The 57,671-nt window shown below is 39.3% G+C and carries 48 protein-coding genes (2 of these 48 cut by a window edge); 29 read left to right on the top strand and 19 right to left on the bottom strand.

The genetic code is table 11. The annotated features are described in order from the left end of the window. Together I6J02_RS00505 and I6J02_RS00500 are read left to right on the top strand one after the other, a co-directional pair. On the top strand, window positions 1-2,406 hold the 3' portion of the coding sequence (locus I6J02_RS00505) for a DUF3857 domain-containing protein (protein ID WP_236582237.1). 30 nt of this gene lie to the left of the window's left edge; only the last 2,406 of its 2,436 coding nucleotides appear in the window; its start codon lies off the left edge, out of view; it ends in the stop codon at window positions 2,404-2,406. Window positions 2,407-2,463: 57 nt separating this feature from the next. Beyond that, window positions 2,464-2,913 (top strand): DUF3060 domain-containing protein, encoded by a 450-nt coding sequence (locus I6J02_RS00500; protein WP_201679906.1) that lies wholly within the window; start codon window positions 2,464-2,466, stop codon window positions 2,911-2,913. Window positions 2,914-2,996: 83 nt separating this feature from the next. Here I6J02_RS00500 and I6J02_RS00495 read toward each other — a convergent pair whose 3' ends face one another. Beyond that, on the bottom strand, window positions 2,997-3,344 hold the full coding sequence (locus I6J02_RS00495; protein WP_201679905.1) for an iron chaperone: 348 nt from the start codon (window positions 3,342-3,344) through the stop codon (window positions 2,997-2,999). Window positions 3,345-3,462: 118 nt separating this feature from the next. Here I6J02_RS00495 and I6J02_RS00490 point away from each other — a divergent pair, with 118 nt between their 5' ends. The 4 genes from I6J02_RS00490 to I6J02_RS00475 all read left to right on the top strand — a co-directional run bounded on the left by I6J02_RS00490 (window position 3,463) and on the right by I6J02_RS00475 (window position 8,947). Further along, the gene (locus I6J02_RS00490) at window positions 3,463-5,040 is read left to right on the top strand and encodes a Na+/H+ antiporter (RefSeq protein WP_201679904.1); all 1,578 of its coding nucleotides are present in this window, start codon (window positions 3,463-3,465) and stop codon (window positions 5,038-5,040) included. Window positions 5,041-5,094: 54 nt separating this feature from the next. Next, window positions 5,095-5,853 (top strand): sensor histidine kinase, encoded by a 759-nt coding sequence (locus tag I6J02_RS00485; RefSeq protein ID WP_201679903.1) that lies wholly within the window; start codon window positions 5,095-5,097, stop codon window positions 5,851-5,853. After that, window positions 5,831-6,535 carry a LytR/AlgR family response regulator transcription factor gene (locus I6J02_RS00480; protein WP_201679902.1) on the top strand — a complete coding sequence of 235 codons (705 nt, stop codon included), beginning with the start codon at window positions 5,831-5,833 and terminating at the stop codon, window positions 6,533-6,535. The genes I6J02_RS00485 and I6J02_RS00480 overlap by 23 nt, the downstream gene beginning before the upstream one ends. 135 nt (window positions 6,536-6,670) lie before the next feature. Continuing rightward, window positions 6,671-8,947, top strand: coding sequence for a cation:proton antiporter (locus I6J02_RS00475; RefSeq protein WP_201679901.1), 2,277 nt, complete (start codon window positions 6,671-6,673; stop codon window positions 8,945-8,947). A gap of 731 nt (window positions 8,948-9,678) precedes the next feature. On the opposite strand, the gene I6J02_RS00470 is transcribed toward I6J02_RS00475, so the two are convergent. Then, window positions 9,679-11,868 (bottom strand): glutamine synthetase III, encoded by a 2,190-nt coding sequence (locus I6J02_RS00470; protein ID WP_201679900.1) that lies wholly within the window; start codon window positions 11,866-11,868, stop codon window positions 9,679-9,681. Between the two features lie 471 nt (window positions 11,869-12,339). Between I6J02_RS00470 and I6J02_RS00465 the strand changes: the two genes are divergently transcribed. Then, the gene (locus I6J02_RS00465) at window positions 12,340-13,107 is read left to right on the top strand and encodes a DUF3050 domain-containing protein (protein ID WP_201679899.1); all 768 of its coding nucleotides are present in this window, start codon (window positions 12,340-12,342) and stop codon (window positions 13,105-13,107) included. After that, complete coding sequence (locus tag I6J02_RS00460) at window positions 13,107-13,853, top strand: metallophosphoesterase family protein (RefSeq protein ID WP_201679898.1); 747 nt, start codon at window positions 13,107-13,109, stop codon at window positions 13,851-13,853. Before I6J02_RS00465 ends, I6J02_RS00460 begins: the two co-directional genes overlap by 1 nt. 149 nt (window positions 13,854-14,002) lie before the next feature. Here the strand turns inward: I6J02_RS00460 and I6J02_RS00455 are convergent, their stop codons facing one another. Further along, complete coding sequence (locus I6J02_RS00455) at window positions 14,003-16,798, bottom strand: S9 family peptidase (protein ID WP_201679897.1); 2,796 nt, start codon at window positions 16,796-16,798, stop codon at window positions 14,003-14,005. A gap of 111 nt (window positions 16,799-16,909) precedes the next feature. On the opposite strand from I6J02_RS00455, the gene I6J02_RS00450 reads away from it, so the two are divergent. From I6J02_RS00450 to I6J02_RS00425, 6 genes are all read left to right on the top strand, one after another. Then, window positions 16,910-17,644 (top strand): SIMPL domain-containing protein, encoded by a 735-nt coding sequence (locus I6J02_RS00450; protein WP_201679896.1) that lies wholly within the window; start codon window positions 16,910-16,912, stop codon window positions 17,642-17,644. A 49-nt stretch (window positions 17,645-17,693) separates the two neighbouring features. Further along, window positions 17,694-19,211, top strand: a complete 1,518-nt coding sequence (locus I6J02_RS00445; protein WP_236582236.1) for an NAD(P)H-hydrate dehydratase — start codon at window positions 17,694-17,696, stop codon at window positions 19,209-19,211. A gap of 111 nt (window positions 19,212-19,322) precedes the next feature. Next, entirely contained in the window at window positions 19,323-20,132 is an 810-nt protein-coding gene (locus tag I6J02_RS00440) for a DUF2314 domain-containing protein (RefSeq protein WP_201679894.1), read from the top strand. A 13-nt stretch (window positions 20,133-20,145) separates the two neighbouring features. Beyond that, window positions 20,146-20,916, top strand: a complete 771-nt coding sequence (locus tag I6J02_RS00435) for an MBL fold metallo-hydrolase (RefSeq protein ID WP_201679893.1) — start codon at window positions 20,146-20,148, stop codon at window positions 20,914-20,916. A 35-nt stretch (window positions 20,917-20,951) separates the two neighbouring features. Then, window positions 20,952-21,530: a GDP-mannose pyrophosphatase NudK gene (gene nudK / locus I6J02_RS00430; RefSeq protein WP_201679892.1), complete on the top strand. Its 579-nt coding sequence runs from the start codon at window positions 20,952-20,954 to the stop codon at window positions 21,528-21,530. A 237-nt stretch (window positions 21,531-21,767) separates the two neighbouring features. After that, a complete protein-coding gene (locus I6J02_RS00425) occupies window positions 21,768-23,120 on the top strand; it encodes a PDZ domain-containing protein (RefSeq protein WP_201679891.1) in 1,353 nt (450 codons plus the stop codon). A 36-nt stretch (window positions 23,121-23,156) separates the two neighbouring features. Here the strand turns inward: I6J02_RS00425 and I6J02_RS00420 are convergent, their stop codons facing one another. The 5 genes from I6J02_RS00420 to I6J02_RS00400 form a co-directional block, all read right to left on the bottom strand. After that, window positions 23,157-23,558 (bottom strand): hypothetical protein, encoded by a 402-nt coding sequence (locus I6J02_RS00420; RefSeq protein ID WP_003001180.1) that lies wholly within the window; start codon window positions 23,556-23,558, stop codon window positions 23,157-23,159. A gap of 110 nt (window positions 23,559-23,668) precedes the next feature. After that, on the bottom strand, window positions 23,669-24,547 hold the full coding sequence (gene dapA, locus I6J02_RS00415; RefSeq protein ID WP_201679890.1) for a 4-hydroxy-tetrahydrodipicolinate synthase: 879 nt from the start codon (window positions 24,545-24,547) through the stop codon (window positions 23,669-23,671). Between the two features lie 47 nt (window positions 24,548-24,594). Beyond that, the gene (ligA, locus tag I6J02_RS00410; RefSeq protein WP_201679889.1) at window positions 24,595-26,616 is read right to left on the bottom strand and encodes an NAD-dependent DNA ligase LigA; all 2,022 of its coding nucleotides are present in this window, start codon (window positions 26,614-26,616) and stop codon (window positions 24,595-24,597) included. A 122-nt stretch (window positions 26,617-26,738) separates the two neighbouring features. Then, complete coding sequence (locus I6J02_RS00405; RefSeq protein WP_201679888.1) at window positions 26,739-27,770, bottom strand: glycosyltransferase family 2 protein; 1,032 nt, start codon at window positions 27,768-27,770, stop codon at window positions 26,739-26,741. Beyond that, window positions 27,767-28,633, bottom strand: a complete 867-nt coding sequence (locus I6J02_RS00400) for a lysophospholipid acyltransferase family protein (RefSeq protein ID WP_201679887.1) — start codon at window positions 28,631-28,633, stop codon at window positions 27,767-27,769. Before I6J02_RS00400 ends, I6J02_RS00405 begins: the two co-directional genes overlap by 4 nt. 83 nt (window positions 28,634-28,716) lie before the next feature. On the opposite strand from I6J02_RS00400, the gene I6J02_RS00395 reads away from it, so the two are divergent. From I6J02_RS00395 to I6J02_RS00385, 3 genes are all read left to right on the top strand, one after another. Next, window positions 28,717-29,328 carry a WbqC family protein gene (locus I6J02_RS00395; protein WP_201679886.1) on the top strand — a complete coding sequence of 204 codons (612 nt, stop codon included), beginning with the start codon at window positions 28,717-28,719 and terminating at the stop codon, window positions 29,326-29,328. Between the two features lie 67 nt (window positions 29,329-29,395). Then, window positions 29,396-30,079: a hypothetical protein gene (locus I6J02_RS00390; protein ID WP_236582235.1), complete on the top strand. Its 684-nt coding sequence runs from the start codon at window positions 29,396-29,398 to the stop codon at window positions 30,077-30,079. Between the two features lie 6 nt (window positions 30,080-30,085). After that, the gene (locus tag I6J02_RS00385; RefSeq protein WP_201679884.1) at window positions 30,086-31,744 is read left to right on the top strand and encodes an ABC1 kinase family protein; all 1,659 of its coding nucleotides are present in this window, start codon (window positions 30,086-30,088) and stop codon (window positions 31,742-31,744) included. 153 nt (window positions 31,745-31,897) lie between these two features. Here I6J02_RS00385 and lon read toward each other — a convergent pair whose 3' ends face one another. After that, window positions 31,898-34,363 (bottom strand): endopeptidase La, encoded by a 2,466-nt coding sequence (lon, locus tag I6J02_RS00380; RefSeq protein ID WP_201679883.1) that lies wholly within the window; start codon window positions 34,361-34,363, stop codon window positions 31,898-31,900. Between the two features lie 374 nt (window positions 34,364-34,737). Here lon and I6J02_RS00375 point away from each other — a divergent pair, with 374 nt between their 5' ends. The 3 genes from I6J02_RS00375 to I6J02_RS00365 all read left to right on the top strand — a co-directional run bounded on the left by I6J02_RS00375 (window position 34,738) and on the right by I6J02_RS00365 (window position 37,806). Beyond that, window positions 34,738-35,412 (top strand): tetratricopeptide repeat protein, encoded by a 675-nt coding sequence (locus I6J02_RS00375; protein WP_201679882.1) that lies wholly within the window; start codon window positions 34,738-34,740, stop codon window positions 35,410-35,412. Between the two features lie 374 nt (window positions 35,413-35,786). Further along, complete coding sequence (locus I6J02_RS00370; protein WP_201679881.1) at window positions 35,787-37,265, top strand: DUF3943 domain-containing protein; 1,479 nt, start codon at window positions 35,787-35,789, stop codon at window positions 37,263-37,265. Between the two features lie 100 nt (window positions 37,266-37,365). Continuing rightward, a complete protein-coding gene (locus tag I6J02_RS00365; protein WP_201679880.1) occupies window positions 37,366-37,806 on the top strand; it encodes a DoxX family protein in 441 nt (146 codons plus the stop codon). Window positions 37,807-37,984: 178 nt separating this feature from the next. Here I6J02_RS00365 and I6J02_RS00360 read toward each other — a convergent pair whose 3' ends face one another. Both I6J02_RS00360 and I6J02_RS00355 read right to left on the bottom strand, forming a co-directional pair. Next, window positions 37,985-39,295 carry an ABC transporter permease gene (locus I6J02_RS00360; RefSeq protein WP_201679879.1) on the bottom strand — a complete coding sequence of 437 codons (1,311 nt, stop codon included), beginning with the start codon at window positions 39,293-39,295 and terminating at the stop codon, window positions 37,985-37,987. Next, on the bottom strand, window positions 39,288-40,232 hold the full coding sequence (locus I6J02_RS00355) for an ABC transporter ATP-binding protein (protein WP_201679878.1): 945 nt from the start codon (window positions 40,230-40,232) through the stop codon (window positions 39,288-39,290). The genes I6J02_RS00360 and I6J02_RS00355 overlap by 8 nt, the downstream gene beginning before the upstream one ends. Window positions 40,233-40,475: 243 nt before the next feature. Between I6J02_RS00355 and yihA the strand changes: the two genes are divergently transcribed. From yihA to cmk, 5 genes are all read left to right on the top strand, one after another. After that, entirely contained in the window at window positions 40,476-41,099 is a 624-nt protein-coding gene (gene yihA / locus I6J02_RS00350) for a ribosome biogenesis GTP-binding protein YihA/YsxC (RefSeq protein WP_201679877.1), read from the top strand. Between the two features lie 9 nt (window positions 41,100-41,108). Further along, complete coding sequence (locus tag I6J02_RS00345) at window positions 41,109-41,963, top strand: 4-hydroxybenzoate octaprenyltransferase (RefSeq protein WP_201679876.1); 855 nt, start codon at window positions 41,109-41,111, stop codon at window positions 41,961-41,963. 97 nt (window positions 41,964-42,060) lie between these two features. Beyond that, window positions 42,061-44,430, top strand: a complete 2,370-nt coding sequence (gene topA, locus I6J02_RS00340) for a type I DNA topoisomerase (protein ID WP_201679875.1) — start codon at window positions 42,061-42,063, stop codon at window positions 44,428-44,430. 25 nt (window positions 44,431-44,455) lie between these two features. Next, window positions 44,456-44,869: a hypothetical protein gene (locus I6J02_RS00335; RefSeq protein ID WP_201679874.1), complete on the top strand. Its 414-nt coding sequence runs from the start codon at window positions 44,456-44,458 to the stop codon at window positions 44,867-44,869. A 3-nt stretch (window positions 44,870-44,872) separates the two neighbouring features. Next, entirely contained in the window at window positions 44,873-45,568 is a 696-nt protein-coding gene (gene cmk / locus I6J02_RS00330) for a (d)CMP kinase (protein ID WP_201679873.1), read from the top strand. Between the two features lie 93 nt (window positions 45,569-45,661). Here cmk and I6J02_RS00325 read toward each other — a convergent pair whose 3' ends face one another. The 5 genes from I6J02_RS00325 to I6J02_RS00305 all read right to left on the bottom strand — a co-directional run bounded on the left by I6J02_RS00325 (window position 45,662) and on the right by I6J02_RS00305 (window position 50,210). Further along, the gene (locus I6J02_RS00325) at window positions 45,662-45,955 is read right to left on the bottom strand and encodes a hypothetical protein (RefSeq protein WP_003001111.1); all 294 of its coding nucleotides are present in this window, start codon (window positions 45,953-45,955) and stop codon (window positions 45,662-45,664) included. Between the two features lie 124 nt (window positions 45,956-46,079). Next, window positions 46,080-47,279, bottom strand: coding sequence for a pyridoxal phosphate-dependent aminotransferase (locus I6J02_RS00320; RefSeq protein ID WP_201679872.1), 1,200 nt, complete (start codon window positions 47,277-47,279; stop codon window positions 46,080-46,082). 153 nt (window positions 47,280-47,432) lie between these two features. Next, window positions 47,433-47,807: a DUF1573 domain-containing protein gene (locus tag I6J02_RS00315; protein ID WP_003003872.1), complete on the bottom strand. Its 375-nt coding sequence runs from the start codon at window positions 47,805-47,807 to the stop codon at window positions 47,433-47,435. A gap of 119 nt (window positions 47,808-47,926) precedes the next feature. Continuing rightward, window positions 47,927-49,189, bottom strand: a complete 1,263-nt coding sequence (locus I6J02_RS00310) for a cation:proton antiporter (RefSeq protein ID WP_201679871.1) — start codon at window positions 49,187-49,189, stop codon at window positions 47,927-47,929. Between the two features lie 55 nt (window positions 49,190-49,244). Then, the gene (locus tag I6J02_RS00305; RefSeq protein WP_201679870.1) at window positions 49,245-50,210 is read right to left on the bottom strand and encodes an SIS domain-containing protein; all 966 of its coding nucleotides are present in this window, start codon (window positions 50,208-50,210) and stop codon (window positions 49,245-49,247) included. Between the two features lie 99 nt (window positions 50,211-50,309). Between I6J02_RS00305 and recQ the strand changes: the two genes are divergently transcribed. Continuing rightward, window positions 50,310-52,499 carry a DNA helicase RecQ gene (recQ, locus tag I6J02_RS00300; protein WP_201679869.1) on the top strand — a complete coding sequence of 730 codons (2,190 nt, stop codon included), beginning with the start codon at window positions 50,310-50,312 and terminating at the stop codon, window positions 52,497-52,499. A 25-nt stretch (window positions 52,500-52,524) separates the two neighbouring features. After that, window positions 52,525-53,340, top strand: coding sequence for a 3-deoxy-8-phosphooctulonate synthase (gene kdsA / locus I6J02_RS00295; protein WP_115171065.1), 816 nt, complete (start codon window positions 52,525-52,527; stop codon window positions 53,338-53,340). Between the two features lie 88 nt (window positions 53,341-53,428). Here kdsA and I6J02_RS00290 read toward each other — a convergent pair whose 3' ends face one another. Continuing rightward, window positions 53,429-53,980: a ferritin gene (locus I6J02_RS00290; protein WP_201679868.1), complete on the bottom strand. Its 552-nt coding sequence runs from the start codon at window positions 53,978-53,980 to the stop codon at window positions 53,429-53,431. A 96-nt stretch (window positions 53,981-54,076) separates the two neighbouring features. Next, window positions 54,077-54,979 (bottom strand): serine hydrolase, encoded by a 903-nt coding sequence (locus I6J02_RS00285; RefSeq protein WP_201679867.1) that lies wholly within the window; start codon window positions 54,977-54,979, stop codon window positions 54,077-54,079. 76 nt (window positions 54,980-55,055) lie between these two features. Here I6J02_RS00285 and I6J02_RS00280 point away from each other — a divergent pair, with 76 nt between their 5' ends. Both I6J02_RS00280 and I6J02_RS00275 read left to right on the top strand, forming a co-directional pair. Continuing rightward, window positions 55,056-55,613: a DUF1543 domain-containing protein gene (locus I6J02_RS00280; RefSeq protein ID WP_201679866.1), complete on the top strand. Its 558-nt coding sequence runs from the start codon at window positions 55,056-55,058 to the stop codon at window positions 55,611-55,613. A gap of 48 nt (window positions 55,614-55,661) precedes the next feature. Beyond that, window positions 55,662-56,387 carry an AAA family ATPase gene (locus tag I6J02_RS00275; protein ID WP_201679865.1) on the top strand — a complete coding sequence of 242 codons (726 nt, stop codon included), beginning with the start codon at window positions 55,662-55,664 and terminating at the stop codon, window positions 56,385-56,387. 102 nt (window positions 56,388-56,489) lie between these two features. On the opposite strand, the gene clpB is transcribed toward I6J02_RS00275, so the two are convergent. Further along, on the bottom strand, window positions 56,490-57,671 hold the 3' portion of the coding sequence (gene clpB, locus I6J02_RS00270) for an ATP-dependent chaperone ClpB (protein WP_201679864.1). Its footprint extends 1,425 nt past the window's final position; the window shows 1,182 of its 2,607 coding nt (coding positions 1,426-2,607); the start codon falls outside the window, past its right edge; it ends in the stop codon at window positions 56,490-56,492.

Here is a 57,671-nt window from a genome sequence, read left to right as displayed (position 1 = left end):
GTTAAAGAAATTGTCAGTACAGATGGAGTGGATCAGGCCGGACAGATTTATGTTTCCTTTTCTCCTGATTATCAAAAACTTTTCTTTCATGAAATTCAGATTATAAGACAGGGTAGAGTGCTTAATAAACTGGATATCCGTAAATTTAAAGTAGTCGCCAACGAAACTGATCTCAGCAGGTTTTTATATAATGGTACCTATGCTGCGTACCTTATTCTGGACGATTTACGTGTAGGTGATAAGCTGGTGATTTCTTATTCCCTGAAAGGATTTAATCCTGCAATCGGCAACAAGTTTGCAGATGATTATTATTTTCAGGGAACGGAGCCTATTGCACTCAACCATGTCAATTATATTGCTGCAAAAGACAGACCTGTTAAGTTTAAAACATTCAACGGTCAATCCGATCCCCGCATTGAGCATCTGGATCAGGGATTAATAAGCTATTCCTGGGAAGAAACAAATCTGCCTGTTATCCACAGCGAGAATTATGAACCTTATTGGTATTTTGATCATAAATACATTCAGATCAGTGATTACCAGACCTGGCAGGAAGTGGCTGACTGGGCTGGAAAACTAAATCCGGTGGTGACGACCAATATGGGAGGGACCTTGAAAAACAAAATAGAAGAATTCTGGTCCCAAAGTAAAGGAGACTCCTATAAATACCTGGCATTGGTGACAAGATTTGTACAGAATGACATCAGATACATGGGAGTAGAAGTCGGAGAATATTCTCACCGGTCTAATAATCCCAATAAAGTTATCGAACAGCGCTATGGTGATTGTAAGGATAAGTCTATGCTTTTGGCTACGTTTTTAAAAGCAAAGGGAATAGATTGCGATCTTGTGTTGGTCAATAGTTACAACAGATACAAGCTTAATGATTTTCTGCCTACACCATGGGTATTTAATCATATGGTAGCAGTAGCGACCGTTAATGAAAGAGCACAGTTTATCGACCCTACATTTTCCAATCAGGGTGGAAACATTCGTGACCTGTATTTCCCTTTTTATGGAAATGCATTGGTCATCAAACCTAAAACAGAAATTAGGGATACTCCCCGGGATGTTACAGGAAAAACAAAGGTACTGGAACAGTATAAGTTGCTGGATAGTAACCGGGCGCAGTTAATCGTCAGCACAATATATACAGGGTATCAGGCCGACAATAACAGAGGTATGCTGAATTCTACATCCAGAACAGCATTGGAAAAAAATTACCTGGATTATTATACGAAACTTTATCCCGAAATCAAGCGTACAGATACGGTAAAAATAAAGGATGATCGCGAAAAAAATCAGATACAGATCATTGAGACCTATGAAATCAATAAACTTGCTAAAACAGAAGATGCAACAAAGAAAAAGTATCTTACATTTTTTGCAAGTGATATGTTCAGTCAGATCCCGGCTGTAAACAGTAATCGTAAAGCACCCATTTCGCTTGACTTTCCCTATACAGCTGAATATGAAATTCAGTTTATCAGCGATAAAGCGAAAGATATACAGGATGCACCTGTTTTTATAGACAGGAATAGCTACACGTTTGGGAAATCTATAAAGGTCGTCGGAGATACCTTAAAGATGAACTTTCAGCTGGCTATACATGAACCGTCTGTAGCCATTGATAAAGTGCCGGAATTTATGGAAGACTTTAATAATACGGAAGATTTGTTTTCCTATTCCTATTATGTTAATGATAACGGTTCTATCGGGTATACAAATGGGGGAGTATCAACGATATCCTGGTTTGCGATATTTATAGCGTGTATTATAGTGGCGTTTTGCGGATATATTTTTTACAAATGGAATAAGAAAGAGGATAAGAACCGGTTAATTTATCAGGACTACCTGCCTTCAATAGGAGGATGGCTGGTACTTCTGGGTCTTGGTTTAGGTGCTTCATTATTAAGAATAACTGTTGACTTCTTTACAATAGGATTCTTCTATAGTCAGTTATGGAGTGCCTATGACATTTATGGAGTATCTCAGGGTATCGTATTCAGGCTGTTGGTTGGATTTGAACTGATTGTCAACCTGTTTATTATATCTTTATTGATATTTAGTCTTTACCTGTATTTCAAAAAAAGAGATATTTTTCCAAAAGTAGCCATTCTAACGATTAGCGTTATGTTTTTCGGACCGGTTCTGGATCTTCTGTTTATAGAGCTTAGCGGACTCAAAATGCCGGAGGAATCTCCTGAGTCGTATGTTGAGTTGATCAGAACAATGATCTTCGGAGCGATATGGTGCAGCTATCTGGTGAAATCTGACCGGGTAAAAGAAACTTTTGTTGTAAAATATAAAAACGACGACGTCAATCCCATGAAAGTAGCAGAGGAAGAAGTACCTCAACACTACAATCCGGATGCGGACAACAATGAACATGATAAAGAACTGTAAACGGAATCGTGGTCTGCTTTTTGCTGACAAGAAATAGTTATCAAAACCAATTAACAAATGAAAAAAATAACAGCAGTACTTTGTTCAATGACCATGTTATTGGGCGCAGGTGTATATGTCAAAGCGAATGACAATGCAGATGGATTGACACATAGCATAGTTCAGAAACAGGGAAAAGAAATCAAAGTCTCCGGTAAAGGGAATACCCGTACTATTAAATGTACAGGAACTGAAACGGTAAGTGTCGAAGGAATGGATAACAAAGTTACCATTGTCGGGAAATGTGCAAAATTAGAAGTCGAAGGTAAATCAAATACTGTAAAAGCGGAGAAAGTTGGAAAGATCTCTGTAGAAGGTGCCGAAAATATGATCAATGTAGATCAGGTAGAAACTGTATCTATTGAAGGAATGAAAAATCATGTTCACTATAAGAAATCATCCAATAAATCCGGAGATGCAGAAGTAAGTACCGAAGGTATAGATAATATGGTAATGAAAATGAAATAAAATCTTTTCTGTATTACAGATCTGAAAAGGAAGATTGATTCGTGAAGGTAAACGGCAGTCTTCCTTTTTTTGTTACAACATTTTTATTTCTTTGCAGCATTCTCTTCCATCCGGAAAAGGACGATTCTTTTTATCAGATCCAGCGGTAACGGCCGGTCATGCGGAAACTGAATAGAGCCTTTACCTTGTTTATAAGGGGTCAACTCCTTTTTAAAAGCAATATTACCATTTGGTGTGGCGTAGAAACCTATGTGATGAGGATAACCTGCAAAATAGACTAATGGCTTTCCCTTATACTTGTAGGAAGGCATCTTGTACGCCATTCCTTCATCCAATTCCTCACTACAATCCTTTATTAGCTTTCGGATAGTTATAAGCCGTTCATTAATCTCTTTAGGAAAGGACGCAATATATTCTTCAACGCTTATCATAATTACGGTTTTTTCATTATTGATATCGTTCTAAAATAATGAAAAAAAATCTGTATTCAATTTTTCAAAATGTTATTTTGGTACTGGATTTCACTGACACAGAATAGTTCCTAAAAATATGCTTCACCACTTTCCATTTTATCTCAGCCTTATTGTGATCATTATCTTCCTGATCATGCTGGCAAACAAAGTAAAAGTAGCTTACCCGATTTTTCTGGTATTGGCCGGATTAGCTATCAGCTTTGTCCCCGGAGTTCCGGTGATCACCATTGATCCGGAGCTGATTTTTATTATTTTTCTTCCGCCTTTGTTATATGAGGCCGCATGGAATACCTCCTGGAAAGAATTATGGCGATGGAGAAGGATCATAGGAAGTTTTGCTTTTTTAATTGTTTTTTTAACAGCAACAGTGGTCGCTTTGGTCGCTAATTATATGATTCCGGGATTTACATTAGCATTGGGATTTTTGCTGGGAGCTATTGTTTCTCCTCCTGATGCCGTGAGTGCAGGAGCGATCCTTCGTTTTGTAAAGGTTCCCAAAAGGCTGGCTTCCATTCTGGAAGGAGAGAGTCTGCTGAATGATGCGTCCAGTTTGATAATTCTGAGATTTGCATTGATAGCAGTCGGCACAGGACAGTTTGTGATTCATGAGGCGGCATTAAGTTTTGTGTGGATGGTTTTAGGAGGTATAGGGGTGGGAGTCCTGGTCGGTTTTGTATTTTTCAAAGCACACCGTTTGTTTCCGACAGACGTAAATACTGATATTGTCCTGTCACTTGTGGCCCCTTATATTATGTATATAGCGGCCGAATCGATAGAAAGCTCCGGTGTTTTGTCTGTGGTCAGCGGAGGATTGTTCCTCGCAAACAGAAAACATCTTTTTCTAAGTAACAGCAGCCGTCTGCGTGCGGAAAATGTATGGGAATCCCTATGTTTTATCCTGAACGGGCTCGTTTTTATTCTGATTGGCCTGGATTTGCCGGAAATAACAGCAAATCTGAATGATATCAGTATGGGTGCTGCCATAGGTTATGGAATAATGATCACGGTGGTATTAATAATTGTACGCATACTTTCTGCCTATGGAGCAGTTGTATTCACGTTGATTGCAAAAAACTTTATTACAGTTGCGGATACAAGAAGTCCCGGACTTAAGGGGCCGTTTATATTGGGATGGGCAGGGATGCGTGGAGTTGTATCTTTAGCTGCTGCACTTTCTATCCCCATTTATTATAATGGTGTAGCATTTCCGCAACGAAATCTGATCTTGTTTATCACTTTTGTGGTTATTCTGCTGACATTGGTATTGCAGGGGCTTACATTACCTTATCTTATCCGCAAAATGAATCTGGTAGATCAGGATAATCATCTTCCCGAGGGCGAAGCTTATCTGCAATTATACAAGCAACTGGCAGAACAAAGTCTTGTACATCTGAAAGAAAATTATGCTGAAGAACTTCAGCAGCAACAGGTTTTGCAACAACTTGCCCGAAAATGGGAGGACAGCCACCAACTTCTTGAAAATGAAATTATGGCTACCGAGTGCAGAGTCGTATATATCCGTATGTTGGATAAGCAAAGAGAATGGCTGAGAGACTGGAATAAAGATTATACAATTGATGAAGAAGTGATCAGAAGGCATTTGCACCGACTGGATCTGGAGGAAGAAAAGATGAAATTCATGGCAACGGAATAATTATTTTTATAAAACAAGGACAATAACGCCGGAATTATTTGATAATTTTAGAAAATGGATATCTTTTATTCTCCGTTAGTGTATCTTTTTGTTATTCTGGTCCTGATTGCTGCGATTGTGATGCTTATTATTTATTATAAACGTCAGCAAGAGCATACCAAGGCAATCGAACAACGCTACAGAGATCTCGAGAAGAAAGTAGATGGGTTTCAATTGAAGAATCTGGAAGCAAAATTACAACCGCATTTATTCAAAAATATACTTAATTCGGTACAGTCCCATGCCTATCAGACTTATTACACATTAGATAAACTGGCTACGGTATTGGACTATGTGTTGTATGAAGCCCGGGACGAATTCGTATCTGTGCGACGTGAAATAGATTTTGCAAAAAGTCTGATCGATATTAATAAGATAAAAGTAAGTCCGCTTTTTGAAATTAAAGTGAAGACCAAAATAGCTACACAGAATCCTTATTATGAACAAAAACTGATTGTTCCGATGGTCTGTCTGGACCTGATCGAGAATGCTTTTAAGCATTCTGATCTGCAAAGTCCTGATGCTTTTATATCGTTCTATTTTGAATTGTCGGAAGATGGTATATTTGGGATTACCGTATCCAATACATCCAGTGAGTTGAAACCGTTGACTAAGCAGGCAGGTGGATTGGGGATGGAAGCTTTTGAACAACGGCTTCGGATATTGTATAAAGACTGTTTCAAACTGGAGCGGTTTATGGAGGGAAATATTTATACAGCTTACCTTAAATTAGATCTTAAACAAATTGAGCGTGCTAAAATGTATAATACTTGATGATGAATTGCCGGGACTTAAGTTTCTGAAACTTATTACCGAACAGATGGAAGAACTGGAGGTTGTCAGGACCTATAATGATCCCGCAAAATTACTTCAGGAAGCTGACGAATTGCAATTCGATCTCTGTATCATGGATATCGAAATGCCAATCATCAATGGTTTGCAGATCGCAAAACAACTGCCTGACAAAATGATTATTTTTGTGACAGCATATTCTGAGTATGCTGCGGATGCCTTTGACCTGAATGTGGTGGATTATGTCCGCAAGCCTTTGAGTAAAGAACGGTTGCAGGTAGCTATCGATAAAGCTGTAGCCCGAAAGCCTCGGGAAAAAGAACTCGCACCCATCAATTTTAATACAGATCAGGGTAAATATTTACTTCATCTTAATGAAATAACACATATTCTAAATTCCAAAATCGATGGACGTGATAAAGATGTATTCTTACGTAACGGCGAATCCATCTGTATTAAGAACGTTAATTTTGCAAAATTAGAAGAGCTGTTGCCTGAAAAGAATTTTTGCAGAATCAATAAGAAACAAATAATAGCTCTGGATATTGTAAGATCCTACACGCATAATACCATCAGCTCAATACCATTGACTTCAGGTGAATCTTTTACCTTTCAATTGTCTAATACCTACCGCCAGGCTTTTCTTTCCAAAATAAGAGACTAATTCATTTCATTTTTTTTTAATTTCATTACATCTTGATTCAAGATATAAAATCATTTTCTGTAAAAATTGGCATCTTGCAATGCGAAAAAGCAGGATGACTGCTTAATGTATAAGCACTAAGGGAAAATAGGATAGATGAAAAGATTTAAGAATACGTTTTTTTACGCCGGAGTAATCGGGATATGTGGTCTGCTGATGTACGGGACTTACCAAATGGGATTAGATAAACAGGAGGGCAGACATTTTGAGACCGTAGGAACAGGAAAAGGGCATTGGCCGGAGTTTCTGGATACACTCACACACAATCTTCAACATCCTCTGGCTATTTTGTTAGCCCAGATTATTACTATTATTGTTGCAGCCCGTCTTTTTGGATGGATTTTTAAAAAGATTGGTCAGCCTTATGTTATTGGTGAAATTATAGCAGGTATAGCATTAGGTCCTTCATTTTTCGGTTCATACTTTCCGGAATTCTCAGCATTACTATTTCCGGTAGCCTCGTTAGGTAATCTGCAGATGCTCAGTCAGGTCGGACTGGTCATGTTTATGTTCGTGATCGGTATGGAGCTGGATTTGAATATTTTACGGAATAAGGCACATGATGCAGTTGTGATCAGTCATGCCAGTATTGTGATTCCATTCTCTCTGGGGATGGTTCTGGCTTACTTTATATACCTGGATTTTGCACCTGAACATGTCGAATATTTATCCTTCAGCTTATTTATGGGAATTGCAATGAGTATTACCGCATTTCCTGTTCTGGCACGTATAGTACAGGAGAGAGGGATACAAAAAACACGTTTAGGAACGGTAGTATTGACCTGTGCTGCAGCCGATGATATCACTGCATGGTGTATCCTTGCTATCGTGATTGCAATAGTAAAAGCCGGTTCATTTGTCAGTTCACTCTATGTAATTGGGTTAGCAGTAGTGTACGTCTGGATTATGATCAAGCTGGTAAGGCCATTTCTGAAAAGAATCGGAGATTTGCACGCACAGCGCGAAAGCTTAGGCACGCCCATAGTAGCAATCTTCTTTATCGTATTAATAATATCTGCCTATCTCAGTGAAATAATTGGTATACATGCATTGTTCGGTGCTTTTATGGCAGGAGCGATTATGCCGGAGAACAAGAAGTTCAGACATATATTTATTGAGAAAGTTGAAGATGTTGCCCTCGTATTATTGTTGCCACTCTTCTTTGTATATACAGGTCTTCGTACACAGATCGGTCTTTTAAATGATATTGAGCTTTGGAAAACGACAGGCTGGATTATTCTGGTTGCTGTGGCGGGTAAATTTATTGGAAGCGCATTGGCAGCAAGATTCGTAGGACAGAACTGGAAAGACAGTCTTACTATCGGTGCACTAATGAATACAAGAGGGCTAATGGAGCTGGTGGTGTTGAATATCGGCTATGACCTTGGGGTGCTCTCTCCGGAAATATTTGCCATGTTGGTAGTAATGGCATTACTGACGACCTTTATGACCGGCCCTGCACTCGATTTTATCAACTGGGCTTTTCGTAAACAAACGCAGATCGCTCCGGATTATATTTCGGACAAAACAAAATATAATATCCTCTTGTCTTTTGGCAATCCGGATACAGGAATTTCATTGTTAAGACTGGCCAACAGTATGACGCGTAAAAATACGCAGCTCAATACAGTGACAGCACTGCATCTCTCAGCAGACAATATGTTGCCTCAGTATGATTGGGAAACAGAAGAGAAAGAAAGTTTTGCTCCTTTGATTACGCTTTCAGATGATCTCAAACAACCACTTACCACACATTTTAAGGTGTCTAATGATATCAATGCCGATATCGTAGATATCGTCAATGAGGGTAATTATGACTTATTACTGATCGGAGTAGGACAGTCTATTTTTGAAGGAAGTCTGCTCGGTAAAATACTAGGTTTTACTACTCGTTTTATCAATCCCGAACGTATTTTCAACCAGATGTCCGGGAAAGAGCAAATTTTCTCTTATGCAGCATTTGATGACAGGACATCTTCTATCCTTAGTGGAAGTGAGGTTTCCGTTGGTGTATTGATCGATAAAGGTCAGACTGTGTTTAATAAGATATTGGTTCCGGTATTCTCTGACGAAGATTCTTTCCTTATAGACTATGCAAAGAAATTTATTACCAATAACAATTCACAGGTAGTAATTCTGGATGTACAAGGAATCTTGCGTGATAATTCATATGTAAAGGAAGCGGTAAGAGCTATTGAACATATTGCATCCAATCATATTAGTCTGATGCATGAACGAGTGATTGATAAGACTTTTGTGGCAGAGCAGCAACTGATGCTCGTCAGTCTCAAGAGCTGGAAGAAACTGGTTGAGTCAAAAAGTGTATGGCTTACAGATGCGCCATCGACCCTTATTATTAAGCATAAGCCATGATGGCGATCAGCAGACAAGATCACAGGAATTATAAGAAGTCCCGCAGGACATAATATAAATTATTGCTCTACCTGTTAAAACAAACAAAAGGGGTTGTATCATAAGTATATGATGCAGCCCTTTGTTTTTTAGCTATGTGATGAATTAAAGGCACAAGCGGACGCTTGCGCCAGACAATTAATATTGGTAAACCGAGATTAATTCTCTCCTTTCTAAGGAGAGATGCCCGCAGGTCAGAGAGGTTGATTGTAGAAGTTAATAGGGTTTATAAAGTTGATAAAGTTAAGAAGTGATAGAGTTAGAGGGTTGTACTTGTGTCTGTGCTACTACTGCTATTCTCTCCTTTCTAAGGAGAGATGCCCGTAGGTCAGAGAGGTTGATTGTAGAAGTTAATAGGGTTTATAAAGTTGATAAAGTTAAGAAGTGATATAGTTAGAGGGTTGTACTTGTGTCTGTGCTACTACTGCTATTCTCTCCTTTCTAAGGAGAGATGCCCGTAGGGCAGAGAGGTTGATTGTAGAAGTTAATAGGGTTGATAAAGTTAAGAAGTGATAGAGTTAGAGGGCTGTACTTGTGTCTGTGCTACTACTGCTGCTATTCTCTCCTTTGTAAGGAGAGATGCCCGCAGGGCAGAGAGGATAAGACAGACAAAAAAATCCCGGACTTATTAGGTCCGGGATTTTGATTATTTAAGAAGTATCTCTTTACTCTTTCAGAACAGTAATGTTTGCTTAGCGAATGAAAAGTAACTCTCTCAATTTCGGTAAAGGCCATTTACTGTCATCTACGATTTGCTCCAGTTTGTTAACATGGTAACGGATCTGATCAAAATATGGTTTAACCAATTCGTCATAAGCAATGGAACGCTCACGTACATCTTCCAAAGCATTTGCTTTTTTACGTTCCTGACGCATAGCTTCTGCTTCTTCAAGAATAGTGTTCGCATGTTTAGAGATGCGTTCGATCAGGTTTAGCTGAGAGCTGTAAGCTTCTTTTGGAAGCCCCAGATCTTTTAATCCTTTTACATTTGTGATCAGATCATTTTGGTAGGTGAATGCTGCAGGAGCAATCAGACTACTTACGATCTCACCAATTACACGGGCTTCAATCTGAAGTTTTTTGTAAAAGTTCTCCAGCAAAATCTCATGACGCGCTTCGCTTTCACGGTGGCTGTAGATACCCATTTTTTCGAATAGTGAAAGAGAGCTCTCTTTCGTGTAGATATCTAATGCTTTTGGTGTAGACTTGATATTAGACAATCCTCTTGCTGCAGCTTCTTGTTCCCATTCGTCGCTGTAACCATTGCCTTCAAAACGAATCGCTTTTGATTCTTTGATATATTTGCGGACAACATTAAGGATCGCAAGATCTTTTTTCGTGCCTTTTTTAATCTGTTTGTCTACTTCAATTTTAAATTCAGCCAGCTGATTTGCTACAATTGCATTTAATACAGTCATTGGCAATGCGGAGTTTGCAGATGAACCTACTGCACGGAATTCAAATTTGTTACCTGTAAAGGCAAAAGGAGAAGTACGGTTACGGTCTGTGTTATCCAATCTCAATTCAGGAATTTTAGGAATACCATGCCATAAGTTAGCTTCTGCTTTTACTTTTTTAGCTACACGTGCAGATTCCACTTCTTCCAGTAATTCATCCAGTTGAGAACCCAGGAAGATAGAAATAATCGCAGGAGGAGCTTCATTGGCACCCAGACGGTGGTCATTGCTCGCACTTGCAATAGATGCGCGTAATAAGTCTGCATGTTCGTGAACAGCTTTGATCGTATTAACGAAGAAGGTCAGGAACATCAGGTTGTTTTTTGGTGTTTTGCCCGGAGACAATAAGTTAACACCTGTATTTGTGATCAGAGACCAGTTGTTGTGTTTTCCTGAACCGTTAACACCACTGTAAGGCTTCTCATGTAGTAACACTTTGAAACTGTGGCGTAAGGCTACCTGATCCATTACATTTTGCAACAATTGATTGTGGTCGATAGCTAAGTTAATCTCTTCAAACATCGGAGCACACTCAAATTGCGAAGGTGCAACCTCGTTGTGTCTTGTTTTCAAAGGAATACCCAGTTTTAAAGATTCATTTTCAAGATCTACCATAAACGCAAGTACACGCTCAGGGATCGCTCCAAAATAATGGTCTTCTAACTGCTGGCCTTTTGCGGAAATATGTCCGAATAATGTACGTCCGGTAAGTTGTAAGTCAGGTCTTGCATTGTATAAAGCAAGATCAACAAGAAAATATTCCTGCTCGATACCCAGAGAAGGTGTAACTTTAGTGACCGCTTTATCAAAGTACTGAGCCACTTCTACTGCAGCTTTGTCAATAGAATTGATTGCTTTCAGCAAAGGTGCTTTATAATCTAAAGATTCACCAGTATAGGATACGAAGACAGTAGGAATACATAAGGTCTTGCCACCACCTGTTTCAAAGATAAATGCAGGTGAAGTCGGATCCCATGCAGTATAACCTCTGGCTTCAAAGGTATTACGAATACCTCCGTTAGGGAAGCTGGAAGCATCCGGCTCTTGTTGAACTAATGCGTCAGCAGTAAATTTTTCAATTGCACTACCATCACTGTCCGGCTCAAAGAAAGCATCGTGTTTTTCAGCTGTAGAACCTGTTAACGGTTGAAACCAGTGCGTGTAGTGTGAAGCTCCATTGGCAATTGCCCAGGATTTCATTGCCTGGGAGATGTGTTCTGCCAAGTCACGGTCAATCGTTGTTCCCTCTTCAATGATCTCTACCAACTGCTTGTATGAGTTCTTTGGTAGAAAATCCTTCATTTTAGAGATGGTAAAAACATTTTTACCATAAAGGGCTGTTGCTTTTTGCAATGCCAATGGTTGTGTAGAGGTCTTAGGTCTGCCACCTGCTGCTTCTACGGCCTGGAATCTTAAGTCTGACATTTAGAATTAGTGTTGAAATTTCTTTTTTTTAATTAAAAAACCATATTGATCCTCTAATAATGTTGTAAAAATATGGTGTTTTGGTAAAAATAAAAATATTTTTTTAAAATAATTTGAATTATTTGGTGATTTTCTTGTGAATTTATAGTTTTTTGAGCTGTTGTTTTTGATTTTTATTGCCTTTAAGGGCTTTCTTGTTGTATTTTGTTTGTTAAATATTGGAATTTACAGTTTTTTATTGATTTCTTGATGTTTTATTAATGGTGGATATTTGTGTAATAAAAAACTGGTTTTTGAGCATTAAAATGAAAAAACAGAAATAATAAGGTTGTGTTATATGAAAAAAAGTTCCTTTTGTGTTTGCTGTGCTTTAGTTTTCAGCAGAAAGCTATTTATTTTCATGATATTGGTCAGACAGACCAAAAGATATTCTTTTGTACTTTTGACTTGATTTTTTAATATTATATAAGGATGGACAGAATACAGGAAGTACAAGATTACATTCAGCCAGAAAGAGACGTTTTACTAAAGCACCCGTTATATGAAAGGCTAAATGATCTGGAATCATTAAAACATTTTACAGAAGTGCACGTATATGCGGTGTGGGATTTTATGTCCTTATTGAAAGCTCTCCAGATGAAATTGACCTGTACACAGGTGCCCTGGTTTGCTTCCGAATATCCAAATACCCGATATCTGATTAATGAGATCGTACTTGCTGAAGAATCAGATGAATATGTAGATGGTTCGCGTCTGAGTCATTTTGAAATGTATCTCGATGCTATGCTTACTATAGGTGCGGATTCAAAAACGATGCTGGATTTTATTGACAGCCTGCGGAATGGAGTAAATATACAGGCCGCAATTGATTCAGGTAAGCTGGATACACGCATAAAGGATTTTCTGAATTTTACTTTTGATACAATAGCGAAAGGCGGAGCACATGAGATTGCATCGGCATTTACATTTGGCAGAGAAGATCTGATCCCGGGCATGTTTACGTCCATGCTTAGCAATATTCAGAACAATTCACCTGCAGTTGATCTCAGCAAGCTGATTTATTACTTTGACAGACATATTTCTTTAGACGGTGATGAGCATGGACCTCTGGCTATGCAGATGATTGCAGAGCTGGCTGGAGAAGATGACACTAAATGGGAAGAAATCAAAAATACAGCTAAATCAGCTTTGCAAAAAAGAATTGCACTGTGGGATGCCATAAATGACGGACTTGCCTAATGATCAGATTAGCCATTATCAGCGATATACACGGAAATCTACCGGCATTACAGTCGGTATTAGAAGATATTAGAATTAAAGATATAGGTCAGATTTACTGTCTTGGTGATCTGGTAGATTTTGCGCCGTGGGGTAATGAAGTAATCGATCAGATAAAATCCCGGGGTATTCCCTGTCTTTTGGGGAATCATGACGAGCGAATTGCTTTTGATCAGGAAATAAGACCTTTGCCTCATCACAGTGAAGAAGAAACTGCTGTAAGATATTTAGCAATCAATCACTCTAAGGCTACAATTACTACAGCGCATAAACAATTTCTTGCTCAATTTCCGTATCAACTCAGGCTGACGTACAAAATAGGAATGAAACAGTGGAACATCCAGCTGGTGCATGCCAGTACCCGAAGCAATGATGAATATGTATATGAAGATCATGATAAGGCAGATCTTATAAAGATGCTGTCAAATTCTGATGCAGACCTGCTGGCAATGGGACATACGCATTTATCGTATCAACGTAAGGTCTCCCTTCCTTCAGGAAAGGTTAGTACAGCTTTGAACTGTGGTTCGGTAGGACGTTCAAAAGAGAAGGATCGTAAAGCTACTTACGCGGTCATTACGCTGACAGAAGAATCGGTGAAAGCTGATATTATAAAAGTAGATTATCCGATAGCAGAAGTAGCAGAGGCTATTGCAGAAAGTAGTATCCCTGATTTTTATGCTGATTTTCTATTAAAATCTACATAAAAGAAATCTATAAAATCAAATTTTGGATAAATAAACTCTTCCGCCTGGATCAGTAGACAGGTTGAAACTAATACATTAAAAACCCCGGATTCTTTAAGAATCCGGGGTTTTTAATGTATTATCTTTTGTGGATTGAATTTACTTCTGTATTAATTTGTGTCAAATCCCCAATCTATTCCTTTGTTTATTGCAGGCACACCTTTAGAAATCCAGTTTGGAGCAGGTTTTCCCTTCAGAAAGTGATCAAAAAACTGTGCTTCGCGTATCTGTATATCCTTACGGTTCTGACGTTGGATCAGATTATGCTCTTCACCATTGTAATTAAGCATCCATACTGGTTTTTGTAATCTTCTTAATGCAGTAAACATTTCAATTCCCTGGTACCATGGCACGGCGCCATCATTGTCATTCGCCATAATCACTACAGGTGTATTGACTTTATCCAGTTGGAACAAAGGAGAGTTTTCGAGGTAAGTATCCAGTCCTTCCCAAAGTGTCTTTCCTAAACGGCTTTGCGTCTTTTCATACTGAAACTGACGGGACATACCCGTTTGCCAGCGTATTCCACCGTAAGCTGATGTCATATTAACTACCGGTGCTCCGGTCCATGCTGCAGCATACATATTGGTTCGGGTAATAAGGTGAGCCACCTGATATCCTCCCCAGCTTTGTCCCTGTATTCCCATTTTTGTAGAATCTACCCACGAATTTTGTGCCAGGTAGCGCATACCGGAGTTGATATACTCTTCAGCCGATTTGCCCGGGCTACCGATTTCATAACGAATGTCAGGAGCAAATACCAGATAACCGTTACTTACAAAATAAGAAATATTCAGGCGGGACGGAGTAGGCGCAGGAGCCTGATAGGTGTAAAGACCATCGGAAAGCTTTTCATAAAAATAAGCGATGATAGGATACTTTTTATTCGGATCAAAGTCTTCCGGTTTATACAGTATACCTTCAGCATCGAATCCGTTTGGTGTTTTCCAGTGCACCAGTTCTGCAGTACCCCAGTTATATTGTTCCTGTTGAGGATTGATATCTGTCAGCGTCGTTTCTTTTACAAAATCTGATGTCAGATACAGATCCGGACTGTGTTGGTAATCTTCTTTTGTGTAGATGATCGCCTTTTTGCTTTCCGAAGCACTGTATCTTCTGAAGGTGTAAGGCGCCATGATAATCTTTTCAGGATTTCTGTTTTTCTTATTGGAAACCTCATAAATCCCACTTTCTTTACTTACTTCATTGAAAGCCGTTACCATATAACCGGCATTATTTGGTATCAGTGTAGATTTACGATCTTCCTCACGGGAAAGGTCTAGATAACGTAATACCGTATTAGATGCGCGCCCAAGTCCGTTTGTTGCAATAGATTTATCTTTTCCGTCAAAGGCAAAATTCCAGATGTCATACTTATCATTTATAAATACCGATTTTCCGTCTGCAGACCATCCGGCGATTCCATAAGAACCAGCCTGTGCAGGCATATCGTTATCTTCATCCGAAAAGTTGACAGGAAGATCCTTGTTTAGGTGTATAGTCTGTCCGCTGGCAATATTGAAGCTGTACCAGTTGCTGTTATCCAGATTGAAATACACAATATGTGTACCGTCAGGAGAAATATCAGCATGACCGGAAAAATTTTCAATTACTTTCTTTTTTTGACCGTTTATGGTCGATATCACATACAGATCCTGTTTTATTGATGTATTCCACTGATAAGCTATTCTTCTGCCATAATCAGATGTAGCCAGAATCCATTCTGTATTTTTACTGTCACTCAGATAAGTTCTCGAAAATGTGTCATCGATCAGCGGTAAAATACGGTTGCCTTGTGCAGGATAGATGACGGCCAGATAATTTTTGGCCAGATCTCTTTTCAGGTTAACCAATTGTTGTGTTTGCAGATAATCATCCTGCCAGCTCCAGATATCAACTTTAGCATGTTCAAAGTCTACCAGAGTCGTATCACGTGTACGGGGAACAGGAGCAAGTCCGAAAAATAACTTTTCACCGTTATCACTAAACTGGACGTTTCCGTCACCACTTACATACCAGTTCTGAGGAATATTTGTGCTGTTTTTTGCAGCAATTACAGTTGCCGAATCCTGACCGGATTTAAAATAAAACAGGTTGAAATCTTTTAACAGTGATTTGGCTTTAGATAAATCTCCCAGGTAGGCAATCTGATTGCCGGATTTATCAAACTCAAAATTCTTGAAAGCTCCTTTTCTGTTGGTAATCTTCGTTAATTTTTTAGCCGGAAGATCATACAGGTATACTCCTGGAACTTTGGAGAGCGAATCTTTATCCTCTACTTTAGTTGAAAAAATCAATTTAGTTCCCGCCTCATTTATTCTATACTGATCTACCTGTGCAAAATTGGTGGTATCGCCCGTTTGCAGGTTAAATAAATGCAATGTGGTAATTGTTTTTTCCTTTTCCTTTTCTTTTTTCTTTTGCGTTGTGTCTTGTGCAGGTTTTGATTTTACATCAGACACAAATGCCAGATGTGTGGCTATTTCCTTTGGAACCTGATAAGACTTTACATTTGGAAATTTATACTGATTTCCGGTTTTTACAGCATACACAAAAAGAGAATCTTTAGGCATTTCTTCTGCTTTCTTCTTTTTGATTTTTGCCTGACGCGTTTCCTCAAAGGTCGGCTTGATCAGTGAGACAAAATAGCTTTCATCTTTGGTGAGTTGACTGCTATAGCCTCTGGGAAGCGTAAGGATCTCCTTATTCTCATTATTCTTGAGGACAGCTAAACTATTACCTTCCTGAGGTGTTATACTGTAAAAAATATACGATCCGGAAGGGCTGATATTCGCAGAGCTGATACTTTTCCAGTTGTCATAGACTGTATGGTCGACTGGTTTTTTCTGCGCAAATGCACAGGTAGTAAGAGCTAGTGCTGTGAAAAGACAAAATCTGACTTTCATTTTCAGGTAGTGTTAAAATTTTGTTATAAATGCCAATAATAGCTAATAAATGCTATATTTAGGGTAGTTTATTTGCAACAATGTAGTTAAATTATAATTATTTGATACGTTATGAAGTCTAATGCTGTAGTTATTGCGGTTATCGCAGGTCTTTCCTTTATTATTTTTGGAGCTGTACTCGGGGGAGCCTATCGTTATAAATTCAAAAGTTCCAACACCATTAATGTCACAGGCAATGCGAAGAAAGACTTTGAGTCTGATCTGGTGAAATGGACAGCAGTGTACAGTAGAAAGTCTATGGAACTTAGTGAAGCTTCTGAACAGCTCAAAAGAGACAGGGATCTTGTACGTGACTTTCTTATTAAACAAGGAATAAAATCAAATGAGATCCGGTTTAATGCAGTCAGTATTTCCAAAGATTTCAATTACACCAATGACGGAAATGGAAATAGTTACAGTACATTTTCCGGATATAGTCTTTCTCAGAATGTAAGTATTGAATCCAGAGATCTGGATAAGGTCGATGCTGCTTCCAGAGAGATTTCAACACTGATCTCTCAGGGTCTGGAGCTTAGTTCCAATACACCTAGTTACTACTATTCCAAACTGGAAGATCTGAAACTGGAGTTAATTTCGCAGGCTTCAAGTAATGCGCATCTGCGTGCCGGAAATATTGCTAAAGAAGCCGGTTCAAGTCTTGGAGATTTAGTAAAAGCAGATTTGGGAATCTTTCAGATTACCGGACAAAATGATAATGAAGAGTATTCTTACGGAGGAGCTTTCAATACGACTTCCAGAAGCAAAACAGCAAATATCACTGTCAAGACCAGCTATTTGACAAATTAAATAACGATACATCAGCGTAAGCTGACTGATGTATTCAAACGTTGTTAAAATGAAAATACTGAATGCGATCCAGTTTAAGGAAGTCGACCAGTTGACGATTGCTGCGCAGCATATTTCATCATTAGAACTGATGGAAAGAGCTTCATTTGCGCTGACGCAAGCAATAGAACGGGATCTCAAAGATGTTTCCCGATATTCTTTTGTAGTGCTGTGTGGTTCTGGAAATAATGGTGGTGACGGACTCGCCGTTGCCCGCATGTTGCTGGAGAAAGGTGCTGATGTGCAGGTGTATCTTCTGAATTCTCCCCATTACAGCGAGGATAACCTTCAAAATCAGGAAAAAATTCACCCTGATTTTATTAAATTCTTTGTGGTAGAACTACCACCTGAAATTGATAAAAATGCTATTATTCTGGATTGTCTTTTTGGCGTCGGCTTATCCAGACCGCTGGATGAAAGCTATCGTCCGTTGATAGAAAGCATTAATAATCATGCTGGTTATATCCTGTCAGCAGATCTGCCTTCAGGATTGCAGGCAGATGTGATCAATGCCGCTGATGCAATTGTAGTAAAGGCAACCAAGATATATACATTCCATAGTCCTAAGCTGGCTATGTTGCTTCCACAGCATCAGGAATGGGTAGATACATATGAAGTAATTGACATCCGGCTGGATCCGGATGCAATCCGCCAGCAACATGTTGATCATTATTATGTAACTGAACAATGGGCATTCGCAAAGTTAAAAACCCGCAACCGGTTTTCGCATAAGGGAACTTTCGGACATGCTTTACTGATCGGCGGAAGCTATGGTAAAATAGGAGCAGTGAGGCTGAGTGCTACTGCTGCGGCCAGATCTGGCTGTGGTCTTGTCACGGTGTATATACCGGGGTGCGGATATACAGCTTTTCAGGCTGCCGTTCCCGAAATAATGGTGCTCACCGATTCAAATAATAATCATATCACCAATTATCCTTCTGTCAAACCGTATTCAGCCATCGGAGTAGGTATAGGAATGGGACAAGAAGGACCTACAGGGACTGCTTTTGTGAAATTGATGCGATCTCTGACCCCAGATACCCGACTTGTACTTGATGCAGATGCATTGAACCTGTTGGCTACACGGCAGGATCTGCTGGCAAACCTTCCCCCGGATACGATTCTTACACCCCATCCAAAAGAATTGAAAAGACTGATCGGAGAATGGACGGATGATAGGAAAAAGATAGAAAAAGTCAGGAATTTTGCATCCCTGTATAAGGTTATTGTCATTGTAAAGGGGGCTAATACGATGACTGTTGTACCGGATGGAAAGTTATATTTTAATTCTACAGGAAACGCAGGTATGGCAACCGGAGGTAGTGGAGATGTATTGACCGGAATAATCACTTCTTTACTCGCACAGGGGTATTCTGCAGAAGATGCAGCTATATTGGCTGTATATCTTCACGGTGCAGCAGGAGATGAGGCAAGAAAGGAACGGGGAGAAGAAAGCCTGATTGCATCCGATATCATTACCTGCCTGAGCACAGCATTTCAACGCCTCAGATTGTCCCGTATATTTTAAGTAAACGAGAATATTCGTATCCTTTACAGTATTGATATGTAATCTCTAACAATTTCTGTTCTGTAATCTGGGGTCATAATAAGTATAAATGAATAAACTAAAACAGTAATAATGGCAAGTAACGAAATATTTTTTGCGCCCGGAGATAGTCCAAAGATGATGGACGCTTTTAAAAATGCACAACAGACCTTTAAATATTTTTGGCGGGAATGGTCCTGGGAAAACAGACGAATTATCCCCGGGTTGACTGTAGCCTGTGTAAAGGTCGCTTTTTCAGAGCGACAGGCAGATCAGGAAGACCCTTTGGTGGAACATATGTGGATCAATGAAGTCGATTTTGACGGAATTAATATACGAGGGGTTTTAGTCAATAGCCCTAATGCATTGACCAATATTGCGAATGGCGATTTTGTCGAAATTCCTTTAGAGCAGATCAGTGACTGGTTATTTGCGATACCGGAAAATAAACCAAAAGGTCTTTCCAAGCTTTTTTCAGGAAATCCTTTACCAAGAGCATATGGTGGATTTACAATACAGGCTATGCGCTCCGATATGTCTGTACAGGAACGCAAAGAGCATGACAAAGCCTGGGGTCTGGAATTTGGCGATTACAAGGAAACGTTAATTGTTAATCAGCAAAAAGAACATCCTGAAAATTTGGAAGAGCATCCGATGAGTAAAAATATGAGAGAAAAGCTTATCGAATTTATAAAAGATAACCCCGATGAACTTTCCCATATAGACGAAGAAGGGTATACACTATTGCACAGGGAAACCATTGCTGGAAATCAGACTTCTGTGGAAGTGCTGTTAGCGGCGGGAATGGATAAAGATGTCAAAACAAACCAGGGATATACAGCTCTTGATTTTGCCAGAAAACTGGATTGGCAGCATATTATTCCTTTATTTGAAACTAAGTAGTCTCGCTATCCTCATGATAAAAATACACCATATTAACTGCCTGAAGATCGTAACAGTAGTGAATGCCAATGTGATAGGACATTGTGTATTGATCGAATCGGATCATGAACTATTTCTTATAGACACTGGTGTTGGCCTTTTGGATACGAGGCATCCCAATGAAAGAATAGGAGAGCAGTTGATAGAAATGGCAGGATTCCGCTTTAATGAAGACTGGACTGCAGTAAGGCAAATTAGTGCATTAGGATTGGAGAATAAACCTGTCACACATTGCATTATTTCCCATCTGGATCCGGATCATATAGGAGGACTTGCTGATTTTCCTGATGCTACAGTACATATTGGAAAAGAAGAATATGACAATTTTGATAGTGGAAATCCACGTTATCTGACGCATATGCTGGATCATCATCCTGTGATACAAACATATGCCGAAACTACGGATAAATGGTTTGGTCTGGAAGCCAGAAAAGTTAATATTAATCCGGGTATTGATATATACCTTATTCCTCTATTCGGGCATACACTGGGACATTGTGGAGTGGCATTCCGACAGAATGATAAATGGTTCTTTTATATAGGCGATGCCTACTATATGAAAATAGAGCTGACAGATAAGGGGCATCCTGTCAATGATCTGGCGAAGGCCAGAGCGGATAATAATGAATGGAGGTTGAATACACTGCATAAAATACGTGAATTTATAAATCATCATCCTGATGTAGAGGTTTTTGGTTATCACGATATTGAAGAATTCAACTCACTGCTGAAGGAGATAAAATAAAAATGAGATACTAATAACAACTAAGCATAGGTTTTATGATTGACAAAGTAAAGATTGTAGATACGCAGATCCTTTCAGATAACTGGTATGTATTGCGTAAAATTACCTATGAATACGTCAAAAAAGACGGGACAAAACAAAGACAGAGCAGGGAAGCATACGACCGGGGCAACGGAGCTACTATTTTGCTTTATAATGAGAAGCAAAAAACAGTGATTCTGACCAGGCAATTCAGGTTACCTACCTATGTCAATGGCAATAGCAGTGGCATGCTTATAGAAACCTGTGCAGGATTATTAGATCAGGATAATCCGGAAGACTGCATAAGAAGGGAGACGGAAGAAGAGACCGGTTATAAAATAAAAGATGTCCGCAAAGTATTTGAAGCATATATGTCTCCAGGCTCGGTAACGGAAATTTTATATTTTTTTATTGCTGCATATGATAAAGAGATGAAAGTCACAGAGGGGGGAGGATTGGAGCAGGAGGAAGAGAATATAGAAGTGCTGGAGTATCCTATCGAAGATGCCATGAATATGATAACAAGTGGCGAAATCAAAGACGGTAAAACAATTATGTTACTCCAGTATATAAAATTGCATGGAATTTTATAGGCATAGGGACTGTTAAGAATCAAATACAGCCGGTGTTTTCCACCGGCTGTATTTGATTTTCGGTTGGAGTAAGGAATGCCTTTTTCTCTATACTTTAGTCTGCAACAAGTCTTGTTGTTTTTTAAAGGAATAAGATGTTATTATATAATCTCCTTATAAAACTTTTACTACTGATAATTTTCTCGTAATTTGTGTCAGATTACCATTGTGAAACAATAACCAATATGTACTCCTAATATGAGATACCTTATCATCATATTATTTTTATGCTATGTATTTCCTATACATGCCCAAGGGCATTTTGAATTTATAAAAGGTGAAGATAAAGCCGTCATCCCTTTTCAATTCGTAAGAAATCTGGTTTTGGTCCCTATCAAGATTAATGGGGTGGATCTGATATTTCTGGTAGATACCGGAGTTAAGGAAACCATCTTATTTAGTCTGGAAGACAATACGCTAAGCTTTAAAAATACCAAAAAGCTTAAGTTTAACGGATTAGGCGAAAATGAAGGGATAGAAGCTATTCAGGCAACAGGCAATACAGTAGAGGTGGGTGGAGAACTCATAGATACTACACACACAGTGTATGTTATATTGAATAGTGATTTTAATTTTTCAGCTTATGTTGGAGTACCTATAAATGGCATTCTGGGGAGTCATTTTTTTAAAGATCATCCGGTAGAAGTAGATTTTGTCAAGCATAAGCTTACAGTTTACAGAGATAGCGAGCAGATTGTACGAAAAGTCAGAAAATATGAACGTCTGGATATAGAACTGGAAAACAGCAGACCTTATATTGATGCCTGGTTATCCTTGCAGCAGGAGAAGAAAAAGGCCAAAATGCTGGTCGATATGGGGAATAGTGATGCTATAATGGTGTTTCCTTCGCGGGTACCGGGTTTCAGACTGAATGAGCCGAGTATAGAAGAATTTATAGGTCGGGGATTTAGCGGAGATATACATGGCAGGATGAGTCGTATCCATCAGTTTCAGATGGGCAAATTTAACTTCAGGACCCCTACATCCTCTTTCCCGGACAGTATTGCCGTCCGATCTGCCAAACTGGTAAAAGATAGGGTAGGCTCAGTTGGGAATGAAATTCTGATGCGGTTTAGTATTATATTTGATTACACAAGTCAGGCTATTTATATCCGTAAGAATAAATTTTACAATAAGCCTTTTCTGGTAGATATGAGTGGGCTGGATGTAAAGCATGATGGCATGATATGGGTGCAGGATTGGGTAAAGGTAAATATTCCGTCAGAGGTGACAAATGATCAGTTGACCAGTCCCAAGCCTGTTTATGAAGCATCTACCGGAGCTTTACAGTATAAATTTGTGCTGAAGCCTTCGTACTCTATTGTCAGCGTCAGAAAAGGTTCTCCTGCAGAAAGTGCGGGGTTGAAAAAAGGAGATATGCTCATCAGTATCAACAGAAGATTGACGGGAATGATGTCTCTGGATCAGATCCAACATTCTCTCAGTGAAGATGAAGGGAAAAAAATTAACATGGTCGTCCGGAGAAATGATCAGGATTTTAAGGTTTCTTTCCGGCTTAAAGACCCCATTCCTTATGTAGAACCATCGTAAGTTGCGTATTTCCTGATTTGAATAAGGAACCTTTCTTTATCTCATATTGATCACTTTGTCTACAATATATACCGTATTTCCTCTCCAGGGAATAACACCGTGAAATTCTTTATAATGAAGATCAAAATATTTACCGCTATTCATTTCCAGCACGTGAAATACGGAGTCATCTTCGATTGAAAATTCAAACTCATAGCTGGCCAGTCCTCCGGTTTTACCTTGTCCGATTCCCTCCTGTATCAGTTTGCCTTCATAAGTTTTGAAAATATTTCCTTTTTTGACTGCAAAATTCAATTTTCCGGATTTGACGCCTTCTCCAAAGACAAAATAATACTTGTAGTAAACAGATCCGGCTCCTACAGCAATTAAAATGAGAAGGAGAATAATTAAAAACTTTTTAAATCCGCTTTTTTTTCTTGGGGCTGTATTTTCTTCCATATCCTTAGTTATTATTAACTGCTGAATGACAATTAAAAGTAAAGAGAATAATTGGTAATTAACACATGGGTATAAAATAAAAAGAGGTGAATTTTTTCACCTCTTTCTGATTATCCTAATGTTTTCATTTCCTGTTCAATCGCCTGTTGAGTTCTGACACTTACAGGTACAAGAGGAAGGCGCACATGGTCTCTGCCAATACCTTTCTGTTGTAATATGTATTTGACACCGGCTGGATTACCTTCTATAAAGCATAGATCCGTTATTTCCAGTAATTCATTATGAATTTCTCTTGCATCCGCATAGTTACCTTCTGCACAAAGTCTGGATAAGGTAGCTACTTTTGCCGGATATGCATTTCCAACTACTGAAATAATACCTACAGCTCCCAATGCCATCATGGGCAGTGTAGCCGGATCATCTCCCGAAATAAGGAGAAATCCTTCAGGTTTATCTCTCATAATGGTACTGAATTGAGCAAAATTCGCTGATGCTTCTTTAATCGCTACGATATTGTCAAAATCCTTTGCCAGACGAATAGTTGTTTCAGCTGTCATGTTGCTGCCCGTTCTTCCCGGAACATTATATAAGATAACCGGAAGTTTTGAAGCGGTAGCTATTGCCTTATAATGCTGGTAGATACCCTCTTGCGTCGGTTTGTTATAATATGGAGAAACAGAAAGAATTGCACAGTACGCACTGTTGTCAAATTCCTGTACCTGAGTGACAATTTCTGCAGTATGATTTCCACCAATTCCGGCAACCAATGGAACGCGGCCATTCACCTGTTTGGCAGTAAAATCCCAGATACGCTTTCGTTCTTCTTTAGAAAGTGTAGCGACTTCGCCTGTAGTTCCTAAAGAAACCAAATAGTTCATACCTTCATTGATCTGAAGCTCGATCAGTTGTGCCAGGGCTTCAAAATCAATGGATCCTTCTGCATTAAACGGAGTGACTAATGCGACTCCTGCTCCGTGAAGCTCGTTCATTGTGTTGTTTTTGATTAATGGATATTGTTAATTGTAATATTTTTTGTTTAGTTGTTTATCAAAACCAGCAGTTCCTGTTCGTTGATAATTGGAACCTGTAATTTTTCTGCTTTTGCGAGTTTGGATGGTCCCATCTTGTCTCCTGCTACGAGATAATTAAGTTTGGCAGAGATACTGCTTACCATCTTACCTCCGTGACTCTCAATAAGTGCTGTTAATTCTTCTCTTGAAAAATCAGCAAATACACCGGAGATCAGAAAAGTCTTTCCTTCCAGGCCATTTCCGGCAAGTACTACTTCCTTTTCTTCAATCTCAAACTGCAGTCCGTAATCTTTTAATTTTTGTATCTGCTGCTGATGTATCGGTGTATTCAGATATTGATGCACACTTTCGGCAATACGACCTCCGATATCCTGTACGGATGCGATTTCTTCTACAGAAGCTTGTGCTAATGCATCAATATTCTTAAAATATAAAGCCAGTTTTTTTGCAATAGTTTCTCCTACATGACGTATACCCAATGCAAAAAGTACTTTTTCAAAAGGCTTTTCTTTGGATTTCTCTATGCCCTTGAGCATATTGTCAATAGACTTTTGTCCGAAGCGCTCCAGTTGTTGCAGATCTTCTTCATGCTCGTTCAGGCTGTAGATATCTACGACATTCCGAATCAATCCTTTTTTGAAAAAAGTCTCAATTGTTTCATTTCCCATACCTTCGATATCCATCATTTTACGTCCGATAAAATGTTGCATCTTACCTATAATCTGAGGAGGGCATCCATCTTCATTTGGACAGTAATGTACAGCTTCTCCTTCTTCACGAACGAGTAAGGTCTGGCATTCCGGACAGTGTGTAGGATAATGAAATGGCAGCGCATCTGGTTTGCGTTTTTCCAGATTGGCGGCAATGACTTTAGGGATGATTTCGCCACCTTTTTCTACGTAAACAGTATCCTGTTCATGCAGATCAAGACGTGCTATTTCATTTGCATTATGAAGAGAGGCTCGTTTTACTGTAGTTCCGGCCAGTGAAACAGGTTGCAGATTGGCTACAGGTGTGACTGCTCCTGTACGGCCTACCTGATAACTGATGGACTTTAAAATAGTCTCTACCCGTTCTGCTTTGAATTTATAAGACGTAGCCCAACGCGGATTTTTGGCTGTAAAGCCCAATTCTTCCTGTTGAGCATAATCATTAACCTTGATGACTATACCATCGATTTCATAACTCAGATTATGTCTTTCCGTATCCCAGTAATTAATAAAAGAAAACACATCATCTATATTACTGCACAATCGGGTATGATCACAGACATGAAATCCCCATGTTCGGACAGCTTCAAGACTTTCCCAGTGTGTACTGAAATGTTTTCTTCTGTTGTCCATATACAGAAAATACAGAAAACAGTCTAAAGGCCTTCTGGCGACTTCCGCAGAATCCTGTAGTTTGATTGTTCCTGCAGCAAAATTTCGGGGATTGGCATAGATCTGATCACCGTTTTCTTCCCGTTCTTTATTCAGTCTCAGGAAGGCAGATTTATGCATGAATATCTCGCCACGGATCTCAAATTCTTCCGGATAATCTTGGGTTTTGAGCGTAAGCGGAATGCTGCGGATTGTCCTTACATTGGCAGTTACTTCATCTCCCTGTGTTCCGTCTCCTCTGGTTACTCCTTGTACGAGTTTACCATCTTTGTAGGTCAGACTAATGGAAAGTCCGTCAAATTTTAATTCACATACATATTCAAAATCGTCACCGATGATTTTTCGTACCCGTTGATCGAAATCCCGTAGCTCATCCTGACTGTAAGTATTACCGAGAGACAGCATCGGCCAACGGTGCTTGACAGTATTAAATTTGGATGTAATATCTCCTCCTACACGACGGGTAGGAGAGTTAGGGTCAGCAAACTGCGGGTATTGCAATTCAAGAGCTTCTAACTCTTTGAGCTTCTGATCAAAATCATAATCAGAAATAAGACTCTGCGCCAGGACATAATACTGATAGTTGTAATGATTAAGTTCCTGAGTGAGCTGTGCTATTTTTTCTTGAATTTCAAATGCCGACATAGTCAGCGAAATTACGAAAAATATCCCCTGTAAAGCAAGTAAAGTGCATTTTTAATGTTAAAATGCACAAATATTAGACTATGCTTATTTGTGCGTTTTTTTAATCATCAACGCAAAGCAGTTTATTCGAAATTTTCAACAGGAAGATCCGAGAATTTCCGACGTTTATTCATGAAATATTCCCATATAACACAGCCTTTGTATTTTCCTTTTTTGTTTTCAAAGCGAATCTGTTCCTTACGTTTTTCTGCTGTTTTGAAAATATTCAGGAAAAAATATTGATGTGCACGACTTACAGCCCAGGCATCTTTGAGTTTTTTTTCAGCTAAAAACTTAAAAATTGCAGCAAGATCCAGCCACAAACGCGCAAAAATAACCCATATAGCCGTCCAGAAGGGAAGATTCTTCTGTAACATCAACAGATTGTTTCTGAAATTCAGATACGTCTTTTTCGGATTGCTTGTATTGAGCGTTCCTCCGCCTACATGATACACAGTCGATTGAGGAGAATAGCCGATTTTATAATCCATTTTTTTGAGTCTCCAGCACAGGTCGATTTCTTCCATATGAGCAAAGAAATCGGTGTCAAAACCATTCGCTTCTCTCCAGGCGTCGGATTTAATAAAAAAAGCAGCTCCTGAGGCCCAGAAGATCTCTTTAGCATCATTATATTGTCCATGATCTTCCTCCAGATGGTCCATAATACGGCCTCTGCAGAAAGGGTAACCATAAGCATCGATAAAACCGCCGGCACCACCCGCATGTTCAAATTTCTGCTTATCGTGGTAGGCTAATATCTTGGGTTGGGCTGCAACCATGTCAGGATCTGCTTCCAGCATATCGATGACAGGAGCAATCCAGTTTTCTGTCACTTCGACATCTGAATTGAGCAATACATAATAATCGGCTTCGACCTGTTCGAGGACTTTGTTGTAGCCTCCGGCAAAACCGTAATTTGTGTCATTTTGTATAATAGTAATATGAGGATAATAGTTCTGAACAAATTCTATAGAATTGTCCGTAGAGTTATTATCTCCAATTACAAATTCAATATTGGGATAAGCGCTGTTGTATACGGAAGGCAGGAATTTCTCAAGAAAAAATGCTCCGTTCCAGTTCAGGATAACAACCGCTACTCTGGGATAATTTTTCATTTTCTACGTTTACGTTTCCAACGTCTGTGTGACCACAGCCAGTATTCAGGTTTTTCTTTGATAATGTCCTCTGTAAATTTGTTGTGCAGATGGGTGATTTCATGCTCAGCATACAGCGATACATCTTCTACTAATGTAGTAAATTTACAGTAATAATAGCCTCTTTTTTCTTTTCGTCCAATGTGACAATATACAATAGGATCATGTGTCATTCGGGCGATCCGTTCTGTACCTGTATACACCAGCGTTTCCTGGTTTAGAAATTCCAGAAAATAATCCGAATCCTGATAAACCGGCGTCTGATCTGCGACAAACATACTGATATGAGGTTGTTTTTTTAACCGTATGATAGCTCTCAAAATTTGCTTCATAGGTACCATCTGTGCTCCAAACCGGCTTCTTATATTGTTATAAAGGGTATTGAAGGCGGTATTATTGAGTGGTTTGTATATAATTAAAACCGGATTGGGAGTCATGAGACTTAAGCGGTGAATACCTAATTCCCAGTTACAATAATGTGCTGTCACACCGATCACCGATTTGCCTGCATCAAAATGCCGGTATACTTCTTCCGGATTGACCAGTTCTATACGTTTCTTAACTTGACTGGCTGAGATACTCGCCATTTTTACAGCTTCTATGACCAGATCCGGAAAGAAGCGGTAAAATCTTTTGGCGATCAAAAGTCTTTCTTTTTCAGTCTTTTCCGGAAAGGCATTCTTAAGGTTTTCCAGTACTACTTTTTTACGATATTTGATCCCGTAAAAAAGAAGATAATAGAAAAGATCAGAGAGCGCATAAAGAACCCAAAAGGGTAATATAGAAAGGCAGAAAAGAATACCTGACAACAATTTTATTTTCATGCTATATCTCTTGAAATGCTATTTTGCTACAAATATCCTTAATTTAAGTTACTTTTGCCTTATAATAAAGAGCTAATTTCATTATGTCAAATCATATCTTATTGCCGGCCTGCTATTTGCCACCTGTTTCTTATTTTCATGTTATCAAACAACATGACCTGCCTTTGCTTCTGGAGAAAAAAGAACATTATCCAAAGCAGACATATAGAAACAGAACGAGTATCATGACTTCAAATGGCAAACTGGATTTGACGGTGCCGATCATGCATAAACGCAAGGATCATGTTGCCATGGGAGATATCCGCATCAATTATGATCACAACTGGCAAAGATTACACTGGCTGAGCCTGCAGACAGCTTATAGAAGTTCAGCTTATTTCGAATATTATGAAGATGACTTTGCACATTTCTACAAACAGGAATACGAATTTCTGTATGAACTGAACAAAGAACAGCTTTTGTTGATGCTGAAGTTGCTTAAACTGAACAGAACAGTAACAGATACAGATACTTATGTCCGTGAAGATGAAAATGCACTGGATCTGCGTTCTATGATGCACCCCAGGAAGCCTTCTTTACAAGAACCTGCTATTCCGTATTATCAGGTGTTTGAAAACAATAACGGCTTTATGCCCAACCTGAGTATTATTGATTTGCTCTTCAATCAGGGGCCTCAGGCAAAAAACTTTTTATAGCAAATATTGTGTCGGTTCACAAACCTTTGGAGAGGTTAAGTGTTTTTTGGAAAACAAGTATATGTTAATGAAAACAAGTTTAGCTTTTCTCCTTCTTCTGTTTTGTGTTCAGGGAGCCGTCAGGGCGCAGTCGGGTGTAGACACATTACATTATCGTAAAGTTTATTATTTCGGAGGTACAGGGCTTGCATTTCCTATGGGAAAGACCAAAGATGTTCTTACACCAAAGTTTTCAGGAAGTATGGGGCTTGATATTTCTCTGAAAGACAGCCGCTTTTATGTTATGCCTGTACTTTACACGCTTTCATTTGGTTATAAGCAGCAATTGCTGGATAATACGAGTCCCTATCGTATTAATAACGGAGACGCAACATTTTACAATCTGAGTCTTTCAGGTGGTATGCGAAAACAGTATAAGCGACTCAATACATATGGCTATATCGGTCCCGGTTTCGGAATTTTCCTTGAACCGCGGGCTATCGTCAATGATGCTACATCAGTCGTTGAGATCGAAAAGAAATCCAAATTTAATTTTTCTTCAAAACTTGGTGTAGGGGCTGATTATAAATTCAAAGGGTTTTTCGTCGGTCTGGAAGTGGGGTATGTGCACAGTTTTACCAAGATTCAGAATACGCCAATTAATGCCATGACCGTAATGATAGGACTTAAATCCGATATTACCCGCCTGGGAGATAAAGTGGTATCTGTATTGGGAGTGGATGGAAGTATAAGCGGCAAGCAAGAAAAGTAGAGGTATATGATATATGAAATATCGAAAATAAAAAGGGTAGGACGTATAGCGAAAATATTGTCACAGTATGGATTCGGAGAACTGATCTCCCGTTCTAATATAGATACTTTTGTACCGGACAGCCTGTTACATCTGAATAGCAATACGGAGAAGCTTTTTGAAAAGGATTTTAATGTACGTATCAGACTGGCAATAGAAGAGCTGGGACCGACATTTATTAAACTGGGGCAGTTGCTGAGCAACAGAGAAGATATTATCCCCAAAGATTTGCGCGATGAACTGGTGAAGCTTCAGGATAATGTACCTCCTGAGGAAATGGATGTAAGGCAAAAACTACGTGAGCATTTTGATATAGTACCGGAAGAGCATTTTGAATATATTGATGAGAAGCCTCTGGCTGCAGCATCTATTGGTCAGGTGTATAAAGTTCGTCTCAAATCCGGGAAAGATGCAGTCATTAAAATCAAAAGGAGCAATATCAGAGAAGTCATTACTGCGGATCTGGCTTTTATCAAAGACCTGACAAAATTTCTGGAAAGTAAGTATGAGGTCATTTATAAAATGAACCTTTATCAGATCATTCTGTCATTTGAAAATTCGCTGATGCGCGAGTTATCTTTTGTAAATGAGCTGAATAATATAGAACGTTTCCGCAAAAATTTCAAAGAGAATACACAGGTTTACGTTCCAAAGGTATACAGAGCATATTCTGACGATGAAATGCTTTGTATGGAATTTATTGATGGGGTCAAAATCAACGATGTAGAGGGATTGAAAGTAATGAGTTTAGATCCGAAATCTATTGTTCAGGAAGGACTTGATCTGTATCTGGAACAGGTGCTGGTACATGGGTTTTTCCATGCTGACCCTCACCCGGGAAATGTATTTGTCAATAAGAGAGGACAAATAGTTTTTATAGATTTCGGAGCTATGGGCATGATGATTCCTATGGACAGAAAACTGATTGAAGCTATGGTCATCAATTTTCTGATGAAAGATGCGAGAGATCTGATCCGTAACATCAAAAAATTAGCCGTTGTGCAGCATATAGAGGATGAGCGAAGGCTTGAGCGTGATGCCTATGAGATTTTCGATATCCTGGATCAAAATTCATTGGCCAACATTGAAATTTCAGTATTGTTGCGTATGGTAAATAATACCTTACAACATAATCATATACTGATGCCTGACTTTATTTATATTCTGATACGCGGTATTGTTTTATTGGAAGGAATAGGCCGGCAACTGGATGCAGATCTCAATATTCCGAAGAGTATTTCTCCGTTTGCAGACAGAATTGCCAGGCAAAAAATATCTCCCGGGTATCTCAGAGAACAGACGATAGAGAAAGCTAAGTTTTTAAAAGGATTGTGGAGTGACATTCCGGAAGATGCAATGGCTCTGCTGGATAAGGTTAAGAATGATAAAATACTTCTTCATCACAAGCTCAGAGATTTTGATAGTTTTCAGGTTATTCTACACAGAATGGGGAATAAGCTGATGCTGTCCATATTGGCTATGACATTTGGGATAGGGGCAAGTATTCTTGCGCACGGAAGAGTTGGCTATTTGTTATGGGATATACCGCTGCTTTCCTGGTTGGGATTTCTGATGAGCTTCTTATTGACCGTAGCTTTGCTGCTGCAATTATTCCGGTCAAAATAAATAAGTGAAAATATTTTTAAAAGAATACAATAAATAAATTTCGCAGACGTTTATAATAGCGAAATATAAAAATTTCATAATTTAGGTTAATAATTGGTTTGGATACCCCTGAAGCTCCCCGCTTCAGGGGTTCCATTATTTTATACCTTTATGTTAACCCTCTTTGCTATTGATATCCAGAACTTTAGCGTTTTTTACTTTCTTGTCCAGTAATGCTAATTTAATAACTTCAGACATCTCGGTAACATAATGAAACGTCAGGTCTTTGATATAATCCTCTTTGATCTCTATAATGTCTTTCTGATTCGATTTACAGAGGATAATTTCTTTGATATTTGCCCGTTTAGCTGCTAAAATCTTCTCCTTGATTCCGCCTACAGGAAGCACTTTACCTCTTAGCGTGATCTCACCTGTCATGGCCAGTTTAGCTTTGACCTGTCTTTGTGTGAATAATGAGGTCAATGCAGTCAGCATTGTCACACCCGCCGAAGGACCGTCTTTCGGAGTAGCACCGGCCGGCACATGTATATTTACATCCCACTGATCAAATACTTTATAATTGATGCCAAACTCTTCAGCATGAGATCTGAGGTATGCCATAGCTATACTGGCAGATTCTTTCATGACTTCACCCAGATTACCTGTCATACTTAGTTTGCCTTTTCCGGGACTCAGGCTCGATTCTATAAACAGAATATCACCACCTACAGAAGTCCATGCAAGACCTGTGACTACACCTGCTACATCATTGTTTTCATACATATCTTTGTCGAAAATAGGTGCTCCCAGGATTTGTTCAATATCGGCTTCAGACACATTCGGATCATACTCCTTTTGCATTACAATACGGGTAGCTATACCACGTACTACAGAACCTATTTTCTTTTCCAGTCCGCGGACACCTGATTCACGTGTGTAATCCTCAATAATCTTTTCGACCACTTTTGGACGCATCGCTACATCTTTAGTCTGCAGGCCGTGCATCTCACGTTGTTTTGGAAGAAGGTGTTTTTTCGCTATTTCTATCTTTTCCTCTATCGTATATCCGTTGACCTCAATGATTTCCATACGGTCAAGTAAGGCAGGTTGTACACCATTTAATGAGTTTGCAGTAGCAATAAACATAACCTTCGACAAATCGTATTCCATCTCCACATAATGATCGTAGAAAGCAGTGTTTTGCTCCGGATCAAGAACCTCCAGTAGGGCAGAAGAAGGATCTCCTTTGAAGTCTGCACCTATTTTGTCAATCTCATCCAGTACAAATACCGGGTTAGAGGTTCCGGCTTTCTTAAGGGATTGCACAATGCGTCCCGGCATAGCGCCTATGTAGGTTTTGCGGTGCCCTCTTATCTCGGCCTCATCACGTACTCCACCCAGAGCCATACGGGTATATTTACGTCCCAAAGCGCGTGCTATTGATTTGCCTAAAGAAGTTTTACCAACTCCCGGAGGGCCTACCAGACACAGAATCGGAGCTTTCATATCATTTTTAAGCTTCAGTACAGCAAGGTATTCAACGATACGCTGCTTTACTTTTTCCAGGCCGTAATGATCTTTGTCCAGTACTTTCTGTGCACGTGCCAGATCGAAATTGTCTTTTGTATATTCTCCCCATGGCAGATCCAGTAGCAGTTCCAGATAGTTGAGCTGAACGGAGTAATCTGCAGCAGCGGGATTGATGCGGGCTAATTTTTCAATTTCTTTATTAAAGTGTTTGGCGACATCATCTTTCCATTTCTTGGACTTGGCGCGCTTTTTCAGTTCTTCCAGTTCCAGATCCGGAGTACTGCCTCCCAATTCCTCCTGAATAGTCTTGATTTGCTGATTAAGAAAGTAATCGCGTTGCTGCTTGTCCAGATCTATGCGCACTTTATTCTGAATCTGGTTTTTCAGTTCAAGCAACTGGATTTCGGTTGTGAGGTATTCCAGCAATTGCTTTGCACGCTTCTCAAAGTCTTTCATTTCCAGTAATTCCTGTTTACTTTCTACTTCCAGACTCATGTTTGAAGCGATGAAGTTGACCAGGAAAGTCGGACTTTCTATGTTTTTTATCGCAATGCCTGCTTCACTTGGAAGATTCGGCGACAATTGGATAATTTGCAGTGCCAGTTCCTTAATTGAAGAAATAAGCGCCTTGAATTCTTTATTAACCTTTGGTTTTTCTTCCTTGAATCGCTCAACTTTTGCTTTCAGATAGGGCTCTGACTGAATCGCTTCTGTCAGTTTAAAGCGTTGTTTACCCTGAATAATGACAGTTGTATTGCCATCAGGCATTTGCAGCACCTTAATGATATTGGCTACTGTTCCGATTTTATTGAGTTGTTCAACATTCGGATCTTCAATAGTCATATCCTTTTGGGAAACCACACCTATTGTTTTGTCACCTTTGTAAGCATCCTTTACCAACTTGATGGATTTGTCCCTGCCTACAGTGATAGGGATCACAACACCTGGAAATAACACGGTATTGCGAAGAGGTAAAATGGCTAATACTTCCGGTATGTCAGCATTACTCATTTCATCTTCATCCTGTTGGGATAGTAAAGGGAAAAATTCAGTGTCTTCATTTATAATGGGAATGGCTTGATTGAAATCAAAGGGCTCAAATTTGCTCATATATTATTATTAATGTCTCGGACAGACTGTCAGACTTTGTTGTTTTAAAATGTAAAAAAAAAATACTATTTGGTATATGCAAGCACAGTGCCAAGATAAAAATTGGTATTATTTATGCTATACTAACATAAAAAGGCTGAAAAAAAGACAGTCTCCGGGACTGATTTGTCATAAATATTTTTAAGACTGCAAATATACGAATTGAATTTTTTAGCAGTTATTATATAGTGAAATACATGCAGATAATAGCAGAAATGTGGAAATGTGAATAACTTCTGATTGTGGTATTAAACTATTTGGATCAACTTTACTCTATTCTAGGGAATTGGTGTTCAAATAACATCAAACAACATTAAAAACGAAATAATTTAGATATGAAACTTAATTTCTTAAACATCACTTTGAAAAATGCCAAAATGGGTTTGGCGACTCTAGCATTAGCTTTCTTCGCTCTTAGTGCTTCTGCACAGCAAAAAGAACAGGAACACAGTAATCCTAATGTGAGATTGGGTCAAAAAGCACTATTGGATGGTGATTTCAAAAGTGCAGCAACACACTTGGAAAAAGCCCTTCCTAAAGAAGGAAGTGATCCAAACGTACTGTACATGTTGGGTTACTCGCAATTCCATAATGGTGATTTCAAAAAAGCATCAGATACATTTGGTAAAGTAGTCGCTTTGGATGCTAAGAATGGAACAGCTTATTATTATAAAGCTAAAGCTGCAAATAATCTTGCTGTACAGACCGAAACAAAACTTTCAAGCGCTAACCGTGAGCAATTATTGAAAACGGCAATTGATGATTTTTCTAAAGCAATCGCTATTAATTCAAGTGATGCTAAATTATACCAAAACAGAGCTATTGCTTACCGTGATTTAGGTATTTTAGTAGGTACTTCAGGAGCCGCTAATTATAATAAAGCAGCTGCAACTGATGCTTACAATAAAGCAATCACAGATTACCAAAAGTTGTTGTCATTTGATTCATCAAGAAAAGACATTCAACGTGAAGTGAAAAAAGCTACAGTTTACAGAGATAACCTGAAGTAAGCTGAAAATATAATGAACAGAACGGGTCGAAAATCAAAATTTTCGACCCGTTTTTTTATAACTGAGACGCTATCAGTTGCAAGCGTGCGTTTGTTATTCAGGTACGAGCGACACGCTCGCACAAGCTTTAGAGGACTCCGGCAAATGCCGTTGTTGCGTCTGTTGCTGTCCTCACCAACAGTATAGTTGTGTCTTTCCAGTATCCTGCTTTTAACTTAAAAACGTATTCAACCGTATTGTTGCGTCTGTTGGTGTCCTCACCAACAGTATAGTTGTGTCTTTCCAGAGCCTACTTATAACATAAAGAGGTATTCACCTTGTATTTACGGATAATTAAATGAATAACTTTATTTTTGTTCTTATATCATTTGAGTATGCCGATTCGATTTATAAATAGAGCCCTGCTATTCGTTTTTCTGTTAAGTACGATACTAATCGGTTTTCAGAATCCAACATTAGCACAGGACTTTCCATTTTCTACGCAACTAAAGGATACCACAATAACAGATCCCTATCTGAGAAAAACAAAACCGGATAGTCTCCGATTGCCGGATTATATGGATACCCTATATGCCAGCAAGAAGAACTTCTGGAGGGCAGCTACAGAATGGACACTTACTCAGGCTTTTCCGGCCTCATTCAATTATTTTGTACGTAAAGATCCTTACTCGCATATTACTTTCAAAAATTTTATTGATCATCAGCGTTTAAGCGCATGGAAATGGGATGATAATGAATTTATGACGAATCAGATTTCCCATCCTTATCATGGGCAGCTATATTTTAACTCCTTTCGGAGTAATGGTTATTCGTTTACCACCTCTTCACTTGCCACACTGGCAGGAAGTTATATCTGGGAGACAGGTGGAGAGACGCAGGCTCCATCTATTAATGATCTGGTTAATACCACATATGGTGGTATCGTATTAGGAGAAATGACGCATCGGATTGCAAATAATATACTTGCGAAACCGGCTTATGGTTTTCAGAAACAAGCGAATGAGGTAGTTGCATTTCTGGTTAATCCTATAAATGGTCTGAATCGTCTTCTGGATGGTAAATGGGGAAAATATGAGAAACGAAATCTGACAGATTCATCTGTGATAACAGCAGAAGTGGATATGGGAATAAGGCGATTTGATACAAAAGTTTCCAATCTGCTGGAAAAAGGAAAGAATGCGGCATATGGCAGATTGCGTATTATCTATTCGGCAGGTGACAGTGAGTATAAGAAACCCTTTGAAGAGTTTTATGTCAATCTGGAACTGGGAAGTGATGACAGTTCATTTGTCAATTCCGTCAATGCGTATGGAGTGCTTTATGGAGAGCCTTTATTGATCAGACTTCCCGGCAAACACTATGGTACGATTACAGCCAACTATGATTTTCTGTACAATGAAGCTTTCTTTTATGGAGGACAGAGCCTGAACTATAATGTATTGTCAACATTTAATCTGGGACGTAAGAATAAGCTGAAAACAGCTATGGGGATGGGTTTTGTGTTGTTGTCTGCTATTCCGGATCCGCATCTGCTATATGGAGAAAGCCGTAATTACAATTATGGTTCGGGTTTCTCTGTAAAGTTTGATTCTGAACTCAACCTCTTTGGCCGGTTAAGAATAGGAGTAGGATATAATGGAGCATATTCCTATACATGGGAAAAAAGCGGGAATGCATCCACCTATTACCTGCATGCTTTCTCAGGCAACTTTGGATTCCGGTTCTACAAAGACTTATCGCTGAATCTCAATTCAGGCTATTATCGCCTTGAAGGCGAATTCAGAGATTATCCGGATCTGGACAAAACTTACCCTTTTGCACGTATTTCACTGGGTTACAATATTCGGTTTTAGAGGATGATAACAAGTTTCTCTTTGCCCGAGACTTTCTTAAACCAGTTTAAGTTTTTTATGCAGCAGTTAGCTGAAATTTGTACATAATAAATTATTTCTGATGAAACAGACCGATAACACCCTTTACTCACAGCTTTTTCTTCGGTTAGCGATAGGGATTACCCTTTTATCTGCTGTTGCTGATCGTTTTGGACTATGGCCTGCTGCCTATTCCACCTGGGGAAATATGGATGCCTTTATTGCATATACAGGACAGATTACCTCATTTATGCCGGCTGTAATGACAAAGTTAAATGCCTACTTTGCTACTGCTGCTGAAATTATTTTAGGCATTTTGATTATGCTTGGGTTTAAGACAAGAATAGCCGCAATTAGCTGTGGGATACTATTACTGATTTTTGCGCTTTCTATGACCGTGACACTGGGTGTCAAAGCTACTTTTGATTATTCTGTATGGATAGGAAGTGCAGCATCTTTTTTATTAGCAACGCAGCGGAAATTTGCATATAGTGTAGATGAATGGATAAAAAAGCAAAAGTAAATACGCTAAAGAAGGCTTAACAATTTACAATAACTCTTTTATATGAACATTAACCGGGGCGCAGTTTGACCGTCATTATACCTTTTTCGTATATTCTTTTCTGACCTGGTGAAATACGAAAAAGCCCTTATACCTAAGATATTTCAGATATAAGGGCTAAGTCTGTTTATTTCTGTAATTAACGTTTATAGTTAAACCATTTTATCATTTCTTTAAAGCTGGCTTTCTTACCGTACATCAATATACCTACTCTATAGATCCGGGCAGCTACCCATGTTGTCAGGAGGAATCCACCTACAAGTAGCAAAGCGGAGACTATAATCTGCCATGTCGGGACGCCGAAAGGAATTCTGACGAGCATGGCAATAGGAGAGGTGAGCGGAATAAAACTCAGCCATGTGGCAACAGGGCCGTTCGGATCATTGACCAGTACGCCAAATGAAAGGATGTAGGTCAGTAAAAGCGGCATCGTAATAGGCATCGTAAACTGTGATGCTTCCGTTTCGCTTTCTACTGCAGATCCTGCTGCGGCAAATAATGCACTGTAAAGCAGATATCCACCGATAAAGAAAATAAAGAAACAGATAATTAACTGTGGAAAATTCACAGATTGCATAGCCTCCTGAAAATCGAATCCAGAAGAATTCATAGCCTCCAGTTGTTGCGCCTGTTGCTGACTGTTCATTGCTCCGCTGAGATCTTCTTTAGACAACATTGTTGATGTTGCTATAGTGGTCAGTCCCACAGTGAGCAACAGCCACAGAATAAACTGCGTAAGTCCCACCATACCGATTCCAATGATTTTTCCGAGCATAAGCTGAAAAGGTTTTACACTGGATATAATGACTTCCACTATACGACTGCTTTTTTCTTCAATAATACCCCGCATTACCTGCGCTCCATACAGGAACAGAGAGATATAGATCAGAATAGAGAGTCCCATCGCTATTCCCATTGCCACCTCCGTATGGCTCGCCTTTTCAGAGCCTGTTTCTGTTAATTCCTTAGCGACAAGATTGATTTTAGGACGTATACTGTCTAAAGTTTTTATGTCAATGCCCGCCTCCTTATATTCATAGTTTCTGACGATCTCTTCCAGTTGATTCTCAATCTCGGACTGAGTACTTACACCTGCCTTACCTATTGTAAGGTATTCTATGTGAGTTGTTTTATAAAAATCTTTGGGAATAATAAGGATACCTGAGTTATCTTTCTCCGGATCCAGATCTTTCTTCTGATCCTGAAGTGATTTTAGCGATTCGATATAGGTGATATTCTTATTGCTTTTTAATAATGCACCCGTGTTCCCTTCATTATCTATAACATAAACGGTCGCATGAGAATCTTCAAAGCTCTTTTTTGTTAAATAGAATATCAGTACATACATCCCGATAAAGAATAACGGTACCAGAAAGGTGAGCAGTAAAAAAGACTTCTTTTTTACTCTTGAAAAATATTCACGTTTTATAATCAATAATACCTTATTCATAAGAGGAACTGTTAAGTTGGGATTTCGTTACATTTTCTATAAAGATGTCCTGCATAGAAGGAACCTTTTCTATAATCTGATGAATGCTGATTTTAGGAATAAGATAAGAAAGAGCATCGTTAAGTTTGATCCCTTCCTGAAGCTTTAGTGTTATCTCTGCATGGTCATCCGACGAACCATCAGCTTGCGGGTATGCGATGACTTCAAACAGTTCCGGATTATCCCAGTCCTGAGGTATGGCGTTCTGTTCAAACTGCACGGTAAAAGTCTGATTTTTATATTTCTGTTTTATCTCTCTGACCGATCCGTCCAGGATCTTCTTTGACTTGTTAATCAGCGCAATATTATCACATAACTCTTCCACCGTCTCCATCCGGTGAGTAGAATAGATTATAGTAGCTCCTTTTTTATTCAGTTCCAGGATCTCGTCCTGAATAATCTGAGCATTGACAGGGTCAAATCCCGAAAAAGGTTCATCCAGAATAATCAGTTCCGGTTCATGCACTATTGTAGCCACAAACTGTACTTTCTGCTGCATACCCTTACTCAGATCTTCTACCTTTTTGTCCCACCAGGATTGAATCTGCAGTTTTTCGAACCAATATCGGATTTTTGCAGAAGCTTCCGCTTTTGACAGTCCTTTTAGTTGCGCAAGATAAAGCATCTGCTCCCCAATCTTCATTTTTTTATAAAGACCACGCTCTTCAGGCAAGTATCCTATTTTACCTATATGATTGGGGTTTAAGACTTCTCCATTAAAGAGTATCTCTCCTTCGTCCGGTGCTGTAATCTGATTGATAATACGTATAAGGGAAGTCTTTCCTGCTCCGTTAGGTCCTAAAAGACCGAATATTTTACCCTTTGGAATAAAAAGGGAAACATCATCTAAGGCTCTGTGGTTAGCATACTGTTTGACTATGTGTTTAATGTCAAGCATATTGATTTTGATTGTTTGGCCTAAAATAAATGAAATAAATCAGAATATAATGCATCACATCAGGCTAACTGATTATTTTTTTATTAATAGTATATATGGTGATTATAACCAATAGGTTTACTGCTCATTTGTATGTGTGATCAGGTTACAGATTATTTAGCTGTTTTCCTGTTTCATATCCCCGCGTAATACAGATCTCAGCACTCATTTAATTTTCCAATCAATTAATCATACCTTTGTCCCATGCTAGTAAAGAAAGCTGAATTCGTCTGCAGCAATACAAGAGTCGACAAACTTCCTGATCCTACATTACCGGAGTATGCTTTTATCGGACGTTCTAACGTCGGTAAATCCTCTCTGATCAATGCTATGACCAACAAAAAAGGACTTGCCAAGACCTCACAAAAACCCGGGAAAACACAACTGATCAATCATTTTATTATTAATGATGAATGGTTTTTAGTGGATTTGCCCGGATATGGATTTGCCCAGACTTCAAAGACAAACCGTTCGGAATGGCAAAAATTTATCAGAAGATATCTGACACACCGTGATAATCTGCAGTGTGTATTTGTCCTGATAGACAGTCGCCATGAGCCACAGAAAATAGATCTTGATTTTTGTTGCTGGTTAGGAGAGTGTGGACTTCCGTTTATGCTGATCTTCACAAAAGCCGATAAACAGTCTGCTGTAAAATCGGATATGAATATCGCAAAATTCAGAAAATCATTGTTACAATGGTTTGAAGAAGTACCTCCTCATTTCCTTACTTCTGCCGAAGCAAAGACTGGATGTGAACCCATTTTAGAAATGATCAATGACATCAATACACGTTTCGTTCCACCGGAGGCCGAGAGTAAGTTTTAAGTAGTTTGTATGAAGAAGTATTTTTCTTTAGTCTTATTTGCACACAGTGTTTTTGCCCTTCCGTTTGCTCTGATCGGATTTTTTCTGGCTGTACATACTACATCTTACTCTTTTGAATGGATCAAACTTGCGTTGATGCTGGTTTGTATGGTGACGGCACGAAATGCTGCTATGGCTTTCAACAGGTATCTGGACAGAGATATTGATGCTAAAAATCCACGTACAGTTATGCGTGATATACCGGCTGGTCGTATCAGTGCCCGTCAGGCTTTATTGTTTACGATTATCAATTGTGCGATTTTTACAGGAGCTACGTATCTGATCAATCCGTTGTGTTTCTATTTATCTCCGATAGCTTTATTTGTTGTCCTTTTTTATAGTTATACCAAGCGGATCACTCCTTTATGTCACTTGGTATTGGGAGTTGGTCTTGGACTGGCTCCAATAGGTGCTTACCTTGTTGTAACGGGACAATTTAATATCATCCCTGTCTTTTATGGTATTGCTGTTATGACATGGGCCAGTGGTTTTGATATTATTTATGCTTTGCAGGATGAAGCATTTGACAGGGCCAACAATCTGAATTCCATTCCGGTACGATTGGGTACTAAAAATGCTTTGCGGGTGTCCGAATGCCTGCATGTGATTTCTTTTATATTTGTTGTCCTGCCGGCATTTTATATGCATGTCAGTTGGTTCTATTATCTGGGATTGGCATTTTACGGTATGTTGCTGATCTATCAGCACCGGATTGTAAGTCCTACTGATCTCAGTAAGGTGGATAGAGCTTTTATGACGACAAATGGTATTGCCTCTGTCATATTCGCAGTATTTTACCTTTTGGATGTGATTTTTTTACAATAATAGCCGGAGATTTTCATAAGTTTGCCCCAATATAGTGACGACAATAGTTGTCTATTCTTTAAGAAATACTTTTATTTGCAGAAATCAAAATACATAGATGGCTAAAAATTTGCTCATAGTAGAGTCGCCTGCTAAGGCTAAAACAATCGAAGGATATTTGGGAAAGGACTTTCTGGTGAAGTCTAGTTATGGACATATCAGGGATCTGGTGAAGACAGATGATGCCATTGATACGGAAAATAACTTTCAGCAGAAGTACGAAGTTCCTTCAGATAAAAAGGCTGTAGTCAGTGAGTTGAAAAAATTAGCAAAAGAAGCCGAAATGGTATGGCTGGCGTCCGATGAGGACCGGGAAGGAGAAGCCATTTCCTGGCACTTATACGAAACTTTAGGACTTAAAGAGCAAAATACAAAACGTATTGTCTTTCATGAAATTACAAAGCCGGCCATTCTAAAAGCGATTGAAACACCCCGTACAATAGATTACAATCTGGTAAATGCGCAGCAAGCCAGACGCGTACTCGACCGTTTGGTGGGATTCGAATTGTCACCTGTGTTATGGCGTAAAGTAAAACCTTCTCTTTCTGCAGGTCGTGTACAGTCTGTGGCTGTAAGACTTATTGTAGAGCGTGAAAGAGAGATCAATAAATTTGAAGCAGAGGCTTCATTCAAAATAATAGCTCTTTTTCTGACAGGAAAAGGCAAAGAACAGTTTAAAGCGGAACTACCTCAGCGTTTTGAAACGGAGGCAGAAGCAGCACAGTTTCTGAAAGATTGTATTGCCGCTTCTTTTTCAGTGTCTTCACTGGAGAAAAAACCGGCCAAAAGAACACCTTCAGCACCTTTCACTACTTCTACTCTTCAGCAGGAAGCCAGCCGCAAGCTAGGCTTTTCGGTAGCAAGAACAATGCAGGTTGCACAGCGCCTTTACGAAGCCGGACGTATTACCTATATGCGTACCGACTCTGTCAATTTGAGTGATACTGCAATAGAATCGGCTGAAAAGGAGATTACAAATGCTTATGGTACCAAATACCATAAGATGAGAAAATATAAAACAAAAGCTGCAGGAGCACAGGAAGCGCACGAAGCTATTCGTCCTACCTATTTTTCGGATCATACCATTGAAGGTGATTCTTCAGAAAGACGCCTTTATGAATTAATCTGGAAACGTGCTATCGCTTCGCAGATGAGTGAGGCTGAGTTTGAAAAAACAACTGCCAAAATTGCTGTTTCCACACGTTCGGAGATGCTGGTTGCTTCAGGAGAAGTCATGAAATTTGACGGTTTCCTAAAAGTATATATGGAATCTACAGACGATGATACTGATCTTGGAACAGATGACGATTCGTCAAATACACTTTTACCTCCGTTAGAGCAGGGACAGGCTGTGCAGTTGAAAACAATGAATGCTATTCAGCGTTTCTCCCGTCCTCCGGCGAGATATACAGAAGCTTCTCTGGTCAAGAAACTGGAAGAACTGGGTATAGGTCGTCCGTCTACTTATGCACCTACGATTTCAACGATTCAAAATCGCGGATATGTAGAGAAAGAAGATAGAGAAGGACGATCACGCGATTATCAGGTTTTGACATTAGAAAACGGTCAGGTAAATACAGTGACTAAAACGGAGATCACTGGCGCTGAAAAATCTAAAATGTTCCCTACTGATATCGGTGTACTGGTCAATGATTTTCTCGTAGAGCATTTCAAAGGAATCGTAGACTATCATTTTACGGCCAAAGTAGAGAAGGAGTTTGATGATATCGCTCAGGGACTTACAGAGTGGACGGAAATGATGAAAGGCTTCTACGGCCCGTTTCATACCGAAGTACAGGATACGCTTGAAAATGCGGAGCGTGCCACACATGAACGTGAGCTGGGCACGGATCCGGAAACAGGTAAGCCGGTGACTGTCAGAGTAGGCCGTTTCGGACCATTAGTACAGATTGGTAGTGCAGATGATGAAGAGAAACCACGTTTTGCGTCTCTACGAAAAGGTCAGATGATCGAAACCATTACTTTTGAAGATGCGTTGGAACTTTTCAAGCTTCCTAAAAAAGTAGGTGCTTTTGAAGAGAAGGATATGACCGTTGCAATAGGTCGTTTCGGACCTTATGTCAGACATGACAGTTCATTCTATTCCTTACCAAAGGGAATGGATCCGCATGACGTGACTGAAGAAGAAGCGATCGAGATCATAAAAGAGAAAAGACAAAAAGATAAAGATAAAGTAATCCGTGTATTTGATGAAAATCCGGATGCACAGATCGAAAATGGAAGATGGGGTCCTTTTATACGTTTTGGTAAACAAAATATTAAAATCCCTAAAGGTACAGAAGTAGAAAAAATCAGCTATGAAGATGTCCTGAAATGGGCTGAAGCAGATGCTCCGAAAGGTAAGGCTGCGAAAAGTACAGCAAAAAAAGCTGCTCCGAGAACAAAAAAAACAACAGCAAAAAAGTAACTTTAATCGTTGATAAGATCGTTGCATGAAAAAAGATTTGCCTGAAAATATTGTAGAAGATATTCTGATTTCTGTGGTACTCGAGGGAGATACACCGACTTCCCAGAACTGGAAAGTCTATCTGATCAATGAAAAAAATGAGGGACTGGAGAATGTATTTGTCAGTTCTAAAGGCTATGGAAAAAAAGATGGTAAGGAAGTGAAGACAACAACACTCCGACATTTTATCGGAGATGTGGCGCCGTCTTCGTTTGTTAAAATAGAAGCTATTGATGATCAGGTGTTTGGATTGACAAATGAGTATTGGTTAAGTTATTATATTGGTGGGGTGATTTATGATAAAAAATACATCTTCCTTCCGGAAAGTATTGTTGATGAAAATCTCTCAAAGGTTCCGTTGGTTAACAAGCCTGGAGTCATTATAGGAGGAAATGTTTAAGATATGAGTATCCGGCATAATTTTATTATTGCAATAGATGGTTTCTCTTCCTGCGGAAAGAGTACATTGGCAAAAGCTCTTGCTAAAAAATTAAATTTTGTATTCATCGATAGCGGAGCGATGTACCGTGCAGTAACATTGTATTTTATCCGCGAACAAATCGATATGAACAATGAAGAAGCAATAAACAAAGCTTTGGATCTTATACATATAGATTTTATTCCTAATACTGAAAAAACGGAGCTACATCTCAATGATGAAGATATTTCAGATGAAATTCGTCAGATGTATATTTCCGACAAAGTAAGTGAAGTAAGTGCACTCAAAGCTGTACGGAAAGCTATGGTAGCCCAACAACAGAAATTAGGGAAGAGAAGAAATATTATTATGGATGGCCGGGATATAGGTACAACAGTATTTCCGGATGCAGATCTTAAGATCTTTATGACAGCAGATCCGATGGTTCGTGCAGAACGCAGGTACCTGGAATTAACAGCTAAAGGAGAGCAAGTCACCATGAAAGATGTCATGGAAAATCTGGCTCACCGCGATCATATAGACAGTACACGAGAAGAAAGTCCGCTAAGACAGGCTGAAGATGCTATTGTCCTGGATAACTCAGATCTCAATCAGGAAGAACAGCTTGAATTTGTAATCGGAGAATACAAGAAAATTAAAGAAGGCCGAAAAGTAGTTTAGCCCTGAAAGTAGAGAACAGAAAAGTACAAAATATAAAAAAGGGTTGCAAATTAACATTCGCAACCCTTTCTCATTTGTAATTTTGAAAAAAAACTATTTTATACTGTTGATTTGTTGCTGTTCTTTTAGCTTGTCAACATTATTTTTTTCACCGAAATCGTCCGTTTTCTCCTGGAAGGAGTTTAACAAATCCCGTATTGCATCTGAATTGTCAGCTGTACGCTGGTAAATATCCGGAAGTGTGTTTTCCAGATTTTTATCTCCAAGTTCAATATTGTCAACTTCAATTTTGCCGATTTTTTCTAATACAGCTTGTTGACTGTTACGTACGTCCTCGAGTTCACGTACAATCTTTTCCATCAACTCAAATTTTTTCAATTTATCCATACTATTCCATTTAAATCGTTACTACTATATAAACGGTCTTCGGGCTAAATTGTTTTATTAAAAAGCCTTTTCATCAGAAACATGAAAAGGCTTTTTAATATTATTGGTGTTGTAATGTTTTGATTTACAGTGCTCTGCCCGGGTATTCGGCAAGTGCTTTTTCAAGACATATCAGTGCATTTTTTAAGTCAGACTGATTCAGTACATACGCCATACGAACCTCATTCAGACCTGCACCCGGTGTACTGTAGAAACCTGTTGCAGGTGCCATCATGACTGTTTGATTTTCATATGAAAATGATTCAAGCATCCATTGACAGAATTTGTCAGCATTATCGATTGGTAATTTTGCAACAACATAGAATGCCCCTCCCGGATTTGGGCAGAATACACCTTCAATACTGTTAAGTCCTTTTACCAAAGTATCTCTGCGAGCTGTATATTCTTTGGAAACGGCTTCAAAATAACTGTCAGGTGTATCTACCGCTGCAGTTGCAGCAATCTGCGCTACAGCAGGAGGACTCAAACGAGCCTGAGCAAATTTTAAGGCAACATTGTACAATTCCTTGTTTCTGGTAACCAGACATCCCAGTCTTGCACCACATGCAGAGTAACGTTTTGAAACAGTGTCAAAGATAACAACATGCTGTTCCAGACCTTCCAGATGCATAGGAGATATAAAAGCTTTACCATCGTAACAAAACTCGCGGTATGCTTCATCCGAAAATAAAAACAAATCGTATTTCAGGCACAGATCACGTAATGCTTCTAATTCTTCACGGGAATACAGATATCCTGTAGGATTATTCGGATTACAGATCGCAATAGCTTTAGTTTTTTCGGTAATCAGCTTTTCGAATTCCGCAATAGGAGGCAATGCAAATCCATTGTCTATATAAGACATAATAGGTTTGACAACAATATCTGCAGCACATGCGAATCCGTTGTAATTTGCATAAAATGGTTCAGGGATAATAACTTCTTCTCCCGGATTAAGACAAGCCTGCATAGCAATGGTAATCGCTTCCGAACCTCCGTTAGTTACCAGAATATCTGAAGCTGTAACATTATAATCAAGTTTATTGTAATATTCAACCAGTTTATTTCGATATGCTGCAGTCCCTTCTGAAGGTGTGTAGGCCCATACTTTGAAATCAATGTTCTTAATGGCATCTAGCATAATCTGAGGCGTCTCGATATCCGGTTGGCCAATGTTTAAATGGTAGATTTTTTTTCCTTCTTTCTTGGCTTTATCTGCAAATGGTGTCAGTTTACGGATTGGCGAAGCGGGCATGTGAATGCCTTTACTTGAAATTGCTGGCATAGTAAATTGTTCTAAAATTTTGATGCCAAATCTACGAATTTTTTAATACTTAGCAGTTAGTATTTAGATATATATAATCTGTACAAGCCCCTTAAACGAACAAAGGCATCCGTTTGGGATGCCTTTGTGAATTTTCTTTTTAAAGGAAATCTGTTATTCAACAATTCCTTTGATGTATAATGTTTTTACTGGTGTTTTCGTGTTAGAAGTTACAGTAAAACTTTTTGTAAAAGGACCTTTGGAAGCCGCATTATACGTTACTTTTACTACACCTGCATCTCCGGGTTTGATCGGAGTTTTAGTGAATTCAGCAACTGAACATCCGCAAGCTGGCTTTACATCAGAGATGATAATAGGTTCTGAACCGCCATTTGTAAATTTGAATTCATATGAGGCTGGCTTTGCTACAGGAATGCTGTTGAAGTCATGTGTTTCTTTCTCGAATTTAAATTCACCTTTACCTGTCTGCATTGAGGTAAATCCTACGAATGCAATTACTACTGCTACGATGGCGAAGAGATTTTTCATATTTCAATTTGTTTAAGTTAAGTATATCAATCTATGTACCAAATTTAGGCTATATCTATTTAAAACAATGGGTTATAACACCTTTTTAACAACAATATTACGAAAATGATGTAGTATTGTTACTTTAACTTGTCCTGTATCGCCATTTTCTTAATTCTACCGGCCAGATTCCCGAGAGTCAAGCCCTGAACTAATATAGAAAAAATAACTACAAAATAGGTAATTCCTAAAACTAAGTCTTTATGTTCTCCCACAGGAAGAGAGAGGGCAAGGGCGATAGAAACGCCTCCCCGCAAACCTCCCCACACCAGTAATGTGGTTGCTGCTTTATTAATATTTAATTTGGGGAATAATCGTCCCGGAACATATATGGATACAAACCGTGCAATCAATACCAGTACTACAGAAGTAAAACCCAGAATCCAATAATTAGGAATGCTTGGTATGATTAACAGTTCAAAACCGATAATCAGAAACAGAATAGCATTCAGGATCTCATCTATCAGTTCCCAGAACTTATTGAGGTAGTCTTTTGTTTCTTCAGACATAGCACCCTTCGTGTTGTTTTTGTTACCGATGATTAATCCTGCTGCCACCATAGTAAGTGGACCTGAACAATGGAAAGAATGAGCTACCAGATAACCTCCCATTACGACAGCCAGACTCATGAGTACCGAAACTTTATAATCATCGATCTTTCTCATCAGATAGGAGCAGAGCTGACCAAGTGCTATACCCAGTACGAGACCTCCTCCGGCTTCTTTTACAAATAACCAGCCTACATTGGCAATTGTCACATCTGTAGATGTACCTAATGCAATATTCAGTAAGACAGCGAAAAGAACTACCGCTACCCCGTCATTAAAAAGGGATTCCCCCGCAAATTTTGTTTCCAGAGCTTTGGACACACCGGTTGTTTTGAGAATACTCAATACAGCAATAGGATCGGTAGGAGAGATTAACGCGCCAAATATCAGACAATAGATCAGCGGAAGGTGGATGTTGAGAACCGGTAAGATGTAAAACATCAACAAACCTACTATGAAGGTCGAAATCACAACCCCTAAAGTGGAGAAGAACATGACAGCTCCCTTTTGACTCTTGAGATCGTTAATGTTGATATGTATAGCTCCTGCAAAAAGTAAAAAATTAAGCATCGCACCCATCAGTACATCCGAAAAATCAAGTTTCGTGATCATGGAAGAAAACTTCGAAATCTCATTGCCCGCTATTCTGTCTCCGAAAAGTACAATGCATACGGATACTAATAATGCAATCAGCATAATGCCAATCGAAGAGGGCAACCGGAGAAACCGATGATTGAGGTAGGCAAAAATAGCTGCCAGGACTATTAATATAGAAAATGTATAGTATAATTCCATTTGAGTAAGCGTTTGAATTAAAAGGTATGAAGGATGTGCTCCTCTGCTTACACCATTAGATTATCCCCTCTTTCAATAGATCCTGAATGTGGACTATGCCTGCATATTTTCCATTTTCGGTCGCCAGTAACTGCGTAATATTATTGTCTTTCATCTGATGAAGGGCATTGACAGCTAATTCATTTTTGTCAATAAGTTTAGGGCTTCTCCCCATAATATCTTTTGCTGTAATAGAAGAAAGATCTTGATGCGTTTCCAGCATCCGGCGAATATCTCCATCCGTAATAATACCCAGAATAGTATCCTGATCGATTACCGCTGTGGCTCCAAGGCGAAACTGCGTGATCGTAATGATAATTTGTCTGACGGAGGCATCAGGGCTAACTTCAGGTTTGCCGTTTTGGTCTGAAAGATCACTCACTTTAAGATACAGTTGCTTACCTAATGCTCCTCCGGGGTGATACTTTGCAAAGTCACGGTCTGAAAATTCACGGCATTCCTGCAGTACAACAGCTAGTGCATCTCCCATGGCCAGTTGCGCAGTAGTGCTTGTGGTGGGAGCGAGGTTGTTGGGGCATGCTTCGCGCTCGACGGTCGTATCCAGAATATAATCTGCATGCTGAGCCAGAAAAGATTCGGTATTTCCGACTATGGCTACAAGCTTGTTTTGTGTTTGCTTTAAAAAGGGAACCAGGACTTTGATTTCCGGTGTGTTGCCACTTTTTGATAAGGCAATGATCAGATCATGAGGCTGTACGATACCCAGATCTCCGTGGATAGCATCTGCCGCATGAAGAAAAATAGAAGGCGTACCTGTCGAGTTGAGGGTAGCTACAATCTTCTGTGCTATGATAGCACTTTTGCCGATTCCGGTGACGATAACACGCCCTTTGAGGTTAAGGATTTCATGTACAACACCTACAAAATCTTCATTGATATTGTTTGTCAGATTCTGTACAGATTGCGCTTCCAGCTCGATGGCTTCAATGGCTATGTTTTTGATTTCAGTATTGTTTTTCACAAATATTATATCTATTTTTATATATTCATTTATTCACAAAAATAAGTTATTATTTAACTTAAAAAAAGGTTGTAGTCTATCTTAATTTTCCCTTAGTCAATGGATATAGAAAAGTCATTATTTGATAATCTTCAGGATTTTTTCGGGTTTGATACGTTTAAAGGAGACCAGGAGGCTATTATTACAAATGTGCTCAATAAAAAAGACACTTTCGTAATTATGCCGACAGGTGGGGGTAAGTCCATATGTTATCAGCTGCCTGCACTTATGAGTCAGGGTACTGCTATTGTCATCTCTCCACTCATTGCACTGATGAAGAATCAGGTAGACCAGCTCCGGGCATTCGGGGGCACGGACAGTATTGCACATTTTCTGAATTCCTCTCTTAATAAGGGAGAAATTACGAAAGTAAAACAGGATGTAACACAGGGGAAGACTAAGCTGTTATATGTAGCCCCTGAGTCGCTGTCAAAAGAAGAGAATATTGAATTTTTAAGACAGATCATAGTCTCATTTGTAGCTGTGGATGAAGCACATTGTATCTCGGAATGGGGACATGACTTCAGACCTGAATATCGTAAGATCCGGCAGGTAATCAATGGTATAGGTGAAAATATTCCAATTATCGCACTTACCGCTACAGCCACACCTAAGGTGCAGTCAGATATCCGCAAAAATCTGCAGATGACGGATGCAACGTTGTTCAAATCATCCTTTAACCGTACCAATCTGTATTATGAAGTACGGACAAAAAAGAATGTTGTTAAAGAGATTGTCCGTTTTATTAAAAATAATTCGGGTAAGACCGGAATCGTATATTGTCTGAGCCGGAAAAAGGTTGAAGAAATTGCTGAGGTATTAAATATCAACGGAATCAAAGCATTGCCTTACCATGCAGGTCTGGATGCGAAGACACGGGCAGATACACAGGATAAGTTCCTGATGGAAGATGTGGAAGTCATTGTAGCCACAATAGCATTTGGAATGGGCATTGATAAACCTGATGTCAGATATGTGATCCACCATGATATTCCAAAATCAATGGAGGGCTACTATCAGGAGACCGGACGTGCAGGACGCGATGGAGGTGAGGGAGTATGTGTCACATTCTATTCTGAAAAAGATGTTGAAAAGCTGACCAAATTCATGAAAGATAAGCCGGTGTCAGAGCGTGAAATCGGTACACAGATATTAAAAGAAGTTATAGATTATTCTGAGTCAGCCGTATGTCGCCGTAAACAGATTCTACACTATTTTGGTGAAAATTTTGATGAGGCTGGTTGTAACAATATGTGCGACAACTGTAAGACAAAGAAAACCTATTTTGATGCAGAGGAGTCTCTGCTGAAAATACTGGGATTCATTAAAGAGCAAGGGGAGAAGTTTGACGATCAGCACATGATCAATGTGCTGATGGGACAGACTAATCAACCGGTGTCGGCCTACAAACACGATGAACATGCTTTGTTCGGTAAAGGTAAAGAACAAGGGGTGATTTACTGGAAATCTGTACTGAGACAGGCAGAGCTTGCTAATTTTCTGAAAAAGGATATCGATCATTACGGTCTGTTAATGCTCACTGACGGAGGACGTAAGTACATTGATAATCCGTATGCCATCAAATTTATTCTCAACAGACCTATGGAAAAGGCTGATGCAGATGGTTCTGAAGAGCCGGCGCAAAGCTCTGGAGCCATGGATACCGAATTGTTGAAAATGCTGAAAGAACTGCGCAAAAAGATTGCTAAGCAAAAATCTCTTCCGCCATTTGTTATCTTTCAGGATCCTTCACTGGATGAAATGTGTACCTGCTATCCGATTTCTATGGATGAAATGAAACAGATTCATGGTGTGGGATCAGGTAAGGCTCTTAAGTTTGGGGCGCCATTTGTCGAACTCATCAAAAAATATGTGGAAGATCATGATATTGATCGTCCACAGGATATGGTTATCAAGAGTACGGCTAATAAATCAGCGCTGAAAGTCTCTATTATCCAGAATATAGACCGTAAGATTGGATTGGAAGATATTGCTTCATCAAAAGGAGTATCCTATGAAGATCTTCTGAAAGAAGTAGAATCCATAGTCAATTCAGGCACAAAGTTAAATATCGGATATTTTGTAGACGAAATGATCGATCAGGATCGCCAGGATGAGGTGTATGACTATTTCAAAAGTGCAGAAGTGGATTCTATAGAAGCGGCATTAAAAGAACTGGGCGAAGCGGACTATACCTATGAGGATATTCAGCTGATGCGTATTAAGTTTATGTCCGAACTGGGGAACTAACAACAACGAATTTTTTTATTATTACATGATACAATCTTATTTACCTCATATCAAAAACGGGCAGTCTGCCAATTTTTTTCTGATGGCTGGTCCTTGTGCAATTGAAGGAGAAGATATTGCTCTCCGCATTGCTGAAAAAATCGTTACTATTACCGATAAACTTAATATCCCTTATATTTTTAAAGGATCTTACCGCAAAGCAAACCGTTCCAGGGTAGATTCATTTACCGGAATCGGCGATGAAAAAGCATTGAAGATCCTGGAAAAGGTAGGGCAGACTTTTGGAGTACCTACGGTTACTGATATTCACGAAAGCCATGAGGCGGCTTTGGCAGCGGCATATGTAGATGTTCTTCAGATTCCTGCTTTTCTATGCCGTCAGACAGAATTGCTGGTTGCTGCGGCTGAGACAGGGAAAGTTGTCAATATTAAAAAAGGACAGTTCCTGTCTGCTGAGTCTATGAAATTTGCGGTAGATAAAGTAATCGATTCAGGGAATAATAAAGTTTTTCTGACGGATCGCGGAAATACATTCGGATATCAGGACCTGGTTGTGGATTTCAGAGGAATTCCACAAATGAAAGCATTTCAGGTACCTACAGTAATGGACTGTACGCACTCTTTGCAACAGCCGAATCAGACTTCGGGTGTGACGGGAGGAAAGCCAGAACTTATCGAGACCATTGCTAAAGCTGCTATTGCAGTAGGAGCAGACGGCCTTTTTATTGAAACACATCCGGATCCAGCTAATGCGAAATCTGATGGTGCAAATATGCTTCATTTAGATCTTCTGGAAGGTCTTTTGACAAAATTGGTGCGTGTCAGAGAAGCAATCCTTTAGGAGACAAAAAATATTATTCTGTATAACAAAAGCGGTGACCGTATATACGGTCACCGCTTTTGTTATAGTACAACTTTTGCTGTCAGTTTTACGGATTTTCAGCAGTTGCCTCACGGGCCAGACTCACCTCATCATCGGCTTCTCCCAATGTTTTATCCAGGTTGAACAACGATTCGTCTGAAGCTTTGTCTCCGCCTGCTATTTTTAACTTGTCTATTAATTCCAGAGCCAGTTTCTCTTCTTCAATCTGTTCTTTTACAAACCATTGCGCAAAATTCCACGTTGCCCAATCCTGTTCTTTCATCGATAGATTAACGATGTTGTATATGGCCTCTGTATTATCTACTTCATGCTTAAATACTCTGTTGAAGCATTCTGTTAATGATGTTGGATCTGCAGGAGGAGCAGGAATAGCCTCTACACGAGGTTTCCCTCCACGTTCCAGAATGTATTCCATGAACTTCGTCATATGGTTCCGTTCCTCATTGGCATGTCTGAACAAAAAGTTTGCGATACCACCATATCCCTGATCATCCGCCCATATACCCAATGACAGGTAAATTTGTGCTGCACTAGCTTCTTTTGTCATTTGAGCGATCAGTGCGGACTGCATTTCTTTTGATAATCTGTTTGTATTCATAGTATTAAAAGGTAAATGTGCTTTGTGTGCACTGTATACCCTAATAACGTTCTACACCGGATTTGGTTTTTGAATGCAGTTAAAATAGAACCAATCTTAATCTAGAAGACGTTGTTTTGGAAAAGGATGCTTAGGCTCAAAATAATTCCATAGTAGGCTGGATATGCTGCGTGTCAGTACTTCTGCCTCATTGGATTTTTCCCAGCTTCTATCCTTGTTGTTTTTAGTAAAGACACTGAAGACATAATCTCCATTCGGAGCATTGACCAGTACGACTTCACTTCTCACATCTTCCAGTGAACCACTTTTAGAAGCCGTCTTTATGTAAGATGGTATCTGAGACAATGAACGTTCGTTGTAAAAGACATTTCCAAGTATGCGATACATCTTGTCGGACAGATCCGGGGATATTACTTTGCCTTCATGTATCAGTGTCAGAAGAGTAGCCATCTCCCGAGGCGTAGTATGTCCCCAGCCGTATTTTTTCCAGATAGCTTCTCTTCCTGCTGTCCGGGAATTCACACGGGTATTAGGCAGACCTAATTCATCCATTAGTGCATTAATCTTGGTGCCCTCGGCTAGTTCCTGACACCAGATCGAAGTCACATTATCACTGTATCCTATCATCAGTGCGGCCATCGTGGAAAGATCTGTTTCCACGCTGTCTTTAAAGAACTGCATTAATCCTGATCCGCCATAAGCCCTGTTCTGGCGATATATAAATTTGTCATTGTATTTTAATTCCCCTTTTCCGATTTTATTAAATACACCTGCCAGAATGGGTACTTTGACAATACTTGCTGTAGGAAAAATGCTGTCTGCATTAATCATGACTTCTTTGTTCGTTTTGAGATGACGTACGTAGATGCCGATGTCGCCCCTGAAGTCGCGGGTAAGTTCTTTAAGTTTTTTTTCCAGTTTCTGATCAGTCTTCTGAGCAAAGGCTGAGCCTGCAACGGATAGTAAAATTAGGGTCAGGATTAAGGAAAGGTTTTTCATTTGTTTTTTATAGATGGTATTTATTTGAATATATTTAAGTGTAATTTGCGAAAAATATTTGTCAATTTGTCTAATTATGGAGCAGAAATTATTTATGGTTTTGCTGGGATGTAAGCCGGAAGGCCGACACACTGAACAGCATGATATGTATTTTGGAATAGGAGACAGCCTGCCATCTCTTTTATTTTCTATGCGCGATTTCTGGAAAGAAGCATCGGGCAATCTCCATGTAGATGTATGGCGTGAAGTGAAGGTAGTGGATGGTTATACGATTGAAGTGATTGAAAAAGAGAAGCCAAAAAATGAGAAATTGAAACTGTTCTTTGTGAATCTCGGGGGATATAAAGAAAATGATTTTGAGGAGTATCATTACAAACAACTGGTGGTCGCCGAACATATAGCAGCAGCTATTGCTGCTGCAAAAGAAACAGTCTTTTGGAAACACCATACTTCTTCGCATATCGATGACAAATACGGGATAGATGTAGACGATGTATATGAGGTAGAAGACCTGCTGTCCGAAGATTTCAGATCACACTACAGCCTGTCTATCCGGCAAACAGAAATTTCAGAAGCGGATGAGCTTCATATCGGATATCTGAAATTCTCAAAATTGGAAAAGGGAGAGGTGTAATCTTTGAATGTCAACGAGGACTTTTTATCACTTTAAATAACTTGTCATATGATATATATCAAGCAGGTGGAAAATATCCGGCCCAGATCACAACGTATATCTTATCCTTATCATATTCCGTCGATTTTTCATCTCGAAAAATTTAGATTCACACAGCCGGTTACTTTTATCGTGGGAGAAAACGGATCCGGTAAGTCTACATTTATTGAGTCCATTGCTATTCGATCGGGTTTTAACCCGGAAGGAGGAAGTATAAATTTTAACTTTGCAACTAAAAATTCGCATTCAGATCTTTTTCAGGATATCAAAATAGGAAAGGGTGTTGATCGTTTCAGGGATGGTTACTTTCTGAGGGCAGAGAGCTTTTACAATGTAGCCAGCGAAGTAGATAACTTATATGAAGGGGCAAAGGGAGATCTGGAGCGGGCATACGGAGGATCATTACATGAATGTTCACACGGAGAAAGTTTTCTGGCGCTGCTGCATAATAGATTGTCCGGAAAAGGGTTGTATATATTTGATGAGCCTGAATCGGCACTTTCATTTGGAAGCCAGCTCAATATGATGGTCAGGATAAAAGAACTGACCGATGCAGATTCACAATTTATAATTGCCACACATTCTCCGATTCTTCTGGCTTATCCTGATGCCGAAATCTATAAGGTAACAGACGAAGGTCTTCAGCTGACATCATATGAAGACACAGATCAATACAGGCTTACAAAGTTCTTTATGAACAGTCCTCAAACAATATTAGATGAACTGGGATTGTAATTCTGATGAATGAAAATAAAAGAGCTGCAGTAAACTTATCATTTTGTGAATAGCTTACTGCAGCTTCTTTTTATGGTTTGTCCTGTAACAGGATTTTAACTTTTATTTGGTCTCTTTATCCTTATTCAGGAACACAAACTGTCCGTCGAATGTATCCAGTTGTATAATGGAATCTCTTGAGATTTTTCCGGAAAGAATCTCTTTTGATAATTCATTCAATATGCGTTTTTGAATGACACGTTTCAACGGTCTTGCCCCATATACAGGGTCATATCCGAGTTGAGCCAGCCAATCAAGTGCTTCATCTGTAGCCGAGATAAATATATTCTGTTCTGCCAGCTGATGTTGAACTTTATTGAACTGAAGACGGACGATATCACCAATCTCTGTCCGGCTCAGAGGTGTGAACATGATAACTTCATCAATTCTGTTTAGAAACTCCGGACGGATAGATTTTTGTAATAATTCGAAAACCTCGCTTCTGGTTTTGGCAACGACTTCATCTCTGTTGTCGTCATTGAGATGCGAGAAATTTTCCTGGATAATATGTGATCCGGTATTCGAAGTCATGATGATAATCGTATTTTTGAAGTTAACAACACGACCTTTATTGTCCGTCAGATGTCCGTCATCCAATACCTGTAATAGGATATTGAAAACATCAGGATGCGCTTTCTCAATTTCATCGAGTAATACGACCGAATAGGGGCGACGTCTTACGGCCTCAGTCAGCTGACCTCCTTCATCATAACCTACATATCCCGGAGGCGCTCCGATAAGACGTGACACGGCATGACGTTCCTGATACTCGGACATATCGATACGGATCATAGCCTGCTCATCATCGAAAAGAAATTCTGCCAGTGCTTTTGCTAATTCAGTCTTACCTACCCCTGTTGTACCCAGAAAGATAAACGATCCGATCGGACGTTTGGCATCACTCAGTCCGGCACGCGATCTGCGTATAGCATCCGATATGGCTTCTATCGCTTCATGTTGTCCCGCTACACGTTTGTGTAACTCTTCTTCCAGTGTAAGTAGCTTTTCACGTTCAGATTGCACCATTTTATTAACCGGAATACCTGTCCAGCGTGATACAACATCTGCAATGTCTTCAGAAGTCACTTCTTCCTTTAGCATACGGCTGCTGGCTTGTTTTTCCGCCAGTTCAGCTTTTAACTTCTCGACCTGATCCTGTGCTTCTTTAATTTTACCGTATCGCAGCTCCGCTACTTTACCGTAATCTCCTGCACGCTCTGCCTGATCCGCTTCCAGTTTAAAGTT

Origin of the sequence: Sphingobacterium spiritivorum (genome assembly GCF_016725325.1) — a bacterium.
Taxonomy (GTDB): Bacteria; Bacteroidota; Bacteroidia; order Sphingobacteriales; family Sphingobacteriaceae; genus Sphingobacterium.
The sequence above is the reverse complement of the archived record's forward strand: the minus strand, read 5'-3'. Positions and strand labels throughout refer to the sequence as shown.

Excerpts from the sequence above, each read along its gene's own strand:
- I6J02_RS00500 (WP_201679906.1), top strand. The coding sequence starts at position 2,464 with ATGAAAAAAATAACAGCAGTACTTTGTTCAATGACCATGTTATTGGGC.
- I6J02_RS00495 (WP_201679905.1), bottom strand. The coding sequence starts at position 3,344 with ATGATAAGCGTTGAAGAATATATTGCGTCCTTTCCTAAAGAGATTAAT.
- I6J02_RS00490 (WP_201679904.1), top strand. The coding sequence starts at position 3,463 with ATGCTTCACCACTTTCCATTTTATCTCAGCCTTATTGTGATCATTATC.
- I6J02_RS00485 (WP_201679903.1), top strand. The coding sequence starts at position 5,095 with ATGGATATCTTTTATTCTCCGTTAGTGTATCTTTTTGTTATTCTGGTC.
- I6J02_RS00475 (WP_201679901.1), top strand. The coding sequence starts at position 6,671 with ATGAAAAGATTTAAGAATACGTTTTTTTACGCCGGAGTAATCGGGATA.
- I6J02_RS00470 (WP_201679900.1), bottom strand. The coding sequence starts at position 11,868 with ATGTCAGACTTAAGATTCCAGGCCGTAGAAGCAGCAGGTGGCAGACCT.
- I6J02_RS00465 (WP_201679899.1), top strand. The coding sequence starts at position 12,340 with ATGGACAGAATACAGGAAGTACAAGATTACATTCAGCCAGAAAGAGAC.
- I6J02_RS00460 (WP_201679898.1), top strand. The coding sequence starts at position 13,107 with ATGATCAGATTAGCCATTATCAGCGATATACACGGAAATCTACCGGCA.
- I6J02_RS00455 (WP_201679897.1), bottom strand. The coding sequence starts at position 16,798 with ATGAAAGTCAGATTTTGTCTTTTCACAGCACTAGCTCTTACTACCTGT.
- I6J02_RS00450 (WP_201679896.1), top strand. The coding sequence starts at position 16,910 with ATGAAGTCTAATGCTGTAGTTATTGCGGTTATCGCAGGTCTTTCCTTT.
- I6J02_RS00445 (WP_236582236.1), top strand. The coding sequence starts at position 17,694 with ATGAAAATACTGAATGCGATCCAGTTTAAGGAAGTCGACCAGTTGACG.
- I6J02_RS00440 (WP_201679894.1), top strand. The coding sequence starts at position 19,323 with ATGGCAAGTAACGAAATATTTTTTGCGCCCGGAGATAGTCCAAAGATG.
- I6J02_RS00435 (WP_201679893.1), top strand. The coding sequence starts at position 20,146 with ATGATAAAAATACACCATATTAACTGCCTGAAGATCGTAACAGTAGTG.
- nudK (WP_201679892.1), top strand. The coding sequence starts at position 20,952 with ATGATTGACAAAGTAAAGATTGTAGATACGCAGATCCTTTCAGATAAC.
- I6J02_RS00425 (WP_201679891.1), top strand. The coding sequence starts at position 21,768 with ATGAGATACCTTATCATCATATTATTTTTATGCTATGTATTTCCTATA.
- I6J02_RS00420 (WP_003001180.1), bottom strand. The coding sequence starts at position 23,558 with ATGGAAGAAAATACAGCCCCAAGAAAAAAAAGCGGATTTAAAAAGTTT.
- dapA (WP_201679890.1), bottom strand. The coding sequence starts at position 24,547 with ATGAACGAGCTTCACGGAGCAGGAGTCGCATTAGTCACTCCGTTTAAT.
- ligA (WP_201679889.1), bottom strand. The coding sequence starts at position 26,616 with ATGTCGGCATTTGAAATTCAAGAAAAAATAGCACAGCTCACTCAGGAA.
- I6J02_RS00405 (WP_201679888.1), bottom strand. The coding sequence starts at position 27,770 with ATGAAAAATTATCCCAGAGTAGCGGTTGTTATCCTGAACTGGAACGGA.
- I6J02_RS00400 (WP_201679887.1), bottom strand. The coding sequence starts at position 28,633 with ATGAAAATAAAATTGTTGTCAGGTATTCTTTTCTGCCTTTCTATATTA.
- I6J02_RS00395 (WP_201679886.1), top strand. The coding sequence starts at position 28,717 with ATGTCAAATCATATCTTATTGCCGGCCTGCTATTTGCCACCTGTTTCT.
- I6J02_RS00390 (WP_236582235.1), top strand. The coding sequence starts at position 29,396 with ATGAAAACAAGTTTAGCTTTTCTCCTTCTTCTGTTTTGTGTTCAGGGA.
- I6J02_RS00385 (WP_201679884.1), top strand. The coding sequence starts at position 30,086 with ATGATATATGAAATATCGAAAATAAAAAGGGTAGGACGTATAGCGAAA.
- lon (WP_201679883.1), bottom strand. The coding sequence starts at position 34,363 with ATGAGCAAATTTGAGCCCTTTGATTTCAATCAAGCCATTCCCATTATA.
- I6J02_RS00375 (WP_201679882.1), top strand. The coding sequence starts at position 34,738 with ATGAAACTTAATTTCTTAAACATCACTTTGAAAAATGCCAAAATGGGT.
- I6J02_RS00370 (WP_201679881.1), top strand. The coding sequence starts at position 35,787 with ATGCCGATTCGATTTATAAATAGAGCCCTGCTATTCGTTTTTCTGTTA.
- I6J02_RS00365 (WP_201679880.1), top strand. The coding sequence starts at position 37,366 with ATGAAACAGACCGATAACACCCTTTACTCACAGCTTTTTCTTCGGTTA.
- I6J02_RS00360 (WP_201679879.1), bottom strand. The coding sequence starts at position 39,295 with ATGAATAAGGTATTATTGATTATAAAACGTGAATATTTTTCAAGAGTA.
- I6J02_RS00355 (WP_201679878.1), bottom strand. The coding sequence starts at position 40,232 with ATGCTTGACATTAAACACATAGTCAAACAGTATGCTAACCACAGAGCC.
- yihA (WP_201679877.1), top strand. The coding sequence starts at position 40,476 with ATGCTAGTAAAGAAAGCTGAATTCGTCTGCAGCAATACAAGAGTCGAC.
- I6J02_RS00345 (WP_201679876.1), top strand. The coding sequence starts at position 41,109 with ATGAAGAAGTATTTTTCTTTAGTCTTATTTGCACACAGTGTTTTTGCC.
- topA (WP_201679875.1), top strand. The coding sequence starts at position 42,061 with ATGGCTAAAAATTTGCTCATAGTAGAGTCGCCTGCTAAGGCTAAAACA.
- I6J02_RS00335 (WP_201679874.1), top strand. The coding sequence starts at position 44,456 with ATGAAAAAAGATTTGCCTGAAAATATTGTAGAAGATATTCTGATTTCT.
- cmk (WP_201679873.1), top strand. The coding sequence starts at position 44,873 with ATGAGTATCCGGCATAATTTTATTATTGCAATAGATGGTTTCTCTTCC.
- I6J02_RS00325 (WP_003001111.1), bottom strand. The coding sequence starts at position 45,955 with ATGGATAAATTGAAAAAATTTGAGTTGATGGAAAAGATTGTACGTGAA.
- I6J02_RS00320 (WP_201679872.1), bottom strand. The coding sequence starts at position 47,279 with ATGCCAGCAATTTCAAGTAAAGGCATTCACATGCCCGCTTCGCCAATC.
- I6J02_RS00315 (WP_003003872.1), bottom strand. The coding sequence starts at position 47,807 with ATGAAAAATCTCTTCGCCATCGTAGCAGTAGTAATTGCATTCGTAGGA.
- I6J02_RS00310 (WP_201679871.1), bottom strand. The coding sequence starts at position 49,189 with ATGGAATTATACTATACATTTTCTATATTAATAGTCCTGGCAGCTATT.
- recQ (WP_201679869.1), top strand. The coding sequence starts at position 50,310 with ATGGATATAGAAAAGTCATTATTTGATAATCTTCAGGATTTTTTCGGG.
- kdsA (WP_115171065.1), top strand. The coding sequence starts at position 52,525 with ATGATACAATCTTATTTACCTCATATCAAAAACGGGCAGTCTGCCAAT.
- I6J02_RS00290 (WP_201679868.1), bottom strand. The coding sequence starts at position 53,980 with ATGAATACAAACAGATTATCAAAAGAAATGCAGTCCGCACTGATCGCT.
- I6J02_RS00285 (WP_201679867.1), bottom strand. The coding sequence starts at position 54,979 with ATGAAAAACCTTTCCTTAATCCTGACCCTAATTTTACTATCCGTTGCA.
- I6J02_RS00280 (WP_201679866.1), top strand. The coding sequence starts at position 55,056 with ATGGAGCAGAAATTATTTATGGTTTTGCTGGGATGTAAGCCGGAAGGC.
- I6J02_RS00275 (WP_201679865.1), top strand. The coding sequence starts at position 55,662 with ATGATATATATCAAGCAGGTGGAAAATATCCGGCCCAGATCACAACGT.